This window comes from Roseibacillus persicicus (genome assembly GCF_014651675.1).
GTDB classification, from domain to species: Bacteria; Verrucomicrobiota; Verrucomicrobiia; order Verrucomicrobiales; family Akkermansiaceae; genus Roseibacillus; species Roseibacillus persicicus.
In genome coordinates this window covers 1-56,558 of the sequence record NZ_BMXI01000001.1, presented here as the reverse complement: position 1 = coordinate 56,558, position 56,558 = coordinate 1, and the positions used below count along the sequence as shown (strand labels likewise).

At 56.7% G+C, this 56,558-nt stretch carries 54 protein-coding genes (1 of these 54 running past the window's edge); 25 read left to right on the top strand and 29 right to left on the bottom strand.

Annotated features, from left to right (window positions below):
* Positions 1–318 carry the final stretch of a cell division protein FtsZ gene (locus IE099_RS00270; RefSeq protein WP_189566204.1) on the top strand. 1,449 nt of this gene lie to the left of the window's left edge, so the window shows 318 of its 1,767 coding nt (coding positions 1,450–1,767); its start codon lies beyond the left edge, outside the window; its stop codon occupies positions 316–318.
* 139 nt (positions 319–457) lie between these two features.
* On the opposite strand, the gene IE099_RS00265 is transcribed toward IE099_RS00270, so the two are convergent.
* Complete coding sequence (locus IE099_RS00265) at positions 458–784, bottom strand: YegP family protein (protein WP_189566202.1); 327 nt, start codon at positions 782–784, stop codon at positions 458–460.
* Between the two features lie 141 nt (positions 785–925).
* Positions 926–1,819: a D-hexose-6-phosphate mutarotase gene (locus IE099_RS00260; protein ID WP_189566200.1), complete on the bottom strand. Its 894-nt coding sequence runs from the start codon at positions 1,817–1,819 to the stop codon at positions 926–928.
* Positions 1,820–2,272: 453 nt separating this feature from the next.
* Between IE099_RS00260 and IE099_RS00255 the strand changes: the two genes are divergently transcribed.
* The 3 genes from IE099_RS00255 (at position 2,273) to IE099_RS00245 (ending at position 4,821) form a co-directional block, all read left to right on the top strand.
* Entirely contained in the window at positions 2,273–2,797 is a 525-nt protein-coding gene (locus IE099_RS00255) for an adenine phosphoribosyltransferase (RefSeq protein ID WP_189566198.1), read from the top strand.
* 4 nt (positions 2,798–2,801) lie between these two features.
* Positions 2,802–4,346: a glucose-6-phosphate isomerase gene (locus IE099_RS00250; RefSeq protein ID WP_189566196.1), complete on the top strand. Its 1,545-nt coding sequence runs from the start codon at positions 2,802–2,804 to the stop codon at positions 4,344–4,346.
* 124 nt (positions 4,347–4,470) lie between these two features.
* Positions 4,471–4,821 carry a hypothetical protein gene (locus IE099_RS00245; RefSeq protein ID WP_189566194.1) on the top strand — a complete coding sequence of 117 codons (351 nt, stop codon included), beginning with the start codon at positions 4,471–4,473 and terminating at the stop codon, positions 4,819–4,821.
* A gap of 84 nt (positions 4,822–4,905) precedes the next feature.
* On the opposite strand, the gene IE099_RS00240 is transcribed toward IE099_RS00245, so the two are convergent.
* Entirely contained in the window at positions 4,906–5,247 is a 342-nt protein-coding gene (locus IE099_RS00240; protein ID WP_189566192.1) for a DUF1330 domain-containing protein, read from the bottom strand.
* Between the two features lie 34 nt (positions 5,248–5,281).
* Positions 5,282–6,043: an EF-hand domain-containing protein gene (locus tag IE099_RS00235; protein ID WP_189566190.1), complete on the bottom strand. Its 762-nt coding sequence runs from the start codon at positions 6,041–6,043 to the stop codon at positions 5,282–5,284.
* Between the two features lie 87 nt (positions 6,044–6,130).
* Here IE099_RS00235 and metF point away from each other — a divergent pair, with 87 nt between their 5' ends.
* The gene (gene metF, locus IE099_RS00230) at positions 6,131–7,009 is read left to right on the top strand and encodes a methylenetetrahydrofolate reductase [NAD(P)H] (protein WP_189566188.1); all 879 of its coding nucleotides are present in this window, start codon (positions 6,131–6,133) and stop codon (positions 7,007–7,009) included.
* A 12-nt stretch (positions 7,010–7,021) separates the two neighbouring features.
* Here metF and IE099_RS00225 read toward each other — a convergent pair whose 3' ends face one another.
* The gene (locus IE099_RS00225; protein WP_189566186.1) at positions 7,022–8,701 is read right to left on the bottom strand and encodes a hypothetical protein; all 1,680 of its coding nucleotides are present in this window, start codon (positions 8,699–8,701) and stop codon (positions 7,022–7,024) included.
* A gap of 116 nt (positions 8,702–8,817) precedes the next feature.
* Here IE099_RS00225 and IE099_RS00220 point away from each other — a divergent pair, with 116 nt between their 5' ends.
* From IE099_RS00220 to acpS, 5 genes are all read left to right on the top strand, one after another.
* On the top strand, positions 8,818–9,552 hold the full coding sequence (locus tag IE099_RS00220) for a segregation and condensation protein A (RefSeq protein ID WP_189566185.1): 735 nt from the start codon (positions 8,818–8,820) through the stop codon (positions 9,550–9,552).
* Entirely contained in the window at positions 9,530–10,144 is a 615-nt protein-coding gene (gene nadD, locus IE099_RS00215; protein ID WP_189566183.1) for a nicotinate (nicotinamide) nucleotide adenylyltransferase, read from the top strand. Before IE099_RS00220 ends, nadD begins: the two co-directional genes overlap by 23 nt.
* A gap of 46 nt (positions 10,145–10,190) precedes the next feature.
* The gene (locus tag IE099_RS00210) at positions 10,191–10,994 is read left to right on the top strand and encodes a tetratricopeptide repeat protein (RefSeq protein ID WP_189566180.1); all 804 of its coding nucleotides are present in this window, start codon (positions 10,191–10,193) and stop codon (positions 10,992–10,994) included.
* Between the two features lie 95 nt (positions 10,995–11,089).
* The gene (locus IE099_RS00205; RefSeq protein WP_189566178.1) at positions 11,090–11,839 is read left to right on the top strand and encodes a pyridoxine 5'-phosphate synthase; all 750 of its coding nucleotides are present in this window, start codon (positions 11,090–11,092) and stop codon (positions 11,837–11,839) included.
* Complete coding sequence (gene acpS / locus IE099_RS00200) at positions 11,839–12,225, top strand: holo-ACP synthase (protein ID WP_189566176.1); 387 nt, start codon at positions 11,839–11,841, stop codon at positions 12,223–12,225. Before IE099_RS00205 ends, acpS begins: the two co-directional genes overlap by 1 nt.
* 70 nt (positions 12,226–12,295) lie before the next feature.
* On the opposite strand, the gene IE099_RS00195 is transcribed toward acpS, so the two are convergent.
* A complete protein-coding gene (locus IE099_RS00195; RefSeq protein WP_189566175.1) occupies positions 12,296–12,964 on the bottom strand; it encodes a L,D-transpeptidase in 669 nt (222 codons plus the stop codon).
* Between the two features lie 203 nt (positions 12,965–13,167).
* Here IE099_RS00195 and IE099_RS00190 point away from each other — a divergent pair, with 203 nt between their 5' ends.
* Positions 13,168–14,034 (top strand): sugar nucleotidyltransferase, encoded by an 867-nt coding sequence (locus IE099_RS00190; protein ID WP_189566173.1) that lies wholly within the window; start codon positions 13,168–13,170, stop codon positions 14,032–14,034.
* On the opposite strand, the gene IE099_RS00185 is transcribed toward IE099_RS00190, so the two are convergent.
* A complete protein-coding gene (locus IE099_RS00185) occupies positions 14,031–14,873 on the bottom strand; it encodes an Fpg/Nei family DNA glycosylase (protein ID WP_189566171.1) in 843 nt (280 codons plus the stop codon). The genes IE099_RS00190 and IE099_RS00185 overlap by 4 nt on opposite strands.
* 84 nt (positions 14,874–14,957) lie before the next feature.
* Here IE099_RS00185 and IE099_RS00180 point away from each other — a divergent pair, with 84 nt between their 5' ends.
* Complete coding sequence (locus IE099_RS00180) at positions 14,958–15,596, top strand: PEP-CTERM sorting domain-containing protein (protein ID WP_189566169.1); 639 nt, start codon at positions 14,958–14,960, stop codon at positions 15,594–15,596.
* On the opposite strand, the gene thiS is transcribed toward IE099_RS00180, so the two are convergent.
* Complete coding sequence (gene thiS / locus IE099_RS00175) at positions 15,574–15,771, bottom strand: sulfur carrier protein ThiS (protein ID WP_189566167.1); 198 nt, start codon at positions 15,769–15,771, stop codon at positions 15,574–15,576. The two genes, IE099_RS00180 and thiS, sit on opposite strands and share 23 nt — an antisense overlap.
* A gap of 88 nt (positions 15,772–15,859) precedes the next feature.
* Positions 15,860–17,002, bottom strand: coding sequence for a 2-iminoacetate synthase ThiH (gene thiH / locus IE099_RS00170; RefSeq protein ID WP_189566165.1), 1,143 nt, complete (start codon positions 17,000–17,002; stop codon positions 15,860–15,862).
* A gap of 421 nt (positions 17,003–17,423) precedes the next feature.
* Here thiH and IE099_RS00165 point away from each other — a divergent pair, with 421 nt between their 5' ends.
* Complete coding sequence (locus IE099_RS00165; protein ID WP_189566164.1) at positions 17,424–18,794, top strand: NAD-dependent succinate-semialdehyde dehydrogenase; 1,371 nt, start codon at positions 17,424–17,426, stop codon at positions 18,792–18,794.
* A gap of 7 nt (positions 18,795–18,801) precedes the next feature.
* Here IE099_RS00165 and IE099_RS00160 read toward each other — a convergent pair whose 3' ends face one another.
* Entirely contained in the window at positions 18,802–19,812 is a 1,011-nt protein-coding gene (locus tag IE099_RS00160; protein WP_189566162.1) for a DMT family transporter, read from the bottom strand.
* 21 nt (positions 19,813–19,833) lie between these two features.
* On the opposite strand from IE099_RS00160, the gene IE099_RS00155 reads away from it, so the two are divergent.
* From IE099_RS00155 to IE099_RS00145, 3 genes are read left to right on the top strand one after another with little or no spacing between them, the layout of a single operon-like run.
* On the top strand, positions 19,834–20,391 hold the full coding sequence (locus tag IE099_RS00155; RefSeq protein WP_189566160.1) for a hypothetical protein: 558 nt from the start codon (positions 19,834–19,836) through the stop codon (positions 20,389–20,391).
* Complete coding sequence (locus IE099_RS00150; RefSeq protein WP_189566158.1) at positions 20,388–21,494, top strand: hypothetical protein; 1,107 nt, start codon at positions 20,388–20,390, stop codon at positions 21,492–21,494. Before IE099_RS00155 ends, IE099_RS00150 begins: the two co-directional genes overlap by 4 nt.
* A gap of 24 nt (positions 21,495–21,518) precedes the next feature.
* Positions 21,519–22,112: a methyltransferase domain-containing protein gene (locus IE099_RS00145; RefSeq protein WP_189566156.1), complete on the top strand. Its 594-nt coding sequence runs from the start codon at positions 21,519–21,521 to the stop codon at positions 22,110–22,112.
* An 18-nt stretch (positions 22,113–22,130) separates the two neighbouring features.
* On the opposite strand, the gene IE099_RS00140 is transcribed toward IE099_RS00145, so the two are convergent.
* The 11 genes from IE099_RS00140 to IE099_RS00090 all read right to left on the bottom strand — a co-directional run bounded on the left by IE099_RS00140 (position 22,131) and on the right by IE099_RS00090 (position 38,328).
* Entirely contained in the window at positions 22,131–24,458 is a 2,328-nt protein-coding gene (locus IE099_RS00140; protein WP_189566154.1) for a transglycosylase domain-containing protein, read from the bottom strand.
* 103 nt (positions 24,459–24,561) lie between these two features.
* Complete coding sequence (gene cobA / locus IE099_RS00135) at positions 24,562–26,064, bottom strand: uroporphyrinogen-III C-methyltransferase (RefSeq protein ID WP_189566152.1); 1,503 nt, start codon at positions 26,062–26,064, stop codon at positions 24,562–24,564.
* Positions 26,065–26,113: 49 nt separating this feature from the next.
* Positions 26,114–27,271, bottom strand: a complete 1,158-nt coding sequence (locus tag IE099_RS00130; protein WP_189566150.1) for a hypothetical protein — start codon at positions 27,269–27,271, stop codon at positions 26,114–26,116.
* A complete protein-coding gene (locus IE099_RS00125) occupies positions 27,268–28,440 on the bottom strand; it encodes a hypothetical protein (RefSeq protein WP_189566148.1) in 1,173 nt (390 codons plus the stop codon). Before IE099_RS00125 ends, IE099_RS00130 begins: the two co-directional genes overlap by 4 nt.
* Positions 28,437–31,319, bottom strand: coding sequence for an Ig domain-containing protein (locus tag IE099_RS00120; RefSeq protein WP_189566147.1), 2,883 nt, complete (start codon positions 31,317–31,319; stop codon positions 28,437–28,439). The genes IE099_RS00125 and IE099_RS00120 overlap by 4 nt, the downstream gene beginning before the upstream one ends.
* Before the next feature lie 161 nt (positions 31,320–31,480).
* Positions 31,481–31,915 carry a DUF5069 domain-containing protein gene (locus tag IE099_RS00115; protein WP_189566146.1) on the bottom strand — a complete coding sequence of 145 codons (435 nt, stop codon included), beginning with the start codon at positions 31,913–31,915 and terminating at the stop codon, positions 31,481–31,483.
* Positions 31,916–31,930: 15 nt separating this feature from the next.
* Positions 31,931–33,133: a nickel pincer cofactor biosynthesis protein LarC gene (gene larC, locus IE099_RS00110; protein ID WP_189566145.1), complete on the bottom strand. Its 1,203-nt coding sequence runs from the start codon at positions 33,131–33,133 to the stop codon at positions 31,931–31,933.
* Between the two features lie 113 nt (positions 33,134–33,246).
* Positions 33,247–35,286, bottom strand: coding sequence for a hypothetical protein (locus tag IE099_RS00105; protein ID WP_189566138.1), 2,040 nt, complete (start codon positions 35,284–35,286; stop codon positions 33,247–33,249).
* Positions 35,287–35,390: 104 nt separating this feature from the next.
* Positions 35,391–36,410 (bottom strand): serine/threonine-protein kinase, encoded by a 1,020-nt coding sequence (locus tag IE099_RS00100; protein WP_189566136.1) that lies wholly within the window; start codon positions 36,408–36,410, stop codon positions 35,391–35,393.
* 173 nt (positions 36,411–36,583) lie between these two features.
* Positions 36,584–37,354 (bottom strand): nickel pincer cofactor biosynthesis protein LarB, encoded by a 771-nt coding sequence (gene larB, locus IE099_RS00095; protein ID WP_189566134.1) that lies wholly within the window; start codon positions 37,352–37,354, stop codon positions 36,584–36,586.
* A gap of 5 nt (positions 37,355–37,359) precedes the next feature.
* Positions 37,360–38,328: a ThuA domain-containing protein gene (locus IE099_RS00090; RefSeq protein WP_189566126.1), complete on the bottom strand. Its 969-nt coding sequence runs from the start codon at positions 38,326–38,328 to the stop codon at positions 37,360–37,362.
* 153 nt (positions 38,329–38,481) lie between these two features.
* Here IE099_RS00090 and IE099_RS00085 point away from each other — a divergent pair, with 153 nt between their 5' ends.
* Positions 38,482–38,847: a hypothetical protein gene (locus IE099_RS00085; protein WP_189566124.1), complete on the top strand. Its 366-nt coding sequence runs from the start codon at positions 38,482–38,484 to the stop codon at positions 38,845–38,847.
* 21 nt (positions 38,848–38,868) lie between these two features.
* Here IE099_RS00085 and IE099_RS00080 read toward each other — a convergent pair whose 3' ends face one another.
* The 6 genes from IE099_RS00080 to IE099_RS00055 form a co-directional block, all read right to left on the bottom strand.
* On the bottom strand, positions 38,869–39,192 hold the full coding sequence (locus IE099_RS00080) for a ribonuclease III domain-containing protein (protein WP_189566122.1): 324 nt from the start codon (positions 39,190–39,192) through the stop codon (positions 38,869–38,871).
* On the bottom strand, positions 39,189–39,752 hold the full coding sequence (locus tag IE099_RS00075) for an RbsD/FucU domain-containing protein (protein ID WP_189566120.1): 564 nt from the start codon (positions 39,750–39,752) through the stop codon (positions 39,189–39,191). The genes IE099_RS00080 and IE099_RS00075 overlap by 4 nt, the downstream gene beginning before the upstream one ends.
* An 87-nt stretch (positions 39,753–39,839) precedes the next feature.
* A complete protein-coding gene (locus tag IE099_RS00070; protein WP_189566118.1) occupies positions 39,840–41,366 on the bottom strand; it encodes a PhoH family protein in 1,527 nt (508 codons plus the stop codon).
* 121 nt (positions 41,367–41,487) lie between these two features.
* Positions 41,488–42,555: an AMP-binding protein gene (locus IE099_RS00065; protein WP_189566116.1), complete on the bottom strand. Its 1,068-nt coding sequence runs from the start codon at positions 42,553–42,555 to the stop codon at positions 41,488–41,490.
* Positions 42,556–42,600: 45 nt separating this feature from the next.
* Positions 42,601–43,449 (bottom strand): alpha/beta fold hydrolase, encoded by an 849-nt coding sequence (locus IE099_RS00060; RefSeq protein ID WP_189566114.1) that lies wholly within the window; start codon positions 43,447–43,449, stop codon positions 42,601–42,603.
* Entirely contained in the window at positions 43,424–44,281 is an 858-nt protein-coding gene (locus IE099_RS00055) for a transglutaminase family protein (protein ID WP_189566113.1), read from the bottom strand. Before IE099_RS00055 ends, IE099_RS00060 begins: the two co-directional genes overlap by 26 nt.
* A gap of 151 nt (positions 44,282–44,432) precedes the next feature.
* On the opposite strand from IE099_RS00055, the gene IE099_RS00050 reads away from it, so the two are divergent.
* The 4 genes from IE099_RS00050 (at position 44,433) to IE099_RS00035 (ending at position 51,592) form a co-directional block, all read left to right on the top strand.
* Positions 44,433–45,386, top strand: a complete 954-nt coding sequence (locus IE099_RS00050; protein ID WP_189566110.1) for an alpha/beta hydrolase family protein — start codon at positions 44,433–44,435, stop codon at positions 45,384–45,386.
* A gap of 120 nt (positions 45,387–45,506) precedes the next feature.
* Entirely contained in the window at positions 45,507–49,250 is a 3,744-nt protein-coding gene (locus IE099_RS00045) for a hypothetical protein (RefSeq protein WP_189566108.1), read from the top strand.
* Positions 49,247–50,317 carry a prenyltransferase/squalene oxidase repeat-containing protein gene (locus IE099_RS00040; RefSeq protein WP_189566106.1) on the top strand — a complete coding sequence of 357 codons (1,071 nt, stop codon included), beginning with the start codon at positions 49,247–49,249 and terminating at the stop codon, positions 50,315–50,317. The genes IE099_RS00045 and IE099_RS00040 overlap by 4 nt, the downstream gene beginning before the upstream one ends.
* Before the next feature lie 147 nt (positions 50,318–50,464).
* On the top strand, positions 50,465–51,592 hold the full coding sequence (locus IE099_RS00035) for a hypothetical protein (RefSeq protein ID WP_189566105.1): 1,128 nt from the start codon (positions 50,465–50,467) through the stop codon (positions 51,590–51,592).
* A gap of 107 nt (positions 51,593–51,699) precedes the next feature.
* On the opposite strand, the gene IE099_RS00030 is transcribed toward IE099_RS00035, so the two are convergent.
* Entirely contained in the window at positions 51,700–52,092 is a 393-nt protein-coding gene (locus IE099_RS00030) for a DUF2721 domain-containing protein (protein WP_189566103.1), read from the bottom strand.
* Positions 52,093–52,164: 72 nt separating this feature from the next.
* On the opposite strand from IE099_RS00030, the gene IE099_RS00025 reads away from it, so the two are divergent.
* From IE099_RS00025 to IE099_RS00010, 4 genes are all read left to right on the top strand, one after another.
* Positions 52,165–52,602, top strand: coding sequence for a rhodanese-like domain-containing protein (locus IE099_RS00025; protein WP_189566100.1), 438 nt, complete (start codon positions 52,165–52,167; stop codon positions 52,600–52,602).
* Positions 52,603–52,670: 68 nt separating this feature from the next.
* Positions 52,671–53,651, top strand: a complete 981-nt coding sequence (locus tag IE099_RS00020) for an alkaline phosphatase D family protein (RefSeq protein WP_308428513.1) — start codon at positions 52,671–52,673, stop codon at positions 53,649–53,651.
* Positions 53,652–53,813: 162 nt separating this feature from the next.
* Positions 53,814–54,920, top strand: a complete 1,107-nt coding sequence (locus IE099_RS00015) for an acyl-CoA desaturase (protein ID WP_189566098.1) — start codon at positions 53,814–53,816, stop codon at positions 54,918–54,920.
* 283 nt (positions 54,921–55,203) lie between these two features.
* Positions 55,204–55,539, top strand: coding sequence for an RNA recognition motif domain-containing protein (locus IE099_RS00010; protein WP_189566097.1), 336 nt, complete (start codon positions 55,204–55,206; stop codon positions 55,537–55,539).
* Positions 55,540–55,622: 83 nt separating this feature from the next.
* Here the strand turns inward: IE099_RS00010 and IE099_RS00005 are convergent, their stop codons facing one another.
* The gene (locus IE099_RS00005; protein ID WP_189566096.1) at positions 55,623–56,444 is read right to left on the bottom strand and encodes a hypothetical protein; all 822 of its coding nucleotides are present in this window, start codon (positions 56,442–56,444) and stop codon (positions 55,623–55,625) included.
* Positions 56,445–56,558 lie beyond the last annotated feature (114 nt).

The following is a 56,558-nucleotide window of genomic DNA, read 5'->3' as shown; positions in this document are numbered from 1 at the left end:
GAGGACGAAGATGCAAATGATGATGAAGATTCAGATGACGGTGAAGTCGTTCGTCTGACCTCCGGGGCGGACAAGAGCAAGTCCGAGCCAAAAGCGGACGAGCTTGGGGAGCTGGAGGATGACGATTGGGCGACTGTGCATAAGCCGAAATCCTCCCGCAAGGACGAGACTGGAGAGGCCAAGAAGCGACCTTCGGCAGGCCAAGCCGAGCTTGAGCTCGACGGTGGACCCCGTGGCCGCTTCGAGGGAGAAAGTCCGAACTTGGTCGACGGCGAGGATCTTGACGTGCCTCCTTACTTGCGGAAGCGGGCCAAGTGAGCTCTTGCAGAAACGGGCCATCCCGGTGGCCCGTGCGCATGCGCACAGGAGATATCGACGCTGTTGTTAGAAGCAGAAAAACCCGTGACTCCAGGGGAGTGCACGGGTCGGGGGTTGGGTTTTTTTGAGGGAAAGCGAGTCAGGCTGTGAGGTCTTTGACCTCTCCGCCAGAATTCTTGATGATGGACTGGATGCCGTTCTTGAGGCCGGAGGCGGTCTTGTATTGTTGGCTTTGACCGATGGTTTGCCCGTTGCCGGCTTTTAGGAGAAAGTAGCCTTTGCCATTGGCGGCTTCTTTGGTTTCAAAGTTGTCTTCCGAGGCTCCGTTTTTCTTTACGGATTCAACGCCATTGAGCGCGCCGGATTTATCTTTGTAGGCTTGGCTTTGGAGGATGACTTCACCATTGCCGGCTTTCAGCCGGAAATAGAATTTGCCCGTGCTTTCGCTCTGGAATACTTCAAACATAATTTTGAGGGGTTAGTAATATGATGGTGCCGATGAGATCACCTGAACTCGACTTATATAGGAAAAGCAAAGTGGGGGAGGAAGTCACTTAAAAAGCGTGGCGTGACGGCATCTCTTGGGCTTTTGCTCGTTTGCAAGCTTCTAGGAAAGGTTCTCGACGATAAAGCGGGTTTCCAGTCGATGGGTGGAACCCGGGGCTAGAATGCGGGTGTCGTGACGGGCGTTGGCGGCCTCGATGCATAGGAAGCGTTGGTAGTCGGCATCGGGGAGATCGCCCAGAGAAGCGGCTTTTTCTATCCAAGGGTTCCACACCACTGAGGTGAGGGAGCCCGCCTTTTCGACCACGATGGAGCGTTTCCATTCTGCATCGTGAATGCGGGCAGGAAGGTCGCTCCCGTAGTAGATTCGGTCGGTCTCGGCTTGGAATCGAAGTTCTCCTTCGGTCTGAACGGCTGATTTCTCGGGTCGAGCAGCAGTGTCGAGGTAGGGAGTGTGTTGAAGCCCGGTGACGGTGGCGTTGTCGATATGGGAAAGGGAAAAGTAGCTGTGTAAGGCGCCTCCGACCGCAATGTTTTCTTTCGCGAGGTTGGTTGTCTCGAGCACGATGGAGCAGGTTTGCCCCAGATTGAAGAGGGCTTTGAGCTGAAAGGGGAAGGGCACGTGGGCCTCGATTACGGGAGAAGCTTTCAATTCCAGTTCAATGATCGCGGAGCCATCTTCGACAGTAGCGGAAATGAGATCCCACCTTTCGATTCGCGCGACTCCGTGGGAGGGGTGGGAGTCGGGGTCAGTTGGATGGGCGTTGAACCATGGCCAGCAAAGAGGCACCCCACCACGGATAGCTTTGCCCTGTTGCAGGATGGCTGTGGGCGACAAGTAGATGACGGGGTGGGCGGTATGCGACGGCTGCCAGTGGGTCAAATGCGCACCGTTCAGCGCCAGAGTCGCACTGCAATCGGCGGTTTCGATTTGGAGCGCAGGATAGTCATCCGCGAGTTCGATGGCGGTGATTCCGTTGGGAAGGGTGATGGGCATGTGGACCTTTTAGCGTTCGACCGGTGGGATTCAACGCTACTTTGTTCCGTCTTTGTTTTCCTTCAAGAGAGTTTCCAATTTCGCTGCTTGCTCCTGGATGAGGTAGTTGAGGACTTCGCTTGCAGCAGTGATTGCGCAGTGGATAGTTTGGAAGTGCTCAAGCTCCGCGAGCTCTTCTTCGCCAGAACCTCAACCAGTTTTGTTTCGGCCGGTTTGCTTCACCACCCAAGTCCGAAAGACAGAAAACACAGAATGGCCGCGATTCCGTATCTCATCTTGCTATGACTAGTGACGGACTAGCCCGTTGAAAACAAGAAAGCGGTTTAGTGACGGCGGTGGGCGGGTGGAATTGGCGGCTGGTTTTCACGACCTTAAGCAGTTATGAGCGAGGTCGGGGCTAGAAATGAGCGGAATTTGAGTGCCAATTGAGGGCCGGCTGTGTTTTCTTTGGGCATGGCAGATTTGACTCAGATTGAGGCCGCAGTGCGCGACGTTCCGGATTTTCCCAAGCCGGGAATTCTTTTCAAGGATATCACTCCGGTCTTGGCTGATCCCACTCTGTTTAAGGGCTGCATGGAGTTGTTGGCGGAAACTGCTGGAGGCCAAAAGATTGACAAAGTCGTCGGTATTGATGCCCGCGGCTTCATCTTTGCGGCGGGAGTTGCCCAGAATCTCGATGCGGGTTTTGTGCCCGTGCGCAAGGCCGGCAAGTTGCCTTGGACCACCCACAAGATGGCTTACACCCTCGAGTATGGCGAAAGCGTGGTCGAGATTCATCAGGATGCGGTGAAACCGGGGGAGAAGATTCTCCTCGTTGACGATCTCCTGGCGACTGGTGGCACTGCGGCAGCGGCCATCAAATTGTTGCGAGCCCTGGAAGCCGATATTGTCGCGGTGTCCTTCCTGATTGAGCTTGAAGCTCTCAACGGGCGCGAAAAGTTGGGCATTGAGCCCGTTTATTCTCTTCTCAAATACTAAGATTATGTCATTCGAAAGTTATAGCGAAAACCTTCTCCGTTACCCCGAGTTGGGGTTCAGTCTCGACCTCTCCCGCATGGACATCGCTCCGTCCTTTCGCGAGGAAATGAGTGGTAAAGTGGCGAAGGCTTTTGCCGATATCAAAGCGCTGGAAGCGGGGGAGATTGCCAATCCAGACGAGGGCCGAATGGTCGGTCATTATTGGTTGCGGAATCCTGCGCTGGCTCCCAATGAGCAGCTGCGTAAAGAAATCACCGAGCCTCTCGCGGCTCTCAAAGAATTTGCGAGCCAGGTGCATGCGGGCGAAATCAAGGCTCCGGGAGGTTCACACTTTCAGAATCTCCTGATCGTGGGTATCGGGGGCTCTGCGCTGGGCCCACAGTTTATCGTGGAAGCGCTAGGGTCGGCTTCACCAGTCGCGACCTACTTCTTCGACAATACGGACCCAGCGGGGATGGACCGGACCTTGGAGGAAATCGGGACAGACCTCGACAAAACTCTGGTGCTGGTGATTTCCAAGTCTGGTGGAACGCCGGAAACGCGAAATGGAATGTTGGAAGCAAAAGCGGCCTACGAAAGCCATGGACTCAATTTTGCCCAGCATGCGGTCGCGATTACCGGCGAGGATTCCAAGCTTTTCAACTTCGCCAAGTCCGAAGGTTTCGTGGAAATCTTTCCCATGGAAGACTGGGTTGGAGGCCGGACTTCAGTAATGTCGACTGTGGGTTTGGTGCCCATGGCCTTGCAAGATATTGATGTCGATGAGTTGTTAGGAGGCGCGGCGGCAATGGATGAGCTGACACGTCAGGAGTCTAACAATGCGGCGATGGAGCTGGCTCTGGCCTGGTATCACGAAGGCAATGGCAAGGGCGAGAAGGACATGGTGGTTCTGCCCTACAAGGACTCCTTGCTACTCATGTCCAAGTATCTGCAGCAGCTTGTAATGGAATCGCTGGGCAAAGAGTTGGACTTGGACGGAAACGTTGTTCACCAAGGTATTGCGGTTTACGGCAACAAGGGATCGACAGATCAGCACGCCTACGTTCAACAACTGCGTGATGGGGTGCACAACTTCTTCGCGACCTTCATCGAAGTGCGCAAGCCGCGCTCGGGCGAGTCCATTGAGGTGGAAGAAGGGGTGACCTCAGGAGACTTTCTACAAGGATTTCTTCGTGGGACCCGGTCTGCACTTTATGAAAATGGCCGCCACTCGGTGACTATTTCCATCCCTGAAGTCACTCCTCATACCGTGGGTCAGCTGATTGCACTCTTCGAGCGGGCGGTGAGCTTTTATGCCTCCCTGGTCAACATCAACGCCTATCATCAGCCGGGCGTGGAAGCGGGCAAGGCCGCTGCCGGAGTCTTCCTCGATCTTCTTAAAAAGGTGAGTGGAGCCTTGGCTGACGAGCCGATGAGTGCAAGCGAGATTGCCGGTAAGACCGGTGGCGATGCCGAGGCGGTCTATCACTGTCTCACCCATTTGGCCGCGAGTGGTCGGGCCCGTCAGGTGATGGGTGCAACTGCGGCACAAGATCAGTTTGCGAAGTAGAAAGGGCTGTGGAATTCAGATGAAATTGGCTTGGTTGGTTCCATTTTTTGGTCTGTTGGTTTGTTCGTGCTCTTCCTTTGAGCAAGCGGGCCTATTGCCTCCGAGGGCGCAGAGTTCCAAAATCATGGAGGTGGTCAATGCTGGTTTCGTTCTGTTTCCGAGTCAAAAGACGATCGTCCTTTCCGTGGAAGTCGAGCTCTCCGGCCCACCCGCCGGAGCGCGCTTTCTGCGATTCAGTTTTCCCAGCGGAGATAGTAAGGAGTTTTCGGAATTCAAAGTGATTCCGCTAGGGTCGGCAGAAAGCTATGAGGGCCGGTCCGGGGCGCTCAAGGGGATGAGTTACCACGAATCCTACCCTGTCAAAGTGGAGCTTCTTGCCGACAAGGCGGGGGAAAAAGTGTTGGATACGTTGACCCAATACGTGCGCTTCGAAGTGCCCCCCAAGGCTCTCGAGCGAATGGGAGTTGAGCTTTAAATTGATAGCGAAACTCGTTCGGTTGATTCTGCGGGACCTACCTCAAACTCGCTGGCGCGGTCGGAGTTTGAGTGTTTTGACTTGTTAGGATCTGGTGGAGTTTGCCTCTTCTTCGGATTGGTTCTCGGAGCCACGGGAATACTCCGCAATGATTGTAGTTGCTGCCACTCCACGTTCAAAAAGAGCCTGTTTGATTTCGAGATAGGTGGAATCTTTGAAGAACTCTTCTCTCGCTTTCGGGTTGGGAAACGTGATGATGAACAGCCGGTTGATCGTCTCTGGCGTTTCAGCCTTCAGTGTTTGCGAGATTTCAAAATCATACCGGAATCCACCCCCAACCGACTGGAGCAAGGGTGTCATTCTTCGGCGGTACTCCGCATAAACTTCGGCATCCACCACGTGCAGCCCGACCAGGGTTTCGATCATTTTAACCTATTGAAGTTTTACTCGCGAACGGCTCCTACTTTTTGGGAGAAGATGGTTCCGGTCTTTCGGGCTTCATTTGCCTCTCGGGGCGTTCGGGGCGATCGGGCTTGGTGGCGATTTCGTCCGGGGAAAGGAAGCCGTCGCCATCCTGGTCGTGAGCTTCGAAGCGGTCTTCCGCTTCGTCTTCGCCAAGGCCTCGGTTAAACGGGGCTTCCTGGAACTCGGGGAATGAGATTTTACCGTCCTCGTCGGTGTCGAGGTCCATATGGGAGATGGGGCGTTCCGGGCGGCGCCCTCCATTTTCCCGCCGATCGCCTTCTCCGCGTCCTCGTCGGGGCATGTCCTCGGCGCTTAGAACACCGTCTCCGTTCTTATCCATGCGATCGAACAGCTTGCGCCGCATTTCCTCAGAAAGGCGCTCTACCCGAGGGCTCTTGGCAAACTTTTCGTAGCTCACGGGGCCTTCTGCCAGCCAATTGGGCCGCTCATTGCGGCCATGGCCTTTTGGAGGCTTCATTTCATGGCGCTGAATGAGGCCGTCCCCATTCTTGTCGATGCGTTTGAACAAGACTTCGCGTTGCTCGGGAGTAGCGTTTTCGAGCCGGGGATTGGCATTGAATTCCTCAGCATCAACATTGCCATCCTCATTGACATCGAGTTGTTTGAAAAACCTGTCCGCGAAATCAGAGGTTCGTTCGCCTCGATTTCGATCCGGTCGCTTCTGGCCCTCCTGTTCGGCCATGGCTTGGGTGCCAAGGAGGAGAGCGAGGGATGAACTGGCAATCAGTCTTTTCATTACAGCGATTTAACAATTGGTTGTCTCAAAAGTCGCGCAGTTTTCTTAATAGTTGTCAATCAAACGAAATTTGCCGTTAATCTGGCCGTGCATATTCGTGACCTCCTGGCTGCCAATCAACCTTCTATATCCTTTGAATTTTTTCCGCCCAAAACGGCTGCAGGGGCCGATTCGCTTTTCGAGGTGGTGAGGGAGTTGGCTTCCAAGAAGCCGTCCTTCGTGAGTGTGACCTACGGTGCGGGAGGAACGACCCGGGACCTGACTCACGATCTCGTGATTCGTATTCTGGAGGAGACCGAGATTCCCGCCGTGCCGCATCTGACCTGCGTGTTGCACAGCAAGGAAGAAATCGCTCAGATCCTGAGTCGCTATGCGGATGCGGGGGTAGGCAACATTCTGGCACTGAGAGGTGATCCGCCGCGCAATATGCCGGAATACAACCGGATGGATGACGACTTTCCCTATGCGGGGGACTTGGTGAGGTTCATTGCGAATTTCAACCGAGATTCGACGAGCCCTGACTTTGGAATTGGGGTGGCGGGATTCCCTGAAGGGCACCCGGAGACTCCCAACCGGTTGATGGAGATGGATTACCTTAAGGCGAAAGTGGATGAGGGCGCTGACTACATCTGCACCCAGCTCTTTTTCGACAATCACGACCTTTTCGACTTCCGCGATCGCTGTGAACTGGCTGGGATCAATATTCCCATCATCGCTGGGGTGATGCCCGTGACATCGCGCAAGAGTATGGTGCGTATGGCTGAGCTGGCGGCTGGCGCTCGTTTCCCGGCCAAGTTGCAGCGACTGCTCAAAGACAGCTTCGAAGATGATGTCACTGCTCTCGGGATCGACTTTGCCACCAGCCAGTGCGAAGAGCTGATTAAGGAAGGAATCCCGGGGATTCACTTCTATACCTTGAACAAAGGGCGAGCGACGAGTGAGGTGGTTGAGCGGTTGGCTCTGTAAGGGAAGCGGGGATTATTGCCCCGCTTCTTCCATTGCCTGTTCCCAAGCTGCGCTCAGGTCCTCGGTCGAACGGGAGATGATGTTGCGCAGAGGAATGCGAATCCAGCGGAGGTCGGCGTCGCTTGGGTCCTCGGTCACTTCAGGGAGTGGTCCCACCTTTTCGAAAGCACTCTTTGGCACCGCCAGACTGACCTCTCCGTCCAATACGAAAGGAAAGCGGAACTTCCGGCGGTTGATTAGCTCGAGACGATGCCTGAGCAGTTCCTTGTCTTCATCGTCCTTGGTCATGTAGAGCAACTCCCTGTGCGGGTTGCTGAACTGGAGTAGGCGGAAGTTGTTCAGAATTTTTTCCCCAATATCCTCACCGATTTCCGGCTCGGGAGAGGCTCCGATGGTTCCCGTTGTGGCGTTTTCTGCGGCCGCCTTGAAGATGGTCGATTCCTCCGCGAGTTCTTTGGCGGTTGTCGGGCTGGCTTTGAAGGAGCCTCTGAGGCGGGCAAAGGTCTGGGTGCTTTCCTCCTCAGTTGAAGTCAGTTCAATCTCCTTGAACCAGATTGTGTCGCCTTTGGTTTCGATCGTGAAAGCACCCCGATTGAAGGGGAGCTTGCGATAGGAACGCCGGGGGTCGAGGTGGCTGAGCATTCTGAGCAAAGGCAGCTCCTTGGTGATATGAATGCCCTCCGCTCCTTCGGGGCGGGCTTCGATTTGGTAGCAGATTCCGTCCGACGAATTGGTCGAGCCACTGGCGGTCAACTTGCCAGAAATATTACCGTTGGCCAAAGCGAGTAAGCCGCGGGGAAGGAAGGCGTGAACGGGAATGTTGTTGAGTTCTCCCCGGATGGCAAATTCCGGGCTGGCTCCTCCCGAGGCCATTTCTCCGCTCCAAGTCAGGGCACCTCCATCGTAGGACATGAGGGCGGCAGGAACCTTGAGTCCGCCGGTGCGATCCAACATGACGGTCATTTCCTCGACCTGAAAGTGACGGAAAATGCCTTGCGAAAAGGTTCCGCCGCGGAACTGTAGAGTCCAGCCCTCACTCGTCCGGGTAGCGTGCATCTTGGTATTCAGCAGGGAACCCCAGGTTGCGGGGGCACTGTAACCCCAGGTGAAATTGGCTTCTTTGGCGTCAATTTTCGTGAAATTAAAGTCGGGCCGAGTGTGGAAGAGGGATTGCCAGGATTGGGACGATCTCTCGTCGTCCGCTTCACCTGCTTTTAGCCCAACACTCAGGCTATCGATGGTGATGGTGTCGACGTTCCATTCTCCGAAAAGGCCGCTCGTCAAGCCCATCGGAAAGCTGATTCCACGAGCCTCCAATCCTGTGAAGAAGGAGGTGTCATTGCCCTTGGCGAGAAGGGATTTGTAGGAGCCAGAGCTCATGTCGCGATCGAAACCCAGAGCCGCGATCTCGTCCTCAGCCCCCAGGCCCAGACCGGCCGCGATCCCCTTGTCGAATTGTTTGGGCAGCTCATCGCCCGAGGCTTTCCAGAAGAGGAAACCGCCGTAACCGAGCACCGCAACCACGAGCAACACCACGATGGAAATCAGGCTTCGCACGATTGAACCGACGATTGGGGGGCGTCCCCCAAGCCCTGTCCCTCCGTGAGTTAGCTGGAAGAGCAAGCCCTGCTTGGAAATCCAATCATTCATGCGGCCATTGAATTCTGCCAATCTCTCCTCTGAAAGTTTCATACGCTACTGCGGGTGAGGCGATAGCCTTCCACGGCCTAAATGCCAACAAGCAAATTATCGACGTCTTCTGTCGAATTTCCCTCGCACCCCAGCGTGACCTCCTTTACCAAAGCGCCGTGGAAGAGACCGAATATAAGGTCAAGCTGGACATCTTCGAGGGTCCGCTGGACCTCTTGCTTTACCTGATTAAAAGGGAGGAGCTCGATATTACCGAGGTTTCGATCGAGAAGATCACCCGGCAGTATCTCGATTATATCGAGACCTTCCGAATGCTCAATATCGATCTGGCCTCGGAGTTCATCGTGATGGCGGCGAACCTCATTTATCTCAAGAGCCGGACTCTCTTGCCCAAGCAGGAGCGCCCCCCCGAGGAAGATATTGATGAAGATGATCCTCGCTGGGAGTTGATTCGCCAGCTCATCGAATACAAGAAGTTCAAGGATGCGGCGAGTTACCTCTCCATTCGCGAACAGGAGCAGGAGGATTATTTCCCCCATAGTCCCGAAAAGCCGGAGCTACCGCCCGTGGAGACCGACCCGGTGGGAGAGTTGTCCATCTTTGACCTGATTCAAGCTTTTCAGAAAGTCCTCAAGCGCTTCGAGGCCGCCCATGATTTCGGCCAGATTGTCGATGACAGGTATACGGTCTCGGATAAGGTGGAATACTTGCTGGCGGAGATGCGACCGGGCCAGAGTCGGCGCTTCCAGTCCCTTTTCGAAAATGCGACGACCAAGTCGGAAGTGATCGTCACCTTTTTGGCCGTTCTAGAGCTGATGAAGATGAATCAGTTCCGAGTGAGGCAGGATCTATTGTTAGGAGATATCGAAATTGAGCGCCGAGCAACAGTCTGAGCAGGAAAGGCCGCGCATTGCGCTCTTTGGTGGAACCTTTGACCCCGTGCATGAGGGGCACATCGAGGTTGCGGCCCGCGCGGTGGAGGCCTTGTCGCTCGACCGGGTGATTTTTTTGCCCTGTCGGCAATCTCCTCACAAGGAAGCAGCCGCCGGCGCGAGCGAAGCCCAGAGGCTGGAGATGCTGCGCCTGGCGACGCGAGACCTTCCTTGGGCGGAGGTCAGCGACTGGGAGTATCACCAACCGATTCCCTCTTTTTCCTGGCGGACTGCGGAGGCGTTTCAAGAGCAGTTCGCGGGAGCCAAGCTTTCCTGGCTCATGGGTTGGGACCAGTGGGTTGTTCTGCCGACATGGAACCGCTTTTCCTATCTGGCGGAGCTCGTGGAATTCATCGTGCATGCCCGCGAGGTCGAGGGGGAGCCTACTGCCATTCTTCACGAGGGTGCCCGGGTGGAATTTGTGTCCGGTAATCACCCCGCATCGTCCTCCGCCATTCGCGGAATGCTGGTTCAGGGTGAGCCTGTGCCCGCTGGCTGGCTGGAGGCGCAGGTTGAGCAATATTTGGATCGGAATCGTCCCTATCGGCAATGAGAGCTTGCCAGAGAGGCTTTGCCGTTTCATTAATTCTGGTATGACAATGACTCGCAATCTCTTTCTTTCGCTGACCCTTCTGGGAGCCATTCAGGGCCCGGTCCTTGCGCAGGATGAGGCTTTGGAACAGGAAGAAGCACTCAAGAAGGTCGAGATGCCGGGCTACATGAACCGGTTTAGCAATTTGACGGAGGCCAAGCGCCAAGCATATGGGCAGCACAAGTTGAAGGCTGAGCAGTTTTTCCGCCAGAAGCGCACATTCGAGGCTCTGGATGAGATCTATCAAGCCGTGGCAATCTTCGACGAAGATCCAGGCCTCTGGAACCTCAAGGGGTCTTGCCATGTGGAGTTCCGTTCGTTCAACAAGGCTCGTGAGGCTTTCCAGCGGGCTTTGGCAATCGATGAGAAAAACACGGGTATCCTGTTCAACCTCGCCGAGATGGACTTCGTGACCAAAGAGTGGAAGGCGTGCATCGAGAAGATGCAAACTCTGGCCAAGCGTCTGGAGGAGAACGCCGACGGCGAGATGGACGAGCCCACCCTCAACCTGCATCATCTCGCGCTCTTCAAAACCCTCCTCGCCCACTTGAAATTGGGTCAGGATGCGGAAGCCCGTGAATTGGCCGAGGCCAATTGGGAAGACTGGGACGATACTCCCTTCACCTATTACTCCAAAGCTGCTCTAGCCTACCACGAGAATGACGATGAGGCCGCGAACCAGTGGATCATGTCGGCGGTGCGGGTCTTCGGTGGATTGAACGCGGTCGCCAACTGGCAGGACACTCTCATCGAGTTCGGATACGTGAAGAGCTTCTATGGCGGGGAAGAGGAAGAGATCGGCAACGAATAGCTCACTTTCTTTTATCTCGAATCAAATCAGCTTACGGCATCGCGACTTGAAAGTGTTTCAAGGGCGGTTGTCGCGGCACAACCCCTTCTATTTCCATGAGTTTGCTCCTCGGTGTCAATGTCGACCATGTCGCTACCTTGCGTCAGTCCCGCTATGCCTTGCTTCCTGATTCTCCCAATGCGGAGCCCAGTCCGTTGGAAGCTTGTCAGGCGGCAAAAGCGGGCGGGGCAGATTCCATCACCATCCACGTTCGGGGTGACCGGCGACACATGCAGGAGCGGGACGCCTTCGAGATTCGTGAGAAATGTTCTCTGCCCTTGAATCTGGAGATGGGAAATACCCCCGAGATGCTGGCGTTGGCGCTGAAGTTGAAGCCAGACTTTGTTTGCATGGTGCCTGAGACGCGGGAAGAGGTGACAACCGAGGGTGGCCTCGATGTAGCAGAATTTTTTGAGGAAACTCGCGCTACCGTCACAGCGCTGCAAGAGGCCGGTATTCGGATCAGTCTCTTCATCGATCCTGACCTCCCTCAGGTGGAAGCGGCTTCGAAGACCGGAGCCGAAATGATCGAGTTGCACACGGGAGCCTTTGCCAATGCGGATGGGGAAGGGAAGATTGCGGAGCTGACCCGTATCAAAGAGGCGGCGATCGCGGGACATGGAGCGAACCTGCAGGTGAATGCGGGGCATGGCTTGAATTACGAAAATCTGACCCAGTTTCTTGAGGTGCCCCATCTGACTGAGTTGAATATCGGACACAGCATTGTTGCGCGTTCGATTCTGGTTGGATTCGAAAGTGCGGTGCGCGAGATGAGGGCCTTGATGGGCCGTTACCCGGAGGCCTGATGCATCTGTTCGGAATCGGTATCGACGTGGTCGAGGTTTCGAGAATCGAGGCTTCCATCGAGGAATTCGGTGCGAAGTTTCTCAATCGCATCTTTACCGAAGAAGAACAAGAATACTGCCAGCGCCAAAAGCGGTGCGCGATTCACTATGCCGCCCGGTTCGCGGCCAAGGAAGCGATCTCCAAAGCCTTCGGCACGGGGATCGGCAAGGACGTGGGATGGTTGGATCTCCAGATTGTTCGCAAGCCGTCGGGGGAACCTGGGGTGGTGCTGAGCGGTGCAGCTCTTGCTTTTGCTGAAAAGAACAAGGTCGGCGACATCAAGATCAGCCTGACGCACGCCCAGCACTACGCGGCAGCCAATGCGGTCATTCTCGTGCGGGACTGAAAAAGGCCCGGGTGATGACCTTTGGACAGGTCGACCCGAGCCTCGGCAGAAATGGTTGTTTGGTAGAGTCCTAGTATTCCACGATGGAAACCGGGGTGCCCACCTTCACCTTGGAATAGACTTCCGGCATGGTGGAGCGTTTGCCGCGAATGCAACCATGTGACGCGGGGTAGCGTGGGACGTTGCCGACGTGGTGCCCAATTCCGGTCCAAGTGAAGCGCATCCAATAGGGCATGGAAGCTCCGAGGAATTTGCCGCCGGCGGGGATCTTGTCCTTCCGGGCATCCGCATCACTATTTACCACGCCGCCACTGGCATTGAGAATGCGGCCGTAGGTGTTGGAGCGCTTGTCCTTAATCTTTTCCAAGATTTTGTATTCACCAGGAGGGGTGGGGTGGGAGGACTTTCCGGTAGCGACGGGATAGTCCATGGCAACTTGGCCATCGTGCAGCAACTGGGCCCGCTGGGTTCCCAGATTGATCACCAGGCTGGCACTATCCGGCGTCATGGAAGAAAGGAGATAGTGGTTGCGATAGACGTTGTAGGTCTTCTTGTAATTTGGCTCCGCCTTGAAGTGGTCGTAGGTGCCTTCGGGAAAAGGATTCACGAACTCGGGTTCGCTAGGGACGGTCGGCAGAGTCGGGGCTGCGGGCTGGTCTGAGCTGATGAGGTCTTTCGACCCACAACTCGCTAAAACAACAGGCAGGGCCAAAAGGAGAGCAATTTTGGAAAAGGACATCTTGGAAGGGGGAGCAAATGTGTACGGCATGAGCGTTAATTCAAGTTCCAACCGTGCTCAAGTCCCGCCTGTTACATTTTTTAAACGGTTTCTTCTCAAAAAATTCAGGGAAGGACTAATTGAGGGCTGAATTTCAATGGGTTAGGCCTGTTTCTTTTTTGCGTTCCGAGTTGCATTCCAGCTGGTATCTTTTCTCGGAAACGATGATTTCAAAAGGGGTGATTTTGGCGGGAGGGCAGGGAACTCGACTCGATCCCTTGACGCGCGTGGTGTCGAAGCAGCTTCTGCCTGTCTATGATAAGCCAATGATCTTCTATCCCTTGGCGCTCCTGATGCGCTGCGGGATTCGGGAGGTTCTGCTGGTCACCTCGCGGGATTGGCTACCGAGTTATCGAAGGTTGTTGGGGGATGGGGCTGCCTTGGGAATGACCATCGACTATGCGATCCAGGAGAATCCGGTGGGGGTTCCCGATGGGCTTGTGGTGGCGCGTGATTGGCTCGCGGGGGAAGGCTGCTGCTTCATCCTTGGCGACAACCTCTTTTTCGGCAATTTGGACCCTCTTCGTCAGGCCATGAGCTTGACGGGGGGAGCCTGTATCTTTGCGGTGCCCACCCGAGAGCCGCAGCGGTTTGGAATCGTGGAACTAGGCCCTGAGGGGAAAGTTCTTTCCGTGGAGGAAAAGCCGGTGGAACCCAAGAGTGATCTCGCGATTCCGGGGGTCTATCTCTTCGACGGTTCAGCGGCCTGGCGAGCGGGTTCCCTCCAGCCTTCTTCCCGTGGCGAGACCGAGATCTGCGATTTGATGGAAAGTTATCGGCGGGAAGGGCTTCTCGAATGCCGGCGGCTCGGACGGGGCTTTGTTTGGCTGGATGCGGGCACGGTTGAGGGATTGCTGGAGGCCGGAAACTTTGTCGCAACCATGGCTCACCGGACTGGTTTCGAGGTAGCGTGTTTGGAAGAGATCGCCTGGCGCGAGGGCTGGCTCACTGATGCGGAGCTCGCTTCTCTGGCAAAGAAGCAAGTGAGCAAGGTTCGTCGCGAGTATCTCGAGGGGCTTCTTCAGCCCTAGCCGGGCTGGCAGGAGGGGCACCAGGCCGTTGTCCGGGTGGCAATCGTTCCTCGAGCGAGATCGGTTCCACAACGCGGGCATTGTCCACCCGCCTTCCAACGATGTTGAAAGAGCCAACTTTTGGGCGGGACTTGGGAGACGTAGCCGCCTGCGGCAAAGCCCTTTGATGGGTCGGAGAGAAGACCTTCGTTCTTGTCCGCGACGTGCTTGAGGGCTCCGCGGGTGACAAATTGGGTTTCCTTTCGCAGGGCGGCGGCATCCACGTTCCTTGTGATAGTGGCGGGGTGAAGGTTCATGCGCCAACAGATTTCGTCGGCCATCCAATTCCCGATTCCGGGGAAAGAGCTCTGGTCCAAGGTGAGGGCTTTCAAGCTGGTGCGGGGACGGCGGGTCAGCAGAGACTGGACGTGGGCGAGCGTAAACTTTCGCGACAAGATCTCCGGGGGCAATTGCGCCCAAGGGTCGGCTTCGTGATGCAAATGGGCGCGGCCAAACTGTCGATAGTCGTTGTAGATGAGAGTGAGCTCAGGCAACCGGATGAGTAGGTGATCATGCTTGTGCTCGACATGGTCTGACGGGGCCACTGCGAGGCGTCCGGACATGCCGAGGTGAACTTCAAGCGGAAAAATTTCCCCGTTCTTTTCAAAGGTGAAAAGCATCCGTTTCCCATGCGTACGACTCGCAGTGAGGGAGGACCCGGTCAATGCGTCCTGTATCGCCGCCGCAGGGGTGTCGCGATAGACGCGGGTCTTGGGATGGGTCTGAACGGTGAGCACATTTTTCCCGATCCCAGGAGACCAAATGCGGCGGGCAAGTTCGACTTCGGCAAGTTCAGGCATGAGGCGGTGACAAAAGAAGCATTGGTTTAGGGATGGTTGTAGGTATATCTTTCGGTGGTAAAGAGTGATATCCCCCTTCTATCCATGAAATATCAAAAAGTTACTGAGAAGGCGTCTTGGCCTTTCCCCCTGGTTAGTATTGCAGTGATTCTTTCTCTCTCAAGCACTTCCTTGGAATCAGCGGTCGTTTATTCCACCGCTTCCGCATCGGCTTACACTGCGCTCGACCTCACGCCCCCTCCGAACTCTTCAGATGGTTCGGGAGACGTCTATATTCTTCCTGACTTCGCGAGCAGTGAAATGTTTCTGAGCGATGTTCCGTTTTCGGGATCCACGGTATTGCTGGATACGACGGTTTACTCTTCGCCTTCACCAACGGATTTCGTGGGATTGGGGCTCTCCCCGTCAACAACCTCTCTAACTGTTTTGAACGGGGAGACGGGTGCCAACGGAGCCACTATCAATTCGTCGGATAATTATGTGGGGTTTTCGATGACAGGGGACCCCGACCAGAATGCGAGTCCGATCTATGGCTGGCTCCAGTTCCAGTTGGGGAGTGCATTCTCTGACTCCAGCCAAGCCGTTATCATCGCTTTCGCCTATGAGGATTCCGGACAGCCCATTTCCCTCGGGGGGACCAATACCGTTCCCGAGCCCTCGTCGGTGTTTCTCACTTTAGCAGGGAGTCTGGTACTGTGGGCTAACCGCCGGCGGCGAGCGTGATGACTTCCAGTTGGTCGTTCTCGGTGATGCTGGCAGACTGATGTTCGGTCTTCAGAAGGGCTGCCTGATTGTGTTCGACGATTACAGGTTTGTCCGCGAGGCCAAGTTCATCGAGCAGTTCGCTCACCGTGGAGGCGGAAGTCTGGGCGGGGGCTCCGTTGAGGATGATGGTCATGGGCTGAGGTTGATACTTTCGAGCGAGAGTTTGCTCTCTCTTCGGTCTTCCTGAAGTTCGGAAAAAGGGTGTTTTGTTTGAGGTGAGCTTAGCTGTTGGTCAGAATGGCTTCGTCCCAATCCTTCCAAACGGGTTCCAACCCGTGGGACTCGATGGTCTTGGCAAAGTCTGCCGGAGATCGTTGGTCGTCGATGGTGAATTGTTCGGTGGCGCGGGTTCCAGCGGGTTTTTCCTCGGCCGCGACTTCGACTCGGCGCCCCTTCTGGGTTCGGTGGAGGTCGTCGCAGCCCGCGCCGGTGTAGCCGCCGGGATCGGTGGCGCTGCCAGCTGACATGGAGGTCGGTCCCAGCGTCATCAGATTGTCGCGCAATTGGGCGGGCTCGCGGGTAGAGACCACGATGCCGGTGGTGGGGAAGCAGATGCGGGTGGCCGCGATGAGCTGGACCAGTTGGCGGTCGGTCAGATAGCGGTTTGGGTCGGGGGTGTATTGATAGTTTCCGGCGTAGGGCCGCATGCGGGGGAAGGCCACGCTAAACTGGGCTTTCCAGCAATGCTTGTGCAGATATTCCAGATGCGCGGCGAGCGCGAGCGCTTCGGTGCGCCAGTCGGCCAACCCAAAGAGCGCCCCGATCCCGATGCGGCGGAATCCGCCACGGTAGGCTCGCTCCGGGCACTCCAGGCGCCAGTCGAAGTTTTTCTTGGGTCCAGCGGTGTGTAAGGTCTTGTAGGTATCGCGGTGGTAGGTCTCCTGATAGACAATGAGCCCTTCGGCACCGGCTTTGACGAGCTCGGCATACTGGTGATCTTCCATGGGGCCGACCTCGATTCCAATGGTGGGGAAGAGCGGGGCGAGTTGGCGCACGATGTCTTGCAGGTAGCCATCGGATACGAATTTGGGATGCTCGCCCGCGACAAGAAGGATATTGCGGAAGCCCTGGTCGTGGAGAAAGCGCGCTTCGCGCAGAACCTGTTCCGCGGTCAAGGTGGTGCGGAGGATGGGATTGTCGCGCGAGAATCCGCAGTAAGAGCAGTTGTTGACGCACTCGTTGGATAGATAGAGCGGAGCAAAGAGGCGCATGGTTTTGCCGAAATTCCGGCGGGTAATTTGCGCGGATTGGCGGGCAAGAGACTCCAACTGGGGGTCGTCGGCTGGAGCGATTAAGTTCTCGAAGCGGCGCAGGAGTGGAGAGCGCTTTTCCGGAAAGTCATTGAAAACTGGAACAAAGGACATGGTGGACGAATAGCTCGGGTGAGCTTGGGTGACTCTCCCGCGGGCGGAGATTGAAGGTGATGGAGCGATTGTGCAAGGTTCGCCCTGCAATTTTCCAAGGAAGTTTCAGGGCTTGTCGATAGATTGCAAAAAGTCCGGTGGGTTTGCGAAATCGCAAGGTTCGTCAGGCCTCGCAGGATCGTTTGAATAGGTCGGTAGCTGCGGTGATAGGAGAGCGGATGAACTCTGGGAATCGCCTGTTTAAAGGGCTTCGGCGGCGGGAAGGGAGGCTGGAGGCCGCCACCAATCCGTCGCGGGGGAAGGACTGGCCTCGCTTCTGCAAGAGTGAGCCGAACCCACTATCAACGATGCTCATTTTCAACCAAATGCTCCGGTATTACCTGAATCAAGCTCTGAGAATCAAAAAGAAACCCTCGAACAAATGTCTGTAACCACCATCAATCCTGCCAACGATCAAGAACTCCGCACCTACCAGCCGCTCACCCGCGAAGAGGTTTTCGACGCCATTGGGCGAGCCGACGAGGCCTTTTCGGACTGGAGGCAAACCTCGCTGGAGCACCGGAAGGAGCTCATGCTGAAGGTTGCCTCCGAGTTGCGCGCAAAGACGGATGAATTCGCGAAGTTGATCACGACGGAGATGGGCAAGCGCATTAGCGAGGCTCGCGGCGAAATCACGTTTTGCGCCGAGATTGTTGAATTTTACGCGAACGGGGCGTCTGAGTTTCTTTCCGATCACGAGATGGAGGTCGAGGATGCCGAAGCCTACATTCAATACGCGCCGATTGGGGCGCTCATGGGCGTGATGCCTTGGAACTTTCCTTTCTATCAGGTCATACGCTTTGCGGCTCCCAATATTATGGCCGGAAACACGGTGCTCGTGAAGCATGCGAGTATCGTCGCAGGTTGTGCCGAGCGGATTGAGCAGCTCTTTCGCGACAGCGGATTGCCGGAAGGGGTCTTTACCAACCTAATCATTCCCAGTGAGTTCGTTGATACGATTATCGCTGACAACCGCATCGCGGGTGCCTCGCTGACGGGGAGCGAAAAGGCGGGCGCGGCGGTGGCAGCTCAAGCCGGAAAAAATCTGAAAAGATCGGTTCTCGAGCTGGGTGGCAATGACCCGTTCATTGTGCTGGAAGACGCCGATTTGGAGAACGCGGTGGCAATGGCGGTGAAGGGCAGGATGGTCAACACGGGACAATCCTGTGTGGCGTCCAAGCGCTTCATTGTTGTCGAGGATGTTGCGGAGGAATTTGTGCAGGCTTTCAAGGAGCAGCTGGCGGGGATGAAGCTCGGGGATCCAATGGATGAAGAGACCGATCTGGGACCGCTGTCTTCAGAGGACGCGGCTCAGCGATTGGACTCCCAAGTGCAAGAGGCCGTCAACGCGGGTGCTACCGTTTTACTGGGCGGCAACCGTCCCGAGCGGGCGGGGGCTTGGTTCAATCCTACCATCCTGACTGATATTTCGCCTGGCGATCCAACCTTTGACCAAGAGCTTTTCGGTCCAGTGGCCACCATTTATCGAGTAAAAGACGAGGAGGAGGCCATCTCCTTGGCAAACAACTCCTCTTTTGGTTTGGGCGGGTCGGTTTACACGAAGGACATCGAGCGGGCCAAGCGAGTGGCCGAGCAAATCGATACCGGAATGGTCTTTATCAACCAACCAACAAACTCGCAGGCCGAACTGCCCTTTGGCGGGACTAAAAACTCCGGCTACGGGCGCGAGCTCTCTCGCCTCGGGATCCTCGAGTTTGTGAATAAGAAGCTCATCCATCATAGGGCGGACTAAGGCGTCTCTATTGGGGTTGCCGCGAGTGCAGCACATTGGCGATCACAATCACCACCGCTCCGAGGTAGAACGTCGGGGTGAGTGCTTGGTGCTCGTGAAACAGCGCGGCAGCCATTAGGAAGCCGTAGACTGGCTCGAAGTTGATGGCGAGATTGATGGTGTATGCGGAGAGGTGCTTCAACAGCCGGGCAAACCAGAGATAGGCCCCGAAAGTGCAGGCCAGCGCAAGAATGAGAAGTGGAATCCAATCCGTGCTTTGCGGCAGCTGAAAGTCGAAGGCTGGTATCACCAAAATTGCCAAAAGGGACGTCAGGCAGGCGGCGGGAATTTGGTATGCCATCATGGTGGGGCCGGGGACGGCTGCAACCACGAGGTTTTTGCTGAGAATGCTGTAAGCCGCGGCCAGTGCTGCTCCCACAAGCGCGATGGAGAGCCCCAGCACCGAATTGGGAACCGAAGTTTTCGCGCCCCCGATGAGGGCGATTCCAAGCACCACCACTGCCGCCAAGGTCAAGTGACTCGGATTGGGGCGTCGCTTTTCAATGAGGGGTTCAAGCAGGGCGGTAAAGAGCGCGGTGGAGGCAAAGCCGGCGAGTCCGATGGAAACATTGGAGACTGCGATTGCTCCAAAGAAGCAGAGCCAGTGCACGCCTAGTAGGAATCCAGCGATGAGGGCGGTGAAAAGATTTTTGCGAGAGATTCGCAGCAGGTGAGGCTCCTTCAGTCGGCAGAAGAAATAAAACATCCCGGATGCGATCGCCGTCCGCCAGAAAACCAAGGCTGCAGGCTCCAAGGAAAGATACTCCCCCAGGATGCCGGTGAGGCTCCAGAGAAGGACCAGAAGATTGAGCTGGAGGAATCGGGGCAAAATTTGGCAAGCACTCTGCATGAGCGCGGGTGACGGGCTGGGGTTTTGACCTCGATAGGGCTTCACCTCTAGCTTTTTCTCGTCCCCACCATGAGCAAGTGTCCCAGATGCGTCCAAAGAATCCACCGTTCCGCGGCTGGATGTCCGCATTGTGGGTTTGGGATGAAGGATGTGGATGACCTTTTTGGCTCCGAAGATGTCCGGGTGGCGGCTCTTTCCGACGCCGCAGGGGCCCTGCGAGCCAAGGAACGTAAGGAAATGCGGCTCCTGATGAACGAGTTCGAGCACCGCTTCCCCCAGCTCTTTTTCGCAGTTTATATCGGGGCGTTTGAGGAAGTGTCCCATCTGCGCCAGTTTGGATTTTGGCTCCTGAATCGTGGTGCTTTCGTCGATGTGGAGGTCTCGCGGCCAAATGCTTGCGGGATTTTGCTTTCGTTGGATGTGGCAGGAAAGGCCGCGGGATTGACCTATGGGTATTCGCTGCACTCTTTTTTGGAAGAGGATGACACGTTTGCCGCGCTCTCCGCCGGGCACCCCTTTTTCCTACAAGGACAGTATTTCAAGGGGATTGAAATCGTGATGAAGAAGTTGGAGGGGACCTTGATTCGCCGTTCCAAGAGAGCACGCAAGGATCCGTCACGATTTCAAGAGGAAGAGGCTTCGGAAGCAACGGGAGAGTTGCTGGAACGGATCCGGTCGCGCCACCAACAGAAGGCCAGAAAGTTGTGAATTTTCGGAAAAGTCAGAGGGTGGGCCGACGGCTTGCTTGCGTCGCCGCCCTGGTGGTTTGGTCGTCCGGTCTTTGGGCCCAAGAGCCGTCATTGGCCGAGGAGGAGGGGGAGGTCATCCCCGATCTCTCCAACTGGCCGGCTTTGCCCACTTGGTCGATTGAGGAACTGGAGCTCATTCGCAGTGGCGAGTTGGAGCTGGGGACGGATTTGTTTCGCGAAGACGTCGGAGGGGTTAGCTACGCCGACTTGTTCGACCCATTGCCGGAGCCAGAGAATATTCCGGAGATTCCACTGGAGGATGAATACCCCATTGTAATCGGGGAAGAGTTTCTCGCTCCTTACTTTGCCGGCCGTCCGGCAGGATATCTGGTGGATCCGCAAGGTATGCTCTCGATGCAGGAGCAAAAGGACCGGCAGAGCTTCCTCGAGTATCATGCCGGTGATTCACAGATCGACCTCTACATTTACCTCTTCGATGAGAAGCAGGTGGTGCCGCCGGAGGGAGAAATGGAGGCCATCTTCAAGCGTCATTATCAACGGGGAAGCGGATTGAGCGCGCTCGTCTACTACTACATGGGTGATCCGAGCCGCTCCACGATGGTGATGAGCCCCCAGGTGTATTCCGTGGTCCCGAGCACGGCCGTCAAGGGAGCGCTCATCTACGCCAAGCAACAGGCCCAAACCAAGAGCGAACCTGCTTCCCAGCTGGAGAGCTTTTCCACCGGACTTTCCATTCGCCTTTACTGGATGGAGCGGGAGCTGGCGGAGGCCTCTGGCAATGGAGCGCTGCTCTCTGACGCCTCCCAAGATGAGCTCATCGTGGTCAAGGCTGACGAAGAGGTTGTCGCGTCCGTGGCGCGCGAGACCAAGGCCTTAGCGATTTTCGGTCTGCTGTCATTTGCGGTTCTGGTCGTGGGATTGTGGCTGGCCCACCGCAAGGCCCAGCGCAAGAAGATCCACCTGTTTCCGGAGGTCGAGGTCAAGCCGCTCCTGTCGGCACCCCATGCGGCGGGGGTCGGAGCGGTCATTCACTTTGCCAATGCCACTTTGCCGCCGTCGGTTCAGAAGGAACAAGTGCCAGACTATCTCCGGAAAATGTAGTAGTCTTGGTCCAACATCAACGGAATGGACTGGAACGAACGATATTTGGAAGGGGAGACCCCATGGGAAAAAGGGACGCATGCACCGCCGCTGGAAGAAATTTCAGCCAAGTTGGGCGTCGCGGTTTGGGGGGAAGGACCGGTGCTGGTGCCCGGTTGTGGATTTGGCCATGATGCCCGCTATATTGCCGCCCAAGGGGTGGTCGTGGAGGGACTGGACGTTGCGGAATTGGCGGTTGAAGGCGCGAGGGCCCGGACTGAGGGGGCGAATCCCCGCTTTGCGCTAGGAGATTTTTTCGAGCCCCGGGGTGATTCTGTGAGCGCGATCTTCGAGCACACTTGTTTCTGCGCGATTGATCCTTCCCAACGTCAGCGCTACGTGGAGTCCGCAGCGAAGTGGCTGTCACCCGGAGGCCATCTGGTCGCCATTTTTTTCCTCAATCCCGACCATGAAGGAGGTCCGCCGCATGGTTGCACTTTGGAGGAGCTCGACGGGTTGTTTGGAGAGAACTTTGAGCTGGTGGAAGAGTGGCTTCCCGAGCTGGCTTATCCCGGGCGCGAAGGCCGTGAAATGATTCGAGTCCTGCGCAGACGGGCGAAATCGGGGGACGTGACCTAGACGGCTCGCTCGCCGGCTTTACTCAATTGGCAAGGCTCGCATTGGCCTGTCTTCTGGAACAGGAAGAGCTCGCTGGGGCTGGGTATTGGGGCGAACAAGCACCGGCGCTTCCGATTGGGGGGCCCGAAGGGCTCGGAGGGGGTGGATGGTGCAGTAATCGTTGGCGGGGGGGAGGAGCGCTTTGGGTACTTTGTCTTGATAGGCCGTGCCGGCCGCTTCACAGCCCGGGGTCACCCGTTTGGCCGAATGGCGGCAGAGGCGGGCGTTCTCGTAGGTGAGGTGAGGATCCAGGTCGCCGGCGGGATACCGGGCCCGTCCATCGGGATCGCGCAGTGAGGAGGCCTTTCGGTAAATGTTGGCCCAGATGGGCAGGGCGAGAGAGCCGCCATAACCGCCGTCCACGATGGTGGCGGGGGTATCCAGCCCCACCCAGACGCAAGCGGTTAGGGAACTGGTGTAGCCCGCATACCAGGCGTCGTGATAATCGTTGGTTGTGCCAGTCTTTCCCGCAGCAGGAAGGGAGTAGCCGTGCACGCTGCGCAGGGAGCGGGCGGTTCCGCTGGCCGTGACCTCGCGCAAGAGATTGTTGACCAGTCCCGCTGTCTCGGGCCGCGAGACCACGGCTTTCAAGGGGCTGGATTGGTAGAGAACTTGACCCTCGGAGTTCTCGATCTTGTCTATCAGATAGGGAATCACGCGAGCTCCCTTATTCGGAAAAGTGGTGTAGGCCGCCGCGATTTCCCAAGGTGAGGCGGGCGAATTTCCCAAGTAGAGTGTGGCATCCCGCACGGGCTTGCGGAGCAGTCCGGCCGCCTTGGCGACATCAATGACCTCATCCATTCCCGCAAAGCTCCCGACCCGCACGGTGGAAGCATTGCGTGACAGGATGAGTCCGTCGCTGGTGCGCAAATTATCGTAATACTTGCCATCGGAGTTTGCGGGCCATCCGGCGGGGGCGCCTTCGACTTCTCCACTGCGCATCGGGGTATCGGCGACCCAGGTTTCGGGCAGCATCCCTTTTTCATAAGCCGCCAGATAGACAAAGGGCTTGAAGAGTGAGCCCGCGGATCGATTCGACCACTGGGCCCGGTCATAGGCTGATTCCGAAACATCGCGGCCTCCAATGATAGTTCGCACCGCGCCAGTCTGGGTATCGAGCATCACGACTGCGGCTTGCAAATAATTGGGGGTGGAGGTCGGATTCCGCTGCCAGGCGGCGCGGGTGGGATGACGGTAACCCGAGCGGGACTCGATGCTCCGCAATTGATTTTCCACCGCATCCTCAGCCACGGTTTGAAGCGTGTTGTCCAAGGTGGTGGTGACCGTGAGGCCTCCTTGCTTGATGCTTTTGCGGGCGAGAATCTCGTTCAATTCGCGCTCGATGATATTGAGCGACCAACCGCTCTTCACGGCGGCGGTTTCCTTAATCAGGAGAGGCTCTTTTTTGGCTTTCTCCGCTTCCTCTGGAGCGAGGAATTTCTCCCGCACCATGGAATCCAAGGTGGTGTCGCGTTCGCGTTTGGCACGCTCGGGATAACGGTGGGGGGTGAAGGCATTGGGCCCGCGGATAATGCCCGCGAGCATGGCGGACTCGGAGAGCGTCAGCTCAGCTGCGGACTTTCCGAAATAGTTTTGCGAGGCGGACTCGATGCCGCGATAGGAATGACCCCAGAAAATGCGGTTCACATAGGCCTCGAGGATCTCGTCTTTGGAATACTTTTTCTCAATACGGAAGGTGACCGCGATCTCGAGGAATTTTCGATCAAGCTCAATGAGAGGCCCGGGAGCCTTCATCTTGATGAGGGTCGGGTTTTGCAAATTGAAGGTGTTGCGGGCCAACTGCATCGTTAAGGTCGAGCTTCCTTGGGCGAGGCTGCGACGCTTGACGTTCTGGATAATTGAGCGCGCGATTCCCATCGGGTCGACGCCAAGGTGTCGGCGAAATCTGCTGTCTTCGCGAGCAAGGAGGGCATCTTCGAATTCAGGCGCGATTTGGGAGAGGGGGACAATCTTGCGGTTTTCGCCATGAAGGCGCGCAATTTCTTTTCCCGTTCGATCCAGCACCGTGGTGCGTTCGGGCATCTCGCGGACTTCGGTAAGGTCGTAGGGCATGGCCCGAATGCCGTAAAAGACTGCCATCCCGAGAAAGGCGAAGAACCCAGCGGCAGCTCCAGCAGCGGCCAATTTGGCCGGGATGCGGAAGATTGTAGGCCAGCCTTTTACGATCAGGGCGACGAGGTGATAGGGCCAAAAAAGAAGCCAGCCAAAGAACCCGACCCTGCGGGGGGCTTTCTTCTGCTTGGCCTTCTTTGCGGGCCGCCGTCTGTTGGTTTTCTTTTTCGCCATGTGGCTGTTGTTGCTAGCAGCGAGGCTAAGGGACGGAATTGCTTTCGATAAGGGAGGATTCGGTCAGCTTCCGCTTCGTCGAGATGCGGAAAAGAGCGGCTCTTCACCCTGCGACATCTTCCAGGATGGCTCCAATCAAGCCCGGAATGTCGTAGCTCTTGGCCTCGACATGGGGAGGATGATTCAGCTTCATCAAGGTCTTGCTGGTGACCGGGCCAATGGAGGCGAGGCGGCAGCGTTCGGGGAGGTCGATGCCCATGGCAAAGAAGTGTTCCGCCGTGCTGCCACTGGTGAAGGTGATGTAGTCGGCTCCTTCTTTTTCTAACAAAGCGCGTGCTCCGGTGGGGTCCTCGGTTTCGGGGACGGTCTTGTAGGCGACGCAGATGTCGACGATGGCGTTGAGGGCATTGAGGCCGTCGGCAATGACCATGCGGGTCTCGTCGGCTTTGACCCAGAGCATGGTTTGGCTGTCGATGAACTGGTCCTTGAATGCGTCCAAAAGTCCTTCCGCGACGTGCTGTTCAGGCACCAGGTCGACGGTGAAGCGATACTCGTTGATTTTCGCCACGGTGGCAGGTCCGATGGCCGCGATTTTGGGGCCACCCAGACTGCGGGCGTCCTTATAGATGGAGTAAAAGCCCTCGAAAAAGCGTTCCACTCCGTTCGGGCTGGTGAAGACCAACCAGTCGTAGGTGTGGGCATCGCGCACCGATTCCGCGAAGCCGCGGGTATCGTCGGGATTTTCGATTCGGATGGTGGGGAGCTCGACCACGTCGGCGCCCAGAGCGCTGAGCTGCTTGGAGAGCTTGCCGGCCTGTTCGCGAGTGCGGGTCACTACCACGCGCTTGCCAAAGAGGGGTTTGCTCTCGAACCAGTTGATCTTTTCCCGCTCATTGACCACGGTGCCGATTACGGCGACCGCGGGGGACTTGAAGTTTTCCCGCTCGGCGGTGTCGGCGATATCGGCGAGGGTGCCGGTGATGGTGCGGTGCTGGCCGGTGGTGGCCCAACGGGTGAGGGCGATGGGCGTATTAGGTTCAGCGCCATGTTCGATAAACTTGGCGGTGATTTCGCGCAGGCGGGAGACCCCCATGACGAAGACCTTGGTGCCGGGGGCCTTGGCCAGTTGTTCGTAGTCGAAGGAAGACTCCTCCTTGGTGGGGTCTTCGTGACCGGTAAAGATAGTGAGCTGGGTATTGTGGGCGCGGTGGGTGACTGGGATGCCGGCGTAGGCTGGTCCGCCGATTGTGGAGGAAATACCGGGCACGATCTCGAAAGGAACTCCCGCTGCCGCGAGTTCAGCCGCTTCTTCACCGCCCCGTCCAAAGATCATCGGGTCGCCGCCCTTGAGCCGGCAGACGGACTTTCCTTCGAGGGATTTTTCCACGATGAGGGCGTTGATGCCCTCTTGGGGAATGGCGTGGTCTTTGGCGCGCTTGCCCGCAAAGATTTTTTCGCACCCGGGTTTGGTCCAGTTGAGAAGTTCGGGGCTGCTGAGCGCGTCGTAAACGAGGACATCACAGGTCTCGATGCATTCCTTGGCCTTGATGGTGGTGAGTCCGATGTCACCGGGGCCGGCACCGACGAGATAGCAAATTCCTTTCATGTGAGGGCGGACGCTGGCACAGAAGCGCCGAGGTTTCAACAGAAACGGTCTAAGGTGCGGCTTGCGCGAGTTCCTGCAGAATTTGCTCTCGCAAATGGGGGTCGGTGATGGCGCTGGCGCTCCCTCTGGCGGCCTCGGGATTCACGGTTTGAATCGACTTCACATAGGCTGCGATGCTGGCATCCATCTGCGGGGAGGCCTCGTATTGATTGAGCCAGTCTGCCGCCGCTCCGGGATTGATGAGGGTGAGCTGTCGGAGCGCCGGAGGCATGAGCTGGAACTTCAAGTTGCTGTCTGACAGCGCTGCGATCCAGTTGAAAGCGTCTTGCGAATAGCGCTGGCTCCATTGGCTGACGAGGTTTCCCAGCGCGAGGGTTTGTTCTCCGGAATCCTTCAGGTTCTGCGCCCAGCTTAGCCCCGCGGATGGGTCGTCGAGTTGTCCCGCCTTGGTTGCGACGATGGCAAGGCTTTGCGAGCGGACTTCCGGATTGGAAAGCGAGGATGTCCAAGCAAAGACTTCCTCACTGTCCGCGGGAAACCAAGTCTGCATGAGCACTTCGAGGGCATGGACTTGTATGGGACTCGATTGAGCGGCAGCCAAGGTGTCGGCGGCGAGGCGGGGATCGGTTTGCGCGAGACCGTTGACGAGAGAAAGAAGAAACTCCGGCGGATCGACTCCATCGAGATAGGGAGGGCGCGGGTCGGTGGTCAATTGGCGGCCATCGAGGGTTTGCTCGAGAAGACTGGCGGCCGCGATCGGGTTGGTTTCCGCCCACTGTGAAAAGCTGCGACTCGTGCGCCCAGCGTGGTAGCGGAGGAACTCTACCCGTCGCGCCTCCGCAAAGGCGGCCTCGGGATCCCGATCCAGCCAAGAAGCGAAGAGCAGCGAGACGAGCCGTTCTTTTTCGGTCTTATCGGCGTAGCTCAGAATCTCGCCCAAGGCCTGGCGAAATTCGGCAGGGGTTCGGAGCCTTTCCAGTTTGGCAATGGTTGCTAACACTCGGTCGGCGATCGTCTGGTTACGCTCTGTGCGAAAGACACTGCGATTGAGCGAAGAGGTGGGGCGTGCTGAGAGTTGTTCTTGCGCAGGTGCTCCAGCCTTCGAGGGCGACTTGTTAGAAAAAGCAGTGCCCAGGAAGTAGGCTGCGACCAGACTGGCCAAAGCCACTCCGGAGAGAATGGGGGGGCTGAGGCTGGGGGTGTTCATCGGTAGCTTTGCAAAAGAAGTTCTCTCACCTCGGAGGGCAAGGGGTTCTCGTTCTGGAGATATTGATAAGCTTGTTGAGGAGCACTGCTCATCCAGAGACGGCCGACTTGCTCAAAGGTTTCGTCGCGCAAGAGGGGGTTGGTGATGCTGGCGATTTGGGTGAAGGCTGCCTCGGGATCGAGTCCGACGAGACTCCAACTGATGGCGCGATTGGATAGATCCCGTTCGCTGGCAGGTCCGGTCTGCTTCAGCCAGTCGGCTGCCTCGTTGGGAGAGTCGCGTGCCCAGCGGGTCGCGACCTCGGCCAAGGCCCGGGGGCGGATTTCGTCTGAGAGTTCGCCCGCCCACTCCAAGGCCGCCCCTTGATTGTGCTGAGCCCAGTTGGCGGCGATGGCGACTTGAGCGGACTTTCTTTGTTCGTCGTTAGAAAGCCGAGCTGCCCATTCGCGAGCTTCTGCCAGTTCGGCAAGAGGCAAGTTGGCGAGGAGATTTTGGGTAGCTTCGATTTGTAAGGGGGAATCCGTCGCTGGCAGATTTTCAAGTTTTCCAAGGGCGGTCGGGAGGCCTTGGCTGAGCCAGCCGTTGAGCACAAAGTCAAGTGAGCCAGAGCGTTCGGGCCCTGCAGGCAGACTGTTCAATATCGCCCAAGCTCGTTCAGGGGCCTTCTGCGCAACTCCTCGGATGAAGGAGGCAAAGAGGTAGTCCCGAGTGGAAGAGGCTTTCGGATAGTTTGCTACCAGCCACTTCAAAGCGGCATCCCCGTCGGCGGCTGCCCATTGGCTGAGAGCGGCGAAGAGGAAGGGGTTGCGCGGGTCGTCGAAAGCCTGTTTGTGAAGCCATTCACTCGCTGCCTCCGGATGCCGGGCGGACCACTCATCGGCGAGAAGGAGCAGGGAGTCATGCGTTTCCGGATTTTCAAACGAAGGCTGCAGCACTCCGAAGAGGGCCTGAAAATCTTCCGATTTTTGCAAGGCTTGGAGAGACTCTGCAAACGAGCGCGTGGCTTGGAGTCCCGGGCTTGTTGAGCGGTCGCGATTGGCAGGTGGAGTGCTTTTTGTGGAGAGGGATTGAGTCTCCTCCGAGATCGCGAACGGAAGGCCGCGACCCAATTCGAAGGCGATGACAAGACCTGTTAGCCAGGCTGTGGCAATGAGCGTGCGTTTTTTCATGGGGCTACTACCCGAATCCGCAGGAACCCTTCGGTCTCTCCGGAGACGACGGGCTTTTGGGCCACCATCTGGCGGGTGGTGTCATCTTCGGTGCCGGGGATGAGAACGACATCTTCGTCGGACCAGTTCTCCAGATCGGAAGACCATTCGGCGGTGATGGTGAGATCGTCTGCGGCTTTCAGTTGAGTAAATTGCAGGGAGAATTCGGACTCGGTCCTCACTGGGGTCAGCTCCACGCGACTGGCTCCCGTCAGCGGGCTGGCGTTGAGTGCGAACTCGAGAATATTCGCTTCGCCGTCACCATCGGAGTCCGCGTAAGGGCCATCCTCCGCACTTGGGTCCAGCCCATTGTTCGTCGCCCAGGTTTCGTAGGAATTGGGAACCTCGAGGGGTATGATCTGAAGGCCGTGAATGCCGCCGTTTCCACTGCCTCTGCTGTAGGTCAGGGTGAGGGAGCTGGAGCTTTTGTTAGAAAAGACCGCGTAGTTGGCAGGAGGGTTTCCGGTGCCGGTATTGACGGTCTGAACGAAGCTACCCGCTTCATTGGGACTGGCCGAGGCTGTGGCGAGGGAGTAGGTCGTGGTGCCATCCGAGATGGTGCCTGTGCGGTTGTCTCTGTCGGAGCCCACATAGACATAGACCTCATAGAGGGGATAGGGAATTTGGGTCAGGGTGACGGTGGCGTCGTTGTTGGCATTGGAATCCAAATAGCCTGCCATCAGGGGGCCGTAGGGGGTGAGCTCTTCGCTCGCAGCACTCCAAGTATTGGAGCCGGTGAAGGAAAAAGTAACGTCGGTGGTGAGCCCTTCGCTATCGACGAGGGTTCCCGCGACCGGAGCCGTAATCCGTCCGAGACCGCCATTGCCTCCGTTGGCTGGGCCGGCCTGGTTCCAATTGCGTTGCTGGACTTCGGCGACCCCGGCGGTGACGAAGGGGGACATTAGTCGGTTTGAACCGGGGCCTTGGGCGGAGACAAAGTTGATTGCGATTCCGGGATGATTTTCCAATGCCGGATCGTTGGGGTCGAGCGGATCGGACAAGGTGGTCGTGATTTCGTAATGGTCGCCAAAGCCGTCACCATCACTGTCGGCGAGAAGGGGATCGAGACCGGCGTCGACCTCGTAGCCATCGTCACATCCATCGCCATCGGTATCGGCGAGGTCGGGATTGGTTCCAAGGAGTTCTTCCTCCTGGTCGGGAAGTCCGTCGCTGTCGGCATCGTCGAAGTAGTAGCTGATGACCACATCATCGATGCCGAAGCGGTCGCCGTCTTCGTTTTTTCGAACCACGAACCAAGGGTTCACGATTTCGGTTTCGGTTGAGAAGGTGAGGGAGTAGTCGACGTTGCCGCCCGTGTTGCCCAAGCCGTCGGCCAAGGCATCGCCATTGTAATTCGGCACCTCGGCGGTGGCGGAGTGGAGGAAGGGCTCCATCGTGTTTTCCGCCGTGGGAGCTTCGCTGCGGAGTCCGAATTCGATTGGGCCACCCTGAGACCAGGTTTGATTGAAATCAGCGGCCTTGAAAGTGATCACCACGTTTGCATTCGCTGGGATAGTGCCAGTGATTTGTTGATGAAGGGTGTTGCCAGTGTCACCCTGTAGATAAGGGAAAGCCGCGCTCGCTTGACCATAGGGAGCCCCGCTCGAAACCGTGAGCGAACCCCAGCTGGGAGGTGCTGCGGACCAACTCCAGAAGTCGACGAGGTTGCTGCCGGTGACCGTCACCTGAAAGGAGGTGGTGCTTGCATTGGCGTAGCTGCCGTCTTCGGTAACCTTGACCACAAAGTCGTGGCTCGCGGCGGATTGGGTGGGAAGGGGAGCCCAGCTGATGGCACCCGTGGCGGAGTCGATACTGGCCCCGGTGGGGGCGGTGGTGAACGAGTAAATGGGCGTGAGCGGCCCCTCCGTGCTGGCGGAGGTCGCGGTCAACGCGAGTTCACTGCCCACTGCGAGGACTTGGTCCGCCAGACTGTCGATTATCAGGGAGCGGTTGTCGGGATTTGCGAGAATGGTGTCAGTGATCCAGGTCTTATAGGGGCGCGTGCGGACATAGACCACGGTCGAGCCATAGACGTTGCCCGAGCCACCACTGAGCACTCCGGCGACTTGTCCATGCAGCCCGTTTTTTTCCAAATAGATGGGGGAGCCGCTATCTCCGTTCATGCTTCCATACTCGAGGTCGATGGCCAAGTTGCCGCCCATGACGCTTTTGGAAGTGTCGGTCGGGTGATCGAGGTCGCACTTGAGAAGGGCGTTGGCAGGAGAGCCCAAGGACTGGGTGTTGACCTGATTGACGTCGTTCTTCCCGGCCCATCGGATCTCATACCAGCGGCCGGAGTTTGTGGTGTTCTGGGCTTCAGTTTTGCGACTGTTTCCATTTCCATCCTGCCGGTTGTTCGCCGCGCTGGCCCCGGAACCTACTTTGCCCACTTCATCCCAACTGTTGTAAAGCGGTGCCACGCGCAGGGTGGAGGACGCTGCCCCTCCCTGCACCAAAGCGATGTCGATGGCATTGGCAAAGCGAGTGAAATCGTCGTCGAAGTGAATCACCTGCAGAACGTTGGTGGCGGCCATGCCTTGATTGTTGTAGCCGTTCCATTTGCTGCCACGCAGGCGGGCTTGGTTGCCATCTTCCAAGTGATTGCTTACCGACCGTAGGGTGTGACGCGCGTGTACTCCCCAGCGGCTGTCGATGGCAGTGGCCCCCGCCAAGCCATATTCCGCATCAGTGGCCCGCACGATGACGGTGGAGGCATTGAATTGGGATTCGCGGGCGTAGTTCTCGTAGCTGAGCGTCGGGGTATCGTGTCGAATCACGAGAGCGTTCGACATCTGGGTGCCCGCCGTGAGGGCTGCAAGGATGAGGGAAAGGCGTAACATTGTGGGCTTAGGTAGGTTCTAACTTAAACCTCTTCACCGTAGTTCATCTTTACACCTGGTCTAATGGAAGGGCGCGCCTTGATTAATGCGAGGGGCCCCGAGACGAAAAAACCACAGCGACGGGTTCGTCGCTGTGGTTGAAGCTGAGCTTTATCGCGAGCTTAGGCGATCTCTCCCTTGTGGAAGAGGGCCCAGTCGTCGAGGTTGTTGAGGTTGACGGCATCCTTGATGGAGCCATCGTCAGCCAATCCGGCTCCTGCCAGGATCTCAGCGCGAACTTCGTCGCTGTGGATGTAGCCATCCACGCCCGCGTTGTGGGCCGCAATGGCGTCGGCGTCGATGGTGCCATTTTCTTTTACCCAAGCCTCGAGCTGAATGTAGCTGGGCTTCTCGCTGTTGATGTAGTTGAGGAAGGTGTCGCGGTCGATCTTGAGGGCGTCGAGGGTCATCTGGTCATAGCCAGCACCTGCGGCGGGATACTCGTCATGGAGTTTGTCCACGGCGGCCAAGGAGGCTTTTTGCCAGAGGCGGGGGAGGTGCTTGACGCCGAGAGGACCGGCGGTGCCGGAGCTGATTGTTGGTACGGTTTTGCTCATGTTGTAGTTTTGTTGTTAGAGAAAGGGTTCGTGGTCGTGGGGCAGGTTGAGGGCGTGGGCGGCCTCGTGCCGGACGCGGTAGTAAAGCTCTCCCAGCGGGAGGCCCGACTTCTCGGCTGCGGCACGGCAGTCTTCGTATTCGGGAATCACTTTGGCCGCTTGGCCGGGGACTTGGGCGACCTTGACGCGAATGGGGCCGTGTTCGGTCTCGATGGTCTCGTTGCGGCGGGGCAAGGAGTCGCGCCGAACTTCACTCCGCCGGACCCCGAGGGTGGAGGTTTGCGAAAGGAGGATGTCCTGCAAGCGGTCGGCATGAGCGGGCTTGGCCAAAACCTGAATCTGGACGCCGGGGCGGTCCTTCTTCATCTGCGCGGGGAGCAAGGCCACGTCGAGCGCGCCTTGGTCCATCAGCAGGCGGGACACGTGGCCCACGATCTCGGGGGATTCATCGTCCAGATTGCTCTCCAGCTGCACGAGGGTCTCGGTGATGAGGCCGAACCTTTGCTCGCTCTCCCCGAGAATCAGCCGCAGCACATTGGGATACTTGAAGTTCGCGGTGCCGGCTCCGTAGCCAATCGAATCGAGCGTCATGGGAGGAATGGGCCCATAGCCATCGGCGACTTCCGACAGAATGGCAGCTCCGGTGGGAGTCACCAGTTCCTTGTCGATGGGGCTGCCCACGATGGGACAGCCTTTCAGCAGCGAGAGCGCGGCGGGGGCGGGAAGGGGGATCTCGCCATGGGCTCCGAAGACAAAGCCGCGTCCCAGGGGAAAGGGCGAAACGATCACGCGCTCGATGCCCAGGGCTTCCAAGCCGGCGAGCACTCCGCAGACATCGACGATGGCATCGACGCCGCCGACCTCATGGAGGTGAACCTTGTCGACCTCCGAGTTGTGGATGGCCGCTTCGGCCTCGCAAATCCGGTGGAAAATCCGGTTGGCCTTCTCCTTCACCGAATCCGAAAGGTGGGACTCGGTGACCACCTTTTGCAGGTCCGCCAAATAGCGTTCCGGAGCGTGGTCGCTCACGTGAACATCGACCTTGGTTGCGGAAAAGCAGTTCTTCAGCACCTTCTCGCTGCTGAGGCGAAAGTCGTCGAGGTGCAGCTTGCGCAGTTCGTCCTCCAGCTGGCCAATGGGCAAGCCCGCATCCACCAGAGCCCCCAGAAGCATGTCCCCGGAGGCACCGGAAACGAGGTCGAAATAGGCCGTCTTCATGGCCGGATTGTTAGGCGATTTCGGCGCGGGCGAAAGGACAATTCTGCCCTTTTGCCCGCTTCCCCTTTCCAAACAATTGGCCTCTTTTCAATAGCGGGGCCATCTGCCCTTTCCTACTCAGTGAATAAAGGTGAGCCCGCGATGATGGTGTCGAGGCGTTCGCTATAGAGTCGGCTGAAAGTAGCGTCCATCGGAGAGGGGTGAAAGCGATCTCCCTTTTGCGGGAAAAACTCCTCCTGCCTGACCCAGTGGTTCTCGCGCAGAGTGATGGCAATATGAAGTGAGGAAAAGAGAATGGAAAGACCGGCGAAGGTGGGGGCCAGTTGCCGCAAGGAAAGGATGCGGGCCAGTTCGTTACGTTGCGGACCAAACACGCGCATCAGCACATGGCAAAGGAAGAAGAGCAGACCAAAGGCGCCGAACGCTCCCGAAACCTCGGTAGCGAATTGAGGCTGATAGCGAATCAATCCGGCGGAGAGAAGGGTGAGAAGAACCAGCAGACAGGGCACCCAAATCGTCCAGCCCGCCGGTCGGGAGAGCCCGAGGCGACTGAGCTGACGGTGGGTGAAGAAGCTCGTGAGGGCCACGGGCAACAGGAAGGCGAGCGCGATGGTGCTGGCGATGTGATAGGCGTGGGGCTGTCCCGCGTGGTAGGTCACCGACCGGTCGAGACCGCCGAGGGGAGTGAGCCGGGTCACGATCAGATAGCCAACGATCGGGAGTAGGAAGGAGGCGGCGAGAGTGAGGAGCCAGCGATAGGGAGGAAGGGCTTTTTCCAAACTGAGCGCCGCCAGACGAGTGGTTTTGGCGGATAAGAAACTGGCAAAAAAGGTGAGAAGCGCAGCCACTGTTAGAAATCCGGTAGCGACGGACAAAACCGATCTCTCCATCTTGAGAAGAAATTTCATCCGGGCAGGCTCGAGGTCTTCTACTGAGGGTTGCACCATCCCCGGCATTTTCTCATGGTAAGAGGAAATCAATTCGGTCATTGGCGAGCCATATTTGGCTACTGGGAACTTCGGAGGGGGGCTCGATTTGCTCCAGTCCTGTAGCTTGGTGATTCCGTTGTCCAAGTCTTCCAGTCGATTGGCCAAGGTCTCGAGTCCGAGTTGGCGGGCCATTGGACCAAGCTTTCCGCCCAGCGTTCGCATGAAGTTCTGAATCGTCAGGGAGCCGATGGTCCCGTGCATTTCTGAGGAGAGGGGTGGAATGATGGAGAGGGCCGTCTCGACGAGTTCTTGAAAACTCTGAGGGTCGTTGTTTTCAACGTGAAGGTGCGCTTGCACTTCAACCGCACTTGCCAGCGAAAGGATCCGCATGCTGTCGTCGCTGGAGGGATAGAGGGCGACCAGATATTCGGTCTCCTCGGCAATGTTTTTCGGAGGGAGTAATAAGTTCGCACGTCTAACCTGAAGCTCATTGGGGTAGCGCTCGAACCTGGTCATCTCACTAGCGCGCTTCATCAGCATGAGCGCCTTTTCAAACTGCTCCTGATCCTTGATTTTTCGTCTCGGAACATCCTTTTTGCGGGAGGAGTAAGCGAGATTTGAGACGAGGCTGCGATCTGCGAGGTGGCCGGCATAAAACAGGGCTAGCCAACCGTTGTCCGGATCGAGTTCCATGGCTCGCTCGAAGTGCTTGAGGCGGGGGTCCTCGGCCCACACGAGATACTCGCAGAGATAGGCGATGTTGTCCGGATGTCGCTCACGCAGGGTCACGTAGGCGGGTTTCTCGTCGTCATGGCGGAAGCCACAACTCAGTAGGAGAAGCTCTTCTTCGCTGAGTCTTTTCCGAGTGGCCGGGGTCGGAAGTGGTCCCCCGTAGTTGCCGTGCACGAAGCCGTATTTTCCAGTGAGCTCGACGTAGCCCAGATCGTAGTTTTTGAGCAGCACTTTCGTGAGGAGCGCTTGCAGTAGGAGAGCCAGCGCGATGAGGCTGATCGAGAAAAACTTCCCAAGCCGTTTGCGCTGCGGACTTTCCCGAGCGGACTGAGCGAGTCGGGTTTCGGCCTCCTGAAGGGCTTTTTCATTCGCTTGTGACAATGCGCCCTCGCAATAGGCCTGCCATTGCAGCCTCTTCTCTTCACTCCCTTGGAAGCCCCGGGTGAGGGCTTCGGAGAGATTCTTGGGAGCTGATTCGGAGTCGTTCTTCACGGGCTATTGACTTGGTGAAGCCTTCAAAAAGTCGTCCGCCAGCTTCCTTGCTTTTCAGTTTCGAAGGGAGCCCAGCCATGGCTGTCACCTTGTCCCGATCTCGATCAAGCTGTTTTATCTAAAACAGGGAAAGGCTCGGTCACTTCCAAGGAGGCAAATTGGAGGGTCGAGAGGCTCAGGAAACTGCGGAGAGCTTCCTGCGCAGTCTGAGGCCGGGCGTCAGGGTTGTTGGCGATGAGGGCCATGATCCAGGGTGCCATTCCAGCGGGAAGGTCGGGGAGGATTTCGTCAATTGGCGTCACCCGACTCGTCAGGTGGGCGGACATCACCTGGATGGCATTGTCGCCGTCGAAAGGCTTCTGTCCTGTTAGAAGCTCGTAGGCAAGAATTCCGAGAGCATACAAGTCGGTGCGCGCATCGAGCACGCCCTTTGTGAACTGTTCGGGAGCCATGTAATGAATCGACCCACGCAAACTCTGTTTGGTGGTGCTCTCGCGGCGGTCTTTTTCCCGCTCCGAATCACAGGCTCGCCCAAAGTCAATGAGGGTGTAATGGGGGATGCCGTTTGCGGAACTGGTCGACATGAAGTTGGCGGGCTTGAGGTCGAGGTGGGCCAAGCCAGTCTGATGTACCGCAATGAGGGCCTCTAGTGCTTGCACGATGAAGTGGCGGACTTCATCAGCTGTAAGAGCGCGCTCCTTGAGCCGGGTCTCAAGGTCCATTCCCTCAATCAGTTCAAAGATAATGAAGGGGCCGTCCTCGTCATCATCGAGGTCGTAGGCGCGAACCACGTTAGGATGACAGATTCGGGAAACGGCGGCGACTTCGGAATGATAGTCGGACTCCGCATCACTCCGTTCGAGGGCCTCCTTGTTGAATCGCTTGAGGGCTACGTGGCGATTGAAGCGCGTGTCCAATGCGCGAAACACTTCCGCCGAAGCTCCGGTTCCAATCTTGGCCAAAGGCTGATAGCGGGTCGTGACTTCCGAAATTGCGGATAAGATACTTCCATCCCAATGCTCGGGTGCAGTCGGTTCCAGCGGGCTGTTGCCGGGTGTGACGAAGAAGTCGCTCGAAAGATTGTCGAGCGTAGGGCGGGCCGAGAGAGAGTTCTCGTGGATCACTGTAGTAGGAAGTATTCGTTAGGTAGTCGTTAGGCGATAAAACTGGGTTAAAGTTGGAACAAACGAAATATGGCCCAAGTCCGAGGTCTTTCTAGTGATTAAGAAGTCATGAACCCTTAAATGAATGACATCATGATGTGCGGAGGGAGCCAATTGTTCCCCGCTGGATGAAGCTAAAACTGCCGCAAGAGAGCGTGGGCAAAGAGAGCGGCGCCGAAGCCGTTGTCGATATTGACTACCGAGATTCCCGAGGCGCAGGAGGTGAGCATGGCGTGGAGCGCGGTCTCGCCGTCGCGGGCGATTCCATATCCGGTGGAGGTAGGAACGGCGACAATAGGGCCGGGCAGAAGTCCGCCGAGTACGCTGGGCAGGGCGCCTTCCATTCCGGCAATGGCAATGATGCAGGTGGCCTTCTGCAATACCTCCAGATGGGGAAAAAGGCGGTGCAGACCCGCGACCCCAACGTCATTGATTTGGACAAAGCGATGGCCCAAAAATTGAAGCGTGAGCGCGGCTTCGTCGGAGATGGCCAAATCGGAGGTGCCTGCGGTGACCACGGCGACGTATCGCTCACCGTCTGCAGGGCTGGCAGCTTGTCCCAGTCCGAGAGTCAGGCAGCGGGCGGAGGGTTGGTAGCTGGGAGCGGGGAGCCCGGGGGACCAAGTGGCCAAAATTTCAGCAGCCTTATCCGCGCCGACCCGGGTCGCCAGAGCTTTACCGTGGGCAGCATGAATACGGATGAGGTTGTCGCTGATTTGTTGCGGCGTCTTGTTCTCGCCGAAGATGATTTCAGGAGACCCTTGGCGAAGCTCGCGATGGAGATCGAGGGTCGAGTGGGCGAGTTCAGCAAAGGGAAGATGAACGAGTTCGCTCATCGCGGACTCGATGTCCATTTTTCCTCCAGCAACTTGTTCGAGAAGTTGCTGGATTGAATCGCGGTTCATGGGTGTTACTTCTTGCCCTGATACTCAAAGGTGCGGCCTTTCGCTTTATCCTTGGCAGGGAAGTCTGCTGGGATTTCCTGTGTGACTTTGCCGGTGGCAGCCCACTCTGAACCGCGCTTGAAGGTGACGATGAAGCCGACGCCTTCGAAGGCCTCGGTGTCATGTCCCAGGGTGGTGTGAAAGACGCGACCCTTGCCGTAGTCGATCGTCATCAGCATGGGCTCGTTGCGGCCTTCCTTTTGCAAGGCAGGGGTGTCGGAGGCGGTGGCGAGAATCGTCATGTTCTCCGCTGGACCACGGAGCTTGGAGTAGCACTCGTCCTTGCTATGGAGCCAGAAGTCGGGGAGACCCTTGGTGATAGGGTGATCCTTCACGCGCATAGTGACGAGAAACTCGCTTTGAGGTCCGTGATGTCCGCATTTGCCGGGGCTGTCATCACGCACAATGTTGCCGTCGGAGTCGTAGTAAACATAGGGGCCGTGCTCCTCGTTGCGGCCACCCCAACCGCCGAGGCCGATCATTTTGTTGAATTCAGGCCAATCAGCCCAGCTGTTGTTGGCGGCGTGGACGATGGACAAGCCTCCGCCGTTTTTCATGTATTCCTCGAGGTTGCGCTTGGTCTGCTCGGGCCAACCAGCGGCATTGTAACCGAAGTTGCTGACGACGAGGTCATACTTCGAGAAGTCGGGGTTGAAGTCGGGATCTGCTTTGGGCTGCTTCAGGCCTTCCCAAGCTCCCGTGCCAGCGTATTCGAGCCACTTCTCCTCGCGTTCGTGTTTCCAAAGAAACTTGGTCCGCTCGATCTCGACCTCGAAGAGGCCAGTCTCCTCGAGATACTGTTTCATCATGATCGTCGACTTGGGCCAGACCGCGTGGTTGTTCTGGCCGTCGACAATGAGGGCCTTGAGCTTGTCCGCGGCGACGGAGGGAAGAGCGAGGGTGCAAAAGAGGGTAAGAGTGAGAAGTGGCTTCATGTTCTTTGGAATTCAATCAGGGAACGAATGACGGGAAAGGAATTTTTCGGGATTTTACTGAAATCGACTTGGCTGACAGGAGAATTCGTTGGGCGAAAATATCTGTTGAGAGTGTTTCAATGAGGCATAAGTTGCACTCAACGAAGAGAGACGATGTTGGATCTTGGTCATGCCCTGGAGCTTGCGCTCATTGCTTTTGCAATGGGTTCGCTGAGCCTTTTTGGTTGGAAGCTGGGTGGCAAGATCGAGGATTCGCCGGAGACTTACCAAGAGCATTTCGCGGAGAAGCGTCCTCTTCTCTTTGCGGTCCTCGTCAATCTATTCCACGGCGAAGAGCGGGCGACCCGAATGTTGGGTCGCTTGCTTTCCAAAGGAATGCCGGTAGCTGCGATGGGTGCCTACACCATGTGCGTGGTTCTGGTCGCCCTGATGGTGATGAACTTGGCGGGTCTGAGCGACTCGGTTGGCCCGGTGGTAGAGTTTCTAGCGCGCTTCGAGAGAGGCTTGGCTGGCAACTGAGGGAGTCCGCAGAAGATCTACCTATCGCTTTTTCTTGCGGCCGGCCTTGTCGCGGGCGGCCAACTGCTTTTCGCGATTGAGGAAGCGGGGCAGGAGATTGGTCTCGATCCAGTCGAAGCCCGCTTGCAGATCGTTGTCCTGATAGACTCTCCCAATCTCGGCTTCCACCGAAGTCGGGTTGCCATGGAGGCGCAAAAAATCATTGGACGTGAAGCGAATGAAAGCCTCGCCATCCAGGCCCTCGCCTCGAGCTAGAATCCACTCGCGGACATAGAGCGCGAGCACGGCATCGCCTATCCAGGCTTCTTCTCGCTCTTTTGTAAGAGCCACTTCATCCACTTTCATGAGCCTGGGGAACTCTCCATCTTCTTGCGCAATTGCTCCTCTGACTTCTGGTCCCAGAAGCCGCTATCGAGCTCGATGAAGATGGAGGAGTAGGGGAGCGCCGTTTTGGTCTTGATAACAAGAACGGCAAAAATCTTTGAATCATCCTCGAGCACCACAGACAGATAACGATATTGGAAATCACGGATATGATGTCCTCGTAGGGCCTCGTCGACGGCGGTCCGGTAGCTATCGATTCCGGGGGCGGCATCGTTCTCCACGAAGTTCAGTTCACGGGTCCGATAGAAGATGGGGCTCACGTGTTGCTGGCTTTCCAAAACGTCCAGCACGCCACCAAGGACTTCGGGAATCTCTTTATCAACAATGAGGGTCCTGACTCCGCGTCGGGTATGGAGGGGAAAGGACTGGTCGGCGATGACAATCCAGTTGCGGTTGCCAAGGGCCTGAATCTCGCGAACCAAGCCCGGGTCCAAGTCTTCTCTCTCCACGCCCGAATGACGGCCGCAACTCGGCAAGCCCAAGCAGGCAAAAAGGAGAAGTATGAAAAGAGAACCGCGCATCAGCAACGGAGGAACGTAGGGTTATCCCTCAGAAAGTCAATTCACGGAAATGGCTTACATCTTATGGAAAAGCGAAGGAGTTACCGATCACATCATCTGTGCGCCCGCTTCGGCCAAGGGGCTGCGCTCTCCCCGGCTGAGGGAGACGTGAGCGACAAAGGGCTGACCCTTCAGGCGTTTGCGAGTGTAGACGAGTCCGTTGGAACGGCTGTCCACATAGGGATTATCAATCTGCGCGGGGTCGCCCACGAGGACCAGTTTGGAGCCTCGGGACATTCGGGTGACGATGGTCTTTGCCTCCTGGGGAGTGAGTTGTTGGGCTTCGTCCAAGACGAAGAAGCGGTTGGGAATGGAGCGTCCCCGGATGTAGCAGAGGGCTTCCACCTCGATGATGCCCTGCTCGATCAGTTTGTCGTAAGGCTTGATGCCGGTGTCTGCGGAATCATTGGCCTTTCCTTGCTTGCGGCGGGGGCCTTTGGTGGCGGGGGGGACCATCAAGAGGTCAAGGGCGTCATAAACTGGCTGCAACCAAGGGCGCATCTTTTCATCAAGTGTTCCCGGAAGAAATCCGATTCCCTCGCCCATTGCGACAACGGGTCGACTCACCGTGAGGCCATTATAATTGCGGGCGAAGACCTCGCTCAATGCGGCGGCAATCGCCACGAGGGTCTTTCCTGTTCCCGCCTGGCCATAACAAGTCACTAGAGAAATGTCGGGATTGAGGAGGGCGTCGATGAGGCACTTCTGACCCAGATTCAGCGGCTTCAGGCTGGTTCCGTTCGGGATGCGGATGGCCTCGGGAATAGCGAGCCGGACGAACTCGCCTTCCTTATTGACCCGGGCCGGCATAGTTTGCTTCGGACCGGCTTTGAGGAGAACGTATTCGTTGACGACGAGCCCCTCGGAGGCTTCTTCGTTGTAGAGTATTCCTTTGCTGGCAAAGCCCTGAAGGTCGCTGGGGCTGACTTCGACCCTTGGGAGGTCGTAGGTAGAGATTTCCTTGGGGTCGACTTTGTCGTTGAGGTAGTCCTCGCACTCGATCCCGACAGCCTTGGCCTTCAGCTGCATATTCAGGTCCTTCGTGACCACAATCACCGGTGGATTGTTGTGTTGGGCAACTAACAAAGCTGCTCCCAGGATTCGGTGGTCCACCCGGGTGCGGTCGGGGAAGACCCGGAAGAACTGCTGCATGCTCTCCGTGGTCTTTCCACAGAGATTGGGGTCAAAAACCACCAGGCGAATCGAACCGCCTCCGGCAGTGGTTACCCCGGCGGTAGGGCTCTGTCCGTTCGAGAAAAGTTGGGTTAGGGTACGGTGAACCTGACGGGCGTTGGCTCCGCGCTCGCTCTGCTCATTCTTGAAGCGGTCAAGCTCGGAGAGCACATCCGCGGGGAGGCAAATGTGGTTATCCGTGAATCGATCCAAGCATCCTGGATCGTGGAGCAAGACGTTCGTATCGAGAACAAAGTTCTTACCTAAAGTGGACGGAGCGACGAGCCCGAGTTCTTTGGCTTTTGCCTTGGTCAGGATTGGGGGTTTGCCCTTGTTAGAAGGGGAGCGGGGTGGGACTTCTTCTTCGAAAATTTGGATCTGTGATCCGTCAATGGTCTGCATAAGCGGTTCTCGGACAAAGGATAAAATTGGGAGAGTCCTGATAAAGCGAGTCTCATACACCCCTCCAGCAAGGAGGGTGCCAATCGGGACTGCTTTCCTGAAATTTTCAAGACCTATAACATTAGTCTCGGGAGGTCGCTTTGCGCAACAGATAATCCTGTCGTCTTGAAATCTGTTCGGTGAGAGCGCGGAAATCGATCTTTCCCAAAGGGGTTTTCGGCCAGTCTGTTAGAAAGACGGCGGACTGACATCGGGAGAAGGCCGGGAGCTGATTGTTCCAATGCGAAATCTCTTGGTCAAATGCCTGGGGGCCTTCGATGACGGGAAAGAGTTGGTAGCCACAGCGCTCCTCGGGAAGAGCGATCACTGTCGTGCGGCGGGAAGGAATCAGTTCGGCCAAGCCCGCGCGCAAGTTGTGGAGGTCGACGAGTTCCCCGCGAATTTTAATCTGATCATCACAGCGTCCCCGGACCTCGAGAAGGCCGTCTTTGAAATCTACTAGGTCTTTAGTAGAAAAGGGTATTTCTGTTTCGGTGAGTCCGCTCTCAGCTAGGTATCCGGCAAAGAGTCCGGGGCCGGCGATGGTGAGTTGTCCTTCCTGCCCCTTCGCCAAGACCCAGCCGGGTAAGGGGCGAAGGTGAGTATCGCCGACTTTGCTGGCAGCGATGAGGCCCGCGGTTTCGGTCATTCCATAACTTGTGACCAGTGGCCAGCCCAGTGCGATTGCTTTTGCGTGCAGAGTATTGTTTAGATGTTCGCCGCCGATGAGGGCGAGGCGAAGTTTGGGTGGGGCGGTTTGTTTTTCTTTAACGAGGTCAAAAACCTGGGTGGGGACGAGGGAGGTGATGGTGACCTTGTTTTCTCGAACCCAAAGGGAAAAGGAGGTTGCGTCCCACTTTTGTTCGAAGCGCGCCAACTGCCCGCCGGCCTGTCGGGCGCGGTGGGTGAGGCAGAATCCGCCGACATGGAACTCCGGCAGAGCTAGACCCCAGGTGTCGGAGGCCGTGCAGTGGAAGTGCGTGTTGACTGTTTCGGCGCAGATGTCGAGGCCTTCCCTACGATGGAGGATCCATTTGGGACTTCCGGTTGTTCCGCTGGTTGCAAAGAGGTAGCCCGACAGCTCCGGATGCTTGGCGGCCAAGCGCTCGCCATCTTCCCGAAGATGAGGTGGGGAGTAAACGCTGAGCATGGCTTCAACTTGGGCCCGCTCGGAGGATCGCGCAAGAGGGGACAGTCACTGCGAGAGGATTTGGCGGAGCCACTGCCGAAGGTTGTGAAAGACTTCCCCCCGCTGTTCGTCTGAAAAGGGTTCATGGCGAGCCTCAGGATAGAACCGGAATTCGAAGTTCTCGCGATTGATCGCGGACGCAAACTGTTGGCAAAACTCGGGCGGGCAGATGCGGTCGCGCCCACCTTGGGTGATTAGCAGAGGCGTTTTCTTGGGAAGCCGGTCGGGGTTTTCGCGTACCAGCTTTGAAAGGTCGATGAGCTCCCGTCCCCAGCTGAGCGAGATGCGGTTGTGGAACTGCAGGTGGTCCTTTGCCGACTCCCCGGGGAGATACTGGCGGCACATGTCAGCGGTGACTCCGGTTGAAAGGGTGATGGTTGGCAGGACGCGTGAAAGTGGACGCAGCAGAACAGGTTTCCAGGGAGCCTGCCCGGCCTCCGCCTTGAGAAGAGGAGAGCTGATCCAGCTGAAGTCCGGCGCCTGCAGTTCACCCAGAAGATAGAGCGCGAGGAGGCCTCCGACGGAATGTCCACCAAAGCCTACCGGCTTGTCGCCCGTCAATTCACGAGCTTCGCGAAGGCCCAGTTCGCTGGCTTCTTTGACAACCTGGAGAGAGGGAATATGGCCCCGCTTGCCGGGTGAGCGCCCGTGGCCGGGGAGGTCGCAGGTGGTGAAGGCGATGCCTTCCGCGATGAATTGCTCCGCAATCTCTTGATAGCGTTCGCCGTAGTCCCCTTGGCCGTGGAGAAAGAAGACGGCCCCCCGGAGAGCGCTTGTCCCAGGGCGCCATTGGTGCCAAGTCAGCTTATGTCCGCCGACTTGTTTTTCTTCAGAGTGCGGCAAGTTCGACTTCATCGAGGCTGTCAGTCAGCTCTTTGATCAAGACCAAGTCGTCATCGGAGTCGCTCTTGGTGTAGGCATGAGCCAGGTTGGAAAGGACTCTCCGCAGCATGTCGATTTGGCGGGCGGGGGCGGAAAGGGCGTCGCGACTGGTGGTTGAGATGCCAGGGTTGTTGGCGATGATTTGTTTGACCGCGAGGGTGCGGGCTTTGTTGTAGGGATCGATGACCAGGGGGCCGGAGGAGGTGTCGGTCCAGCAGAGGAAGTGCCCGGGGTAGTTGCAACCATAGACGGGAATCTTCCGGCGCTGGGCGATAAGAATGAGGATGAGGGAGAGAGAAAGGGGGTTGCCCACTCCGCGCTCGATCACGGCCGCGAGGTCGGAGTTGCGGGGGCTGTAGTAGTTCTTCTTGTTGGCCTGCAGGCGTTCTCCATCGAAGAGCCAGCTGGCCAGCGGAATGGGATCGTTTAGCTCCAACTCGGCTGACTCGTCTGCCAAATCGTCCAAGAGATCGGACATGGAAGGGCGAAGAGTGACTCCGTCGTGCAGGTAGTCGGAGATCATCCGCAGAAAGGCCTCAAAGAGATCCCAGTCACCGTCAGGATCCAAGAGGGCACGGGTCGGGGTGAACCATGCTTCCCGCAAGGCTTCGCGCCTGGCAGGTTGCAGCAGTCCGGATAGAACTTCGCGGTCTGCGATTGACAAGTCGATGCCTAATCCTGCGACCTGATCGCTCAAATCGCCGCCAAAGTTGGCAAGTTGGGCGAAGACTTCGCGTCGGACATCAGGCTGCTCATCGTCAAGCAACCGCAAAAGATAGGGCAAGGTGGTTGTCTCTTCTCTCACGTGACGGCTTTATAAGGTTTTCTTAATTTCTAACCAGCCTCGGGTGTGACTGCGAGCCCGTCATAATCGGAAGGAGCTCTTTTCGCCCTAGTTTCGCTCATCTTGGCTTTCGTCCAAGCAACTTTTTCGGAGTTTTGGGGTTGATTGGGGAATGAACCCAATTCTCTTTTCCCTCCTTCTGCTATCGCTCTGTCCTCTCGCGGCCGAAGACTACGACCCCTTGAGTAAAGAGGGAAAAGTGGAAACCAAGTTGATGAGCTTTCGATACGGAGGGCGCGAGGTGCCGCTTAAAATTTATCTGCCGGAAGACTCGAATCCCGCTCCGGTCATCTTGTTGAGTCACGGGCTGGGGGGCTCGCGCGAAGTTGGGAATTATCTCGGTCAGCACTGGGCGGGGCGGGGATTTCTGGTGGTCGCCATGCAGCATATCGGCAGCGATACCTCAGTCTGGGAGGACGCTCCATTGGGAAAGCGACGGGATGCGATGATGACGGCAGCGAATGGAAGGACTTTTCAGGACCGGATGAGGGATGTCCCCGCCACCTTGGACCAGCTGGAGAAGTGGCAGATCGAGAAAGGGCACGTCCTCTCAGGCCGAATGAATCTCGAACGAATCGGAGTGGGCGGTCATTCCTACGGAGCGGTGACGACCCAGGCCATTGCGGGGCAGCGTTTTGGCCCTCTCGGGGCCCGCTACGCGGACGAACGGATTGATGCCGCTCTGGCCCTCAGTCCCAGCGCTCCCAGGATGGGCTCGGCCGAGGCTGCTTTCTCAGGAATCAAAATGCCGATGATGCTGATGACTGGAACGAAGGATGGCAGCCCTATCGGGAGGACCGCTCCGGCGAGTCGCCGTGAAGTCTATCCCGCCTTACCGAAGGGGAATAAGTTCGAATTGGTTCTGAAAGACGCCGAACATCACGCTTTTTCTGATGCGAGGGACGGTGGGGAAAGTGACAACCCCAATCATCATCGGGTGATTCAGGCTTTGAGCACGGCCTTTTGGGAAAGTTTTCTCCGGGGAGAGCAGGAAGCTATGGAGTGGTTGCAGGGGGACGGCCCTGAGGCACTGATGGAAAAGGGTGACCTTTGGCAGAAAAAGTAGCTCTTGGGCAAAGCGGGCAGCCCGGAATGGCCGAGCTGGGGGCGGGGACGAGAGGATGGATTCTTCTCCGCAGATTGATAAACTTGCGCCGAATGGCCAGTTTTCTATCCTGCGACCCCCATGAAAGATCGTCCTACCCGCGAAATCGAGCGACAGCTGCAGGCTCTTCGCCTGCGGGTGAGGCGGGTTCAGTTGTTGCGGGGAGGGCTCTTGATGGGGGCGGTCTTTCTAGGTGGTCTCCTGCTCTCCATGGCCGCCGACTGGATTTTTGCCCCGTTGCCAGCGGGAGCGCGCTGGACAATTTTTCTTCTTTGGATGGGTGTTCTGGTCTGGGCTGGTTTTGTCGGGTTTGCGCCGTTTTTTCAAAAGCTGAGTTTGATCCGAATCGCCCGCTGGTTGGAGAACCGACATCCCGAGTTGGAGGAGCGCCTTAGCAGTGCGCTGGAACTCTCCGGGCAAAACGCCGCTTCGGCCGAGCTCCTTGAGTCCTTGGTTCAGGCCGCGGAAGAGGATGCCCTCCTTCTCGATGCTAATAATGAGGTTCGCGCGGGGAGGGGAACCAAGCGATGGCGCTGGATGGCGTCGGCTGCGGCGTTGATTCTGTTGCTGACTCTGGTTTTCGCTCCTCGGGTGGCCAGCCGTCTGATTGTCCGGTCGGTGGCTCCTTTTTCGAATTTGGGCAATGCCGGGGCCTTTCAGTTGATTCTTCGGCCCGGGGACTTGGAGGTGATGGCTGGGGGAGCGATTGAGGTCAGGCTCGATTACTCGGGAGCAGACCTGCCCGAGATCATTCTCGACCTCGCCAACGGGACTCAAGTCGCCCAGCCCTTCCGGAAGGAGAAAGAGGGATGGATCTATCGTATGGAACCGGCCCGGGAGTCTTTTTTGTATCGGGCGAGAGCAGGGCGGGCTCTGAGTGACCAATATTCCGCCACCGTTCATCCCCAGCCACGAATCCTGGCGGGCACTTTAAAGAGGGTTTTCCCTAAATACACTGGTTTGTTAGATGAGGAAGGGGATGTGGTGGAGGGCGTAGAGGCTGTCATCGGGACCGAGGTGACATTGAGCGCCCGGCTAAACACCCCAGTGCAGTCCACTTGGATCGAGCTGCCCTCAGGCCAAGAGCTTCCTTTTCATATCGAGAACTCTTCTGAAGGGGCTTCCGTCAGCGGCTCTATCTTCATGACTGGAGGATTGGTGGGGGAGGCAATATTGAGAAGCAGTCATCGTCTGGGGAATGAGGTGGAGCTGGTGCGCTTTCCTCTCCGTGCGCTTGAGGATAGAGCTCCCGAGGTGACTTTTCTCAGCCCCCAGCAAATGGAAATCAAGGTTCACCCCAGTGATGAGATTCCCCTTGGCTACGAGGTGAAAGAGGACTTTGGATTGAAATCCGTGGTGTTGGAGCTCGAGGGGGGCGGGGCCGTTCGTGAAGAGGTGGAATGTGAACTTCCTTTGAAAATCGGTTCCCTGCGCTCCGAGCTCTACAGGGGCTCGAAGAGTCTGCGGGTGGCCGAATTGATGGAACGGTTCCAAGGCACCAGTGAGGTGCGTGTGCGCTTGCGAGCCGAGGACAAGCGCCCGCCCAGACTACAAGGGCCGGGTCGCGGTTTCTCAGGTTGGCTGGTCATTCGCATCGATCAGGGCGCGCAATCGTTGGCTCAACGGGTTCTAACCGACGAGCATCGTGATGCTCGGGACGGGATCGAGAAGGCCATTCGAGCGACTCGGGAAGCGGAGCAGAAGATGCAGCAAAACCGTTCTCACTTGGTGAAAGGAGAACGCAACGAGCATTCTCAAAAGCTAACCGCCGCAACCCAAGAGAAGTTGGGCGAGGCTCAAGCTGAATTGAAGGAGCTGGCTGCCCGGATGGAGCAGGGGATTCACGCAGCCAAGGCTCCTGAGGTTGTCGAGGCTGCCGGGAAAGTTAGCAAGGCTTTGCGGTCCTTCGAGGAGGTGCCCCTTCAGGATGGTAGAGACGAGCGCCACAAGGAGATGGAGGAGGCTTTCACTCACACTCGAGAAGCGATCAAGCAACTGGAACAGATTCGCAATCAGATCGACCAAGATAAGTCGAAGGTCGACGATTTGGCCCGTCTCGAATCTCTCGCACAAAAGCAAAGAGAGTTGGCTCGGCAGGCGAACAAGCAGGCTGAGAAACTTCCACAGGAAAAAGACTTCACGCAATGGCAGGAAAAACAAAAGGCGGTGGCCGAGGAAGTGAAGTCTCAACTCTGGAATCGCCCCGAGGCGATGGCCGAGGTCCTGGGGCAGCAGGCAGAAGAAGCTCGTGAGTTGGCGGAGAAGTCCCGCGATATCGCCGCGGAGCAGAAAGCGCTTTCGGAATTGGCGGGAGCGATCGAACAAGGAGAAGATGTTCAATCTGAGAGCGAGCAAGACGTTCGCGAGCAAATTAAGCAGGCTCAGCAGAGTCTGGCTCAGGATATCTCGAAGGCTTCTCACGACGGCGAACGAGTCGATGGAGTCAAAGAGTCTCTCAAAGAGGCTGCACGGGAAGCTCGCGAAATGGTTGGGCAAATTGCTCAAAAGAAAGATGAGCAAGCCATGCAATCAGCCGAACGGTCTGAGGGGAGCTTGCGAAAAGCGTCCGACCTTTCGGCAGGCAACGAGGCCTCGGGCAATCCTCGGCCTTCCTCGAGTGAGCTGAGCGACCTTGCGGACCGCCAAGAGGCGCTCGCTTTATCTGCGGAGGCTCTGGCGAACGACGATCCGATGAAGGCGGCCAAGCTCTTGGCTGAATCCCAGCAGGCTCGCTCGGAGCGAAGCGCCGAAAAGCTGGAAGAGTTGCTGGAGACAGAGCAAGGCTCTATCGCCGGAGAAATCCAGAAGCAGTTGACCCAAGCTCGCGAGGCAATGAGCCCTCTCGCCAATGAATGGTCCGAGGCGGCTGCTCGTGCTCAGAACGCGAAAGAGGCTTTTCAAAATAAATCGCTTCCAGCCGCAGCTGAGGAGGCGGGTGAATCGGCCGAGTCTCTGAAAACCACCGCAGCAAAAGCGCAAGAGCTGGCGAAGTCCGGGTCCGTGAAAGCGTCAGCTGCCACAGAGGAGCTCTCCAAGCTGGCTGAACGTCAGGAACAGGTCGCGAAGGCTGCCCAAGCCTTGTCTGCAGGCCAGATGAAGGAGGCATTGACTCAATTGCAGGAGCTGTCGCAGGCCGAGGCTTCCTCACTAAGAGGGAAAATTCAATCGATACCCCAGTTGCACGGTTCTGCCCTCGGCCAAGCCGGGCATGAATCTCAACGGGGAGAACAGCAGGCAAAGCAAGCCTACCAAGAGGCCGGGCAGGGAAACTTGGGACAGGCTGTTAGACAACATGGGGAAGCGGAGCGGTCTTTTGAAAAGACAGCCTCTTCTCTGGAGAAAGCGGCCCGCCAACTTGCGGAGCAAGCTCAGAAAGCGGCCCAACAACCGGAACGCCAGCACTTGGCTCCAACTGCGGTGGGTGAAATGGCGGAGGCCTTTCAAAGGACAGGACAAGCTGCGAGGGAGGAGGGCGCAGCCGGGGCCGCCAAGCGAGCATCGCAAGCCGCGAAAGCACTCGCCGAAGCCGCGCAGTCCAGTCGACAGCAGATGCAAGGGCGGAGTCCTGCTCAACCGAGTGCGCCCGATCAGCGAGACCAGCCCACCGGTATGCCCGGAGAGGACGCGACTGACGTTCCCATGCGGCAAGAGGAGCAAGCCGGGGGAGTACCGCCTGAGCTGGCCAGGCTGGGAATCGATGCCGAAGATTGGGAGAAGATTCAGAACAGTCTCAACAAGGATGTCGGGGGAGAAGGCGACCCCGAAGTTCCCGCCGACTATCGAGGGTTGGTGAAGGACTACTTCCAAACCATGAGCGAACAATGATGCACCGTCCTATATTCCTTTCTGCCATTTTTGGGTTTAGCTTCTTGTTCGCCCTTTCCGTGCGAGCGCAGGGGCCCGTCGATCCCGTCTTTGCCAAGTGGCAGGAAAAGGTCGACCCCGCAGTGGGGCGAGGTCTCGACTACCTGGCTCGCGCTCAGAATGAAGATGGTTCGTTCCCTCACAATTACGGGCGCTCGGTGGGCATTCCGGCGCTTGCGGGGATGGCCTTTCTCTCAAGGGGACATCTACCTACAGAGGGTCCCTATGCGGAAAATATCAATCTTTGCATCGATTGGGTTGTTCGTCACCAGAATGAGCAGGGTGTGCTCGACAATGGGGACGCCGGCCACGGGCCGATGTATGCTCACAATATTGCGACTCTCTTTCTATCCGAGGTCAGCGGGATGGTGGATCCCGAGCGACAGGCGAAAATTTCCCAAGTCCTACCCAAGGCTCTTGCCCTGATTTTACGGGCGCAGCAGGTGAAGAAGGATGAGCGCAATCAGGGGGGGTGGCGCTATCATCCCGATTCCCACGACAGCGATACCTCGTGCAGCGGGTGGGCCTTGATGGCCTTACGGTCGGCCAAGCTGAATGGAGCGGCTGTTCCGGATCAGGCGATTGCTGATGCGGTGGCCTACCTCGAGCGTCACCAACATCCGGAAAAGGGGACCTTTGGTTACAGCGGACGGGAGGATCATGCCAAGAGTTTAACTGGAATGGGGCTCCTGTGTCTGGAATTGACCGGACGCCACGGTTCTCCCGCTACTATCGCGGCGGCAGATTACGTTCTTCAGACCTACCGCGACCTTCCGGGCAGACAGTACGAATTCTACGGAATCTACTACAACGCCCAAGGATTGTTCCAAGTCGGCGGGAAATACTGGAATGAGTTCGCGCCTTGGCTCTATGAAACTTATCTTGGGAAACAGCAACCGGAGGGCTCTTGGGACAGTAAGACCGCGGGCCGGATTTACGGCACTTCCATGATGGTCCTGGCCTTCACCGTACCCCATCGACAGCTACCTATTTATCAGCGAGATGAGACTGTAGATGAAGAGGAATAAGGTTTATTGTTCATCTTCTTTTGATTTAGGCTATTGTGATGGTTTTCTGGGAAGAGCTAATCTGTCGCCTATGAGTTGAAGAATAGGTAGAACTCGTTTTGTTTGAAAAGGCGAAAGAGTTTCTCACCCGGTTCGTATAATGCCCTTGTGAAGACAATCTCCATGATGCTCCTCGGGCTAGTGGTCGCGCTAATGACGAGTTGTGTTCAGCAACATGTTATGGAATCGGTGACTGAGCACTCCATAGTTGAGGGCGCGCGATATGCCGATGAAGTGACCGCCCAATCTCCGTTCGATACGGTGGAGATGAGCTGGAGCGAAGCTGCAGAGCTGATGAAAGAGCGGAATAATGATTACCGCAAGGCCTCAACCGCCTATCAGAAAGCCAACGAAGAGCAGCCGGTGATTCAGCAGTTGACCCAGAATGTGAAGGGGACCGTCAAGGTGTCTGTAGGAGATGCTCTGAAGCCTCAGTCATTGCTCAAAATGTTAAATGAACCGGTTACGCAAATCCCCAAGCAGCTGGCTTCGTTGAGTAAGATAAAAGATATCTCACATAATGCGGAGGCAGATGCATGGAAGCATACCGCGGTCTCTGTAGATGCCGAGATCAAGATGCGCGAAAATAAGGTCAAGTTGCAGAGTCTCTTGCGGACTGGGGAGCTGATTGACAACGAAATTGAAAAGCTTGCGGAAGCGCCCCCGCTACCCAAAGACGCCGATCCCAAGGTCGCTCAGTCGGTGAAAAAGTGGGAACAGAATCTGAAGACCGAGCGCAACAAGTGGCTGGACCAGGTCCGCAATTTCTTCAACGCCGAGTATGGTGACGTGCAGTTTGTGAAAGATAGCTCGAGTCTCCCTACTTATCAAAATGTGGACCGACCCGATCTATCCAAATGGGAGCGGTGGTGCCAGCTCAGTCGCTCCAAGGAACTGGTCGCCAGTCTCACCAAGCTTCACCAGAAGGAGAAGCCTGCCCTCCCGGGGACCAGTCTGGTTACCAATCGAATCAGCTCGATGTTAAAGCCCGGTGAGGATGATTCCAGTTTGGTTCGGAATGATGAGTCGGTGAGGAATGAGGCTCGTCAATTGATTCAAAACTGGCGCGAGATGAAAGAAGCTCAGGAGAAAGCCGAACAATTGGAAGCCGAAGAGAAGTCCGCGTCCTTTGCCAGCTTGGCGAATGTAGCCAAGCGTCAAACCATCTTCAATCTCCGCCGTCAGGAGATCCAGCACGCCTCCGTGGTCTGGATGATGGATGAGCAATGTTGGTAGGAGCGCGTTCTGACAGAACGGCTTGCTGCCGCTCTCGAAATTGTTGCCAAGACTTTGCTCGCTTGGTCTGTCCGTGAGCGGACGGCGTGCCTGATTGACCGGAAAGATCAATCTCCCTCCATTGCCTTCAGCATAATTTCCAGAGCGCCACCGCTCATGGTGATTTCGCGAGCGAGGCATGCCAACGAGGCCGCCATGAGCAGCAGGGCGACGATAAACGCCACGCTCCCTATCGCGGCCAGACTGGCGATGATCGAGAGCATGGCTACCACGCACAAGAACAAGCTGATAGCTCCTAAAAGCTGCATCCAGCGGATCAAGACCAAACGCTGCCGGAGGTTGGTGATCTGGGCATACAGAAGGTCGTCTTTATTTTCGCTCCAAGAACTATGCAAATTTCGCACTAGGGCCGAGAGGTGAAGAAAGCGGTTGGTGTAGGAAAGAAAGAGCAAGCTGATCGCGGGGAAAAGCAGTGCCGGGGTAGAAATTTCGAGAGCCATAGCGGAGGGGAGTTTAGCGTTGGGAAGACTAGAATCCGATTGCAGAATTTCAAGAGGGTGCAATCTTGAGGTATGAATCTGGTAACAATCATTTCAAGTTGTCTCCTCGCCCTGACAGCCACTGCGGCTCTGATGGCGGACGAGCAGAAGCCAAAGGAAGAGGTTAGGAAGGTTGCGACGCCAGTGCTGAAGGCTGTCACCGGAGCGGAGGCCAAGTCCTTGGTCACGGGAGAGAATGCTCCCATTGTCATCGACATCCGCACTGCTGAGGAGTTCAAGGAGGGCCACATTGAGGGTGCCCAACGGATTGAATTCGGGACCGCGGGTTTCAAGGATGAGCTTGCCAAATTAGATAAAAGTAAAGCCTACCTATTCCACTGCCGCAGCGGAGGCCGCAGCAACAAGTCCTTGCCCATTTGGAAGGAGCTGGGTTTCCAGAAACTCTATCATCTGGACTCAGGAATTCAGGGATGGAAGAAGGCCGGCGGCGAAGTGGTCGAGGGACAATAAGGGGGCCCGCTACTGCCTGACCGACTTCGCAGCTTGTGATTATCGCTGAATTGCGCTCTTGATGAGAGGTGTTCCGGCCGTTCATCCTACTTCTTTTTTGTTCTTCGTTCCTACCGCTGTCAGGGGAAAGCCCGATTGAAAGGGTGGTCTTTGTTTCTTGCTTCAAGGAATCAAAGAAAGCGCCCGCGATGGCGCAAATCGCCCGGAGTCGGCCAGATGTCTTCATCTGGATGGGAGACAATATTTATGGGGATAGCGAAGATATGGCCGTGCTCCGCAAGAAGTATCAGGTCGCGGCGAGCAATCCTGACTACGTAAAGATTCAGGACAGTGCCCGGGTGATAGGGACTTGGGACGATCATGATTTTGGCAAAAATGACGTCGGTCGTGAGTTTGCGAAAAAGAGAGAATCCCAACAGGAGTTCCTTGATTTTCTGAAGGTGGCTCCCGACAGCCCCCGTCGAAAGAGGGAAGGGGTCTACGCCAAGCACGACTTTGGACCACAGGGTCGGCAAGTGCGTGTTATTCTCTTGGACACGCGTTACCATCGAGACGCGATTGGCAGCAACGGTACCATTCTTGGCGAGGAACAATGGCGTTGGTTGGAGCGCTCTCTGCGGGAGAGCCCTGCCGAGGTGAACTTGCTCGTTTCCTCAATTCAGGTCTTGCCGAGTGAGCATCGCTTCGAGAAGTGGGCTGACTTTCCAGAGGAGAAGGCCCGCCTGTTGGCGCTGCTGGCGGAGGAAAAGGTCCCGCCTGTGTTGATTTTGTCGGGTGACCGGCATCTGGGGGAGATTTCCCTGAAAGACCAGGGCAGTTCCTATCCTCTCTATGAAGTGACCTCGAGTAGCCTCAATTCCAGCTTTGGCGGAAATTCCAAGGAGGTAAATCGTCTGCGAGTGGGCGAAAATTTCGGGCGCAACAACTTTGGAATGCTCACTTTGAGCTGGGGAGGGGATTTTCCCGTGATTGAAGCGGCAGTTTGTGATGAAAATGGTGAAAAAGTATTAAAGGCTAAGTTTTCCCTACAAAAAAGCAGCCCAAAATAGCTTGAAGTGGAATGATTCTAATTTTTGAGTGCAAAAAGAGGTCTCAGTTGGGGCTGGCATTTGGGAAAGTTCGCAGTAAGGTTTCCACACAGTCATTCGTTTGACTGTCTGGCAGAGGGGCGTGAGTCACACCTGGGCTGCCATTAACCAACTACCATCAACATGGCATTGAATATACCGTTTCATCGGGTCAATTGGGTCAATACAGTCTTCCTCCTCATCATCAGTCTCTTGGCTGTTGTGGGAGCTCCTATCTACCTCATCGCTCACGATTTGAGCTGGCAGCTTTGGGCAATGTTCTCCTTCTACGTCATAGCAACGGGGATGAGCATCACTCTTGGTTATCACCGTCTTTTCTCCCACCTTTCGTTCAAGGCCAAGTGGCCGGTTCGTCTTTTCACACTCGTTTTCGGCTCCTGCGCTTTTGAGAACTCGGTTCTCAATTGGGCATCCGACCACCGCCGTCATCACAAGCACGTTGATGATGATGATGATCCTTACAATATCCACAACGGCTTCCTCTGGGCGCACATGGGTTGGATTCTTTTCAAAGTAAATCCCGAGCCCCCTCTCGATAACGTAGCCGACCTCCGCAAGGACAAGCTGGTGATGTGGCAGCACAAATTCGACAAGGTGATTGCCGGAGTAGTTGGTCTGCTTCTGCCCGCAGTGGTTGGGTTCTTCCTTGGAGGCTGGACAATGGCACTCGGTGGCTTTTTGGTTGTTGGCGCGTTGCGCGTCTTTGTGGTTCAGCAGTCTACGTTTTTCATTAACAGTCTTTGCCACTGTGTTGGCAAGCGTCCTTACTCCAGCCGGTGCAGTGCTCGCGATAGCTTCTTGATGTCTCTTTTCACTTTTGGCGAGGGTTATCACAACTATCACCACGAGTTTCAGCACGACTATCGCAACGGGGTGAAGCCTTGGAACTTTGACCCCACCAAGTGGGCGATCTGGACTCTCACCAAACTGGGCCTGGCGTCCAACCTGCGTCGTGTTTCCCAGACCCGTATTCTACTTGCAGAGATGGCTGAAGCCCGTCGCCACACTGAAAACAAGCTTGCGTCCCTGGAGGCATCCGGCGCAAAGATTTGCGAGACCACTCTCAAGACAGTGAAGGAAATGCAGGAAAAGCTGACCACCGCTTATCACGAATTGGAGGCTCAGGCCGCCCAACGTGCGGAAGCATCGCGTGAGACAATCGTGCGTTGGCGCGCGGAGACCCAAAATCTTCTCGACCGGCTTTCCCAACTACGTCCACTTCCAGTCTAAAGGAAGCTGAGCACAAACGTTTGATTTCAAGGCCCGAAGGAATTCCTTCGGGTTTTTTCTTTGAGAGTGGGGGGCTTTCGCAGCGGATGAGTGCTTTTTCTTCCTGAGGAATTCTCTTGTTTTCCCAAGGTATTCTGTCACCTCTTCTTATGTCGCCCCCGACTAGGTAGTTTAACCCATGAGGGAGATTTTGTCGTGAGGCATTAGCTGGCGGAGTCTCTTCACTCAATCTTGGGCAGAAGTGGTCCCGTCGAACCACTGGTGTGGGGCGAGCACTGATATTATGAAAATGTATGTGGGGAATCTCCCCTTCTCGACCACGGACGACGAATTGAAAGAACTCTTCGGCGAATTCGGTGGCGTCACTGACGTCCACATCCCTGAAGACCGCGAATCCGGGCGTCCCCGTGGTTTCGCCTTCGTAACAATGGACTCCAAGGAAGCCATGATTAGCGCAATCAAGGACCTTGATGGTGCCGAATTCGGAGGCCGTAACCTCCGTGTGAACGAAGCCAAGCCCCGTGAAGACCGCGGTGGTGGTGGTGGTGGTGGCGGCCGTGGTGGTCGCGACAACCGTGGTGGCGGCGGTGGCCGTGACCGTGGTGGTGATCGCTGGTAAGCGTTCTACCGATTAGTTTAATCTCTTTTTGGCAGGCTGACTTCTCTTCGAAGTCAGCCTTTTTGGTGCTTGTGACCCGACGGTCAGGGTTGCCATTCGAGGAGGAACTTCTGGTCCTCCTCCGAGAGGTCCGAGATCTGGATCTCGTGGCTGCGGCCTTTGACTAGAATCGTCAGTTTGTCTCCGTCCTTATCCATCAATTTTGCAAGAAGGGTACGGCCCTCCTTGTCTGTTAGAAGTCGCTCTGGCGGGGCCTTGAGCTTACTTCCTCCGGTGGCGGCTCCCGCTTTCGGACTCTCCTTGGGGTTGTCTTTCCAAGCTGTCCGCAGACCGACGTCTTTATGGACGAAGAGAATGCGGTCGAAGTTGAAGTTCTTCGAGCGGCCGTGGATGATGAGTTCGTAGACTTCTCCTTCTTTGAAGTGATACTGGGCCGCATACTTTTTGTGGGAGACATCCAGTTGCCTGGTCCAACCCCAACCATCCGGATTGCCCCCATACATCTTGGTGTCTTCTTTCAAGACCTTGAGCGGGACTTCGCCACCTGATTCGAAGTCTCCTTTGACTGCCACGTAGCAATCATTGGAGATGTCAGCTCTCTTGGACTCCAAGCGTTTTCGCGCCCGCAAGGTGAGTTCGTAGATGCCTTCTTTCTTGATTTGGAATTGATACTTCAGTGGGGATTCGGGAGGCCCGCTTTCCGCTTTATTGCCGGTGAACTCGAGATGACATTCCCCCATGTAGTCGTCGACGTCGGTCTTTTCGATCCAATCACCCAGACGTGAAGAGGTCGATTCTGCCTCGATGGCTACGATGCCACTCTTTTCTAAAAAGATAGGATTGGCGGAAAGGTTGCCGAATCCGATTAGGAGAATGGAGCTGACCAAAGGTAAATTCTTCTTCATCAGGTTATTTAGACCGTTTTTCAAATGAACTTGCCGTTATTCGGAGTAAGGATTGCAGACTGATTTAAGAACATCAGGTTCCTTGAGGAGCGCTCGGATGGATTGAAAAACCTT

Bases quoted from the DNA above. Each gene is read 5' to 3' on its own strand.
- IE099_RS00085 (WP_189566124.1), top strand. From the start codon at position 38,482: ATGTTGGATCTTGGTCATGCCCTGGAGCTTGCGCTCATTGCTTTTGCA.
- acpS (WP_189566176.1), top strand. From the start codon at position 11,839: ATGCATCTGTTCGGAATCGGTATCGACGTGGTCGAGGTTTCGAGAATC.
- IE099_RS00260 (WP_189566200.1), bottom strand. From the start codon at position 1,819: ATGCCCATCACCCTTCCCAACGGAATCACCGCCATCGAACTCGCGGAT.
- IE099_RS00255 (WP_189566198.1), top strand. From the start codon at position 2,273: ATGGCAGATTTGACTCAGATTGAGGCCGCAGTGCGCGACGTTCCGGAT.
- IE099_RS00040 (WP_189566106.1), top strand. From the start codon at position 49,247: ATGATGCACCGTCCTATATTCCTTTCTGCCATTTTTGGGTTTAGCTTC.
- IE099_RS00075 (WP_189566120.1), bottom strand. From the start codon at position 39,752: ATGCGCGGTTCTCTTTTCATACTTCTCCTTTTTGCCTGCTTGGGCTTG.
- cobA (WP_189566152.1), bottom strand. From the start codon at position 26,064: ATGAAAGGAATTTGCTATCTCGTCGGTGCCGGCCCCGGTGACATCGGA.
- IE099_RS00180 (WP_189566169.1), top strand. From the start codon at position 14,958: ATGAAATATCAAAAAGTTACTGAGAAGGCGTCTTGGCCTTTCCCCCTG.
- thiH (WP_189566165.1), bottom strand. From the start codon at position 17,002: ATGTCCTTTGTTCCAGTTTTCAATGACTTTCCGGAAAAGCGCTCTCCA.
- thiS (WP_189566167.1), bottom strand. From the start codon at position 15,771: ATGACCATCATCCTCAACGGAGCCCCCGCCCAGACTTCCGCCTCCACG.
- IE099_RS00235 (WP_189566190.1), bottom strand. From the start codon at position 6,043: ATGAAAAGACTGATTGCCAGTTCATCCCTCGCTCTCCTCCTTGGCACC.
- IE099_RS00115 (WP_189566146.1), bottom strand. From the start codon at position 31,915: ATGAGCAAAACCGTACCAACAATCAGCTCCGGCACCGCCGGTCCTCTC.
- IE099_RS00195 (WP_189566175.1), bottom strand. From the start codon at position 12,964: ATGTCCTTTTCCAAAATTGCTCTCCTTTTGGCCCTGCCTGTTGTTTTA.
- IE099_RS00245 (WP_189566194.1), top strand. From the start codon at position 4,471: ATGGAGGTGGTCAATGCTGGTTTCGTTCTGTTTCCGAGTCAAAAGACG.
- IE099_RS00190 (WP_189566173.1), top strand. From the start codon at position 13,168: ATGATTTCAAAAGGGGTGATTTTGGCGGGAGGGCAGGGAACTCGACTC.
- IE099_RS00025 (WP_189566100.1), top strand. From the start codon at position 52,165: ATGAATCTGGTAACAATCATTTCAAGTTGTCTCCTCGCCCTGACAGCC.
- IE099_RS00250 (WP_189566196.1), top strand. From the start codon at position 2,802: ATGTCATTCGAAAGTTATAGCGAAAACCTTCTCCGTTACCCCGAGTTG.
- IE099_RS00070 (WP_189566118.1), bottom strand. From the start codon at position 41,366: ATGCAGACCATTGACGGATCACAGATCCAAATTTTCGAAGAAGAAGTC.
- IE099_RS00060 (WP_189566114.1), bottom strand. From the start codon at position 43,449: ATGAAGTCGAACTTGCCGCACTCTGAAGAAAAACAAGTCGGCGGACAT.
- IE099_RS00050 (WP_189566110.1), top strand. From the start codon at position 44,433: ATGAACCCAATTCTCTTTTCCCTCCTTCTGCTATCGCTCTGTCCTCTC.
- IE099_RS00080 (WP_189566122.1), bottom strand. From the start codon at position 39,192: ATGAAAGTGGATGAAGTGGCTCTTACAAAAGAGCGAGAAGAAGCCTGG.
- IE099_RS00185 (WP_189566171.1), bottom strand. From the start codon at position 14,873: ATGCCTGAACTTGCCGAAGTCGAACTTGCCCGCCGCATTTGGTCTCCT.
- larC (WP_189566145.1), bottom strand. From the start codon at position 33,133: ATGAAGACGGCCTATTTCGACCTCGTTTCCGGTGCCTCCGGGGACATG.
- IE099_RS00140 (WP_189566154.1), bottom strand. From the start codon at position 24,458: ATGGCGAAAAAGAAAACCAACAGACGGCGGCCCGCAAAGAAGGCCAAG.
- IE099_RS00210 (WP_189566180.1), top strand. From the start codon at position 10,191: ATGACTCGCAATCTCTTTCTTTCGCTGACCCTTCTGGGAGCCATTCAG.
- IE099_RS00160 (WP_189566162.1), bottom strand. From the start codon at position 19,812: ATGCGGACATCCAGCCGCGGAACGGTGGATTCTTTGGACGCATCTGGG.
- IE099_RS00010 (WP_189566097.1), top strand. From the start codon at position 55,204: ATGAAAATGTATGTGGGGAATCTCCCCTTCTCGACCACGGACGACGAA.
- IE099_RS00240 (WP_189566192.1), bottom strand. From the start codon at position 5,247: ATGATCGAAACCCTGGTCGGGCTGCACGTGGTGGATGCCGAAGTTTAT.
- IE099_RS00045 (WP_189566108.1), top strand. From the start codon at position 45,507: ATGAAAGATCGTCCTACCCGCGAAATCGAGCGACAGCTGCAGGCTCTT.
- IE099_RS00090 (WP_189566126.1), bottom strand. From the start codon at position 38,328: ATGAAGCCACTTCTCACTCTTACCCTCTTTTGCACCCTCGCTCTTCCC.
- IE099_RS00030 (WP_189566103.1), bottom strand. From the start codon at position 52,092: ATGGCTCTCGAAATTTCTACCCCGGCACTGCTTTTCCCCGCGATCAGC.
- IE099_RS00165 (WP_189566164.1), top strand. From the start codon at position 17,424: ATGTCTGTAACCACCATCAATCCTGCCAACGATCAAGAACTCCGCACC.
- IE099_RS00145 (WP_189566156.1), top strand. From the start codon at position 21,519: ATGGACTGGAACGAACGATATTTGGAAGGGGAGACCCCATGGGAAAAA.
- IE099_RS00015 (WP_189566098.1), top strand. From the start codon at position 53,814: ATGGCATTGAATATACCGTTTCATCGGGTCAATTGGGTCAATACAGTC.
- IE099_RS00225 (WP_189566186.1), bottom strand. From the start codon at position 8,701: ATGAAACTTTCAGAGGAGAGATTGGCAGAATTCAATGGCCGCATGAAT.
- IE099_RS00205 (WP_189566178.1), top strand. From the start codon at position 11,090: ATGAGTTTGCTCCTCGGTGTCAATGTCGACCATGTCGCTACCTTGCGT.
- IE099_RS00120 (WP_189566147.1), bottom strand. From the start codon at position 31,319: ATGTTACGCCTTTCCCTCATCCTTGCAGCCCTCACGGCGGGCACCCAG.
- IE099_RS00125 (WP_189566148.1), bottom strand. From the start codon at position 28,440: ATGAAAAAACGCACGCTCATTGCCACAGCCTGGCTAACAGGTCTTGTC.
- IE099_RS00130 (WP_189566150.1), bottom strand. From the start codon at position 27,271: ATGAACACCCCCAGCCTCAGCCCCCCCATTCTCTCCGGAGTGGCTTTG.
- IE099_RS00005 (WP_189566096.1), bottom strand. From the start codon at position 56,444: ATGAAGAAGAATTTACCTTTGGTCAGCTCCATTCTCCTAATCGGATTC.
- IE099_RS00265 (WP_189566202.1), bottom strand. From the start codon at position 784: ATGTTTGAAGTATTCCAGAGCGAAAGCACGGGCAAATTCTATTTCCGG.
- IE099_RS00065 (WP_189566116.1), bottom strand. From the start codon at position 42,555: ATGCTCAGCGTTTACTCCCCACCTCATCTTCGGGAAGATGGCGAGCGC.
- larB (WP_189566134.1), bottom strand. From the start codon at position 37,354: ATGAACCGCGATTCAATCCAGCAACTTCTCGAACAAGTTGCTGGAGGA.